This is a genomic window from Stenotrophomonas sp. 21LCFQ19, from assembly GCF_056861425.1.
The window spans coordinates 288,591-346,261 of sequence record NZ_JBSPUF010000002.1 but is presented as its reverse complement, the minus strand read 5'-3'; the positions used below and the strand labels follow the sequence as shown (position 1 = coordinate 346,261).

The 57,671-nt window shown below is 63.3% G+C and carries 49 protein-coding genes (2 of these 49 cut by a window edge); 21 read left to right on the top strand and 28 right to left on the bottom strand.

Going from position 1 to position 57,671, the window contains the following annotated elements; translation table 11 throughout:
• From AC13FW_RS03765 to AC13FW_RS03755, 3 genes are all read left to right on the top strand, one after another.
• Nucleotides 1–193, top strand: the 3' end of a protein-coding gene (locus AC13FW_RS03765) for a fimbrial biogenesis chaperone (protein ID WP_482988223.1). 533 nt of this gene lie to the left of the window's left edge; only the last 193 of its 726 coding nucleotides appear in the window; the start codon falls outside the window, past its left edge; it ends in the stop codon at nt 191–193.
• 152 nt (nt 194–345) lie between these two features.
• A complete protein-coding gene (locus tag AC13FW_RS03760; RefSeq protein WP_482988222.1) occupies nt 346–2,838 on the top strand; it encodes a fimbria/pilus outer membrane usher protein in 2,493 nt (830 codons plus the stop codon).
• Nucleotides 2,839–2,846: 8 nt separating this feature from the next.
• Entirely contained in the window at nt 2,847–3,908 is a 1,062-nt protein-coding gene (locus AC13FW_RS03755) for a fimbrial protein (RefSeq protein ID WP_482988221.1), read from the top strand.
• Between the two features lie 188 nt (nt 3,909–4,096).
• Here the strand turns inward: AC13FW_RS03755 and AC13FW_RS03750 are convergent, their stop codons facing one another.
• Nucleotides 4,097–4,540 (bottom strand): helix-turn-helix domain-containing protein, encoded by a 444-nt coding sequence (locus AC13FW_RS03750; RefSeq protein WP_482988220.1) that lies wholly within the window; start codon nt 4,538–4,540, stop codon nt 4,097–4,099.
• A 78-nt stretch (nt 4,541–4,618) separates the two neighbouring features.
• Here AC13FW_RS03750 and AC13FW_RS03745 point away from each other — a divergent pair, with 78 nt between their 5' ends.
• Nucleotides 4,619–5,110 (top strand): DUF2938 domain-containing protein, encoded by a 492-nt coding sequence (locus AC13FW_RS03745; RefSeq protein ID WP_482988219.1) that lies wholly within the window; start codon nt 4,619–4,621, stop codon nt 5,108–5,110.
• Between the two features lies 1 nt (nt 5,111).
• Nucleotides 5,112–5,915 (top strand): class I SAM-dependent methyltransferase, encoded by an 804-nt coding sequence (locus tag AC13FW_RS03740; RefSeq protein ID WP_482988218.1) that lies wholly within the window; start codon nt 5,112–5,114, stop codon nt 5,913–5,915.
• A gap of 276 nt (nt 5,916–6,191) precedes the next feature.
• On the opposite strand, the gene guaA is transcribed toward AC13FW_RS03740, so the two are convergent.
• The 12 genes from guaA to ndk all read right to left on the bottom strand — a co-directional run bounded on the left by guaA (nt 6,192) and on the right by ndk (nt 20,803).
• The gene (gene guaA / locus AC13FW_RS03735) at nt 6,192–7,757 is read right to left on the bottom strand and encodes a glutamine-hydrolyzing GMP synthase (protein WP_282272199.1); all 1,566 of its coding nucleotides are present in this window, start codon (nt 7,755–7,757) and stop codon (nt 6,192–6,194) included.
• Between the two features lie 104 nt (nt 7,758–7,861).
• Nucleotides 7,862–9,319: an IMP dehydrogenase gene (guaB, locus tag AC13FW_RS03730; RefSeq protein WP_481508270.1), complete on the bottom strand. Its 1,458-nt coding sequence runs from the start codon at nt 9,317–9,319 to the stop codon at nt 7,862–7,864.
• A 377-nt stretch (nt 9,320–9,696) separates the two neighbouring features.
• The gene (gene folD, locus AC13FW_RS03725; protein WP_282267661.1) at nt 9,697–10,596 is read right to left on the bottom strand and encodes a bifunctional methylenetetrahydrofolate dehydrogenase/methenyltetrahydrofolate cyclohydrolase FolD; all 900 of its coding nucleotides are present in this window, start codon (nt 10,594–10,596) and stop codon (nt 9,697–9,699) included.
• Nucleotides 10,597–10,657: 61 nt separating this feature from the next.
• Nucleotides 10,658–12,517 carry a monovalent cation:proton antiporter-2 (CPA2) family protein gene (locus tag AC13FW_RS03720; protein ID WP_482988217.1) on the bottom strand — a complete coding sequence of 620 codons (1,860 nt, stop codon included), beginning with the start codon at nt 12,515–12,517 and terminating at the stop codon, nt 10,658–10,660.
• 80 nt (nt 12,518–12,597) lie between these two features.
• Nucleotides 12,598–13,755: a molybdopterin-synthase adenylyltransferase MoeB gene (moeB, locus tag AC13FW_RS03715; RefSeq protein ID WP_482988216.1), complete on the bottom strand. Its 1,158-nt coding sequence runs from the start codon at nt 13,753–13,755 to the stop codon at nt 12,598–12,600.
• 477 nt (nt 13,756–14,232) lie between these two features.
• Complete coding sequence (der, locus tag AC13FW_RS03710; protein ID WP_482988215.1) at nt 14,233–15,633, bottom strand: ribosome biogenesis GTPase Der; 1,401 nt, start codon at nt 15,631–15,633, stop codon at nt 14,233–14,235.
• A gap of 12 nt (nt 15,634–15,645) precedes the next feature.
• Nucleotides 15,646–16,842 carry an outer membrane protein assembly factor BamB gene (bamB, locus tag AC13FW_RS03705; protein WP_482988214.1) on the bottom strand — a complete coding sequence of 399 codons (1,197 nt, stop codon included), beginning with the start codon at nt 16,840–16,842 and terminating at the stop codon, nt 15,646–15,648.
• Complete coding sequence (locus tag AC13FW_RS03700; RefSeq protein WP_296252874.1) at nt 16,842–17,483, bottom strand: YfgM family protein; 642 nt, start codon at nt 17,481–17,483, stop codon at nt 16,842–16,844. The genes bamB and AC13FW_RS03700 overlap by 1 nt, the downstream gene beginning before the upstream one ends.
• A 55-nt stretch (nt 17,484–17,538) precedes the next feature.
• Nucleotides 17,539–18,372, bottom strand: coding sequence for a helix-turn-helix domain-containing protein (locus AC13FW_RS03695; RefSeq protein WP_482988213.1), 834 nt, complete (start codon nt 18,370–18,372; stop codon nt 17,539–17,541).
• 6 nt (nt 18,373–18,378) lie between these two features.
• Nucleotides 18,379–19,146, bottom strand: coding sequence for a type IV pilus biogenesis/stability protein PilW (gene pilW, locus AC13FW_RS03690; RefSeq protein WP_482988278.1), 768 nt, complete (start codon nt 19,144–19,146; stop codon nt 18,379–18,381).
• A gap of 10 nt (nt 19,147–19,156) precedes the next feature.
• A complete protein-coding gene (gene rlmN / locus AC13FW_RS03685) occupies nt 19,157–20,362 on the bottom strand; it encodes a dual-specificity RNA methyltransferase RlmN (protein ID WP_282267646.1) in 1,206 nt (401 codons plus the stop codon).
• Between the two features lie 15 nt (nt 20,363–20,377).
• Nucleotides 20,378–20,803 carry a nucleoside-diphosphate kinase gene (gene ndk / locus AC13FW_RS03680; RefSeq protein ID WP_057628193.1) on the bottom strand — a complete coding sequence of 142 codons (426 nt, stop codon included), beginning with the start codon at nt 20,801–20,803 and terminating at the stop codon, nt 20,378–20,380.
• Nucleotides 20,804–21,012: 209 nt separating this feature from the next.
• Here ndk and AC13FW_RS03675 point away from each other — a divergent pair, with 209 nt between their 5' ends.
• From AC13FW_RS03675 to AC13FW_RS03665, 3 genes are all read left to right on the top strand, one after another.
• The gene (locus tag AC13FW_RS03675) at nt 21,013–21,666 is read left to right on the top strand and encodes a TetR/AcrR family transcriptional regulator (protein WP_482988212.1); all 654 of its coding nucleotides are present in this window, start codon (nt 21,013–21,015) and stop codon (nt 21,664–21,666) included.
• 34 nt (nt 21,667–21,700) lie between these two features.
• On the top strand, nt 21,701–24,073 hold the full coding sequence (locus AC13FW_RS03670) for a 3-hydroxyacyl-CoA dehydrogenase/enoyl-CoA hydratase family protein (RefSeq protein ID WP_482988211.1): 2,373 nt from the start codon (nt 21,701–21,703) through the stop codon (nt 24,071–24,073).
• A gap of 79 nt (nt 24,074–24,152) precedes the next feature.
• The gene (locus tag AC13FW_RS03665) at nt 24,153–25,361 is read left to right on the top strand and encodes an acetyl-CoA C-acyltransferase (RefSeq protein WP_482988210.1); all 1,209 of its coding nucleotides are present in this window, start codon (nt 24,153–24,155) and stop codon (nt 25,359–25,361) included.
• Between the two features lie 169 nt (nt 25,362–25,530).
• Here AC13FW_RS03665 and galU read toward each other — a convergent pair whose 3' ends face one another.
• The 8 genes from galU to cmk all read right to left on the bottom strand — a co-directional run bounded on the left by galU (nt 25,531) and on the right by cmk (nt 33,842).
• Nucleotides 25,531–26,409 carry a UTP--glucose-1-phosphate uridylyltransferase GalU gene (gene galU / locus AC13FW_RS03660; RefSeq protein WP_482988209.1) on the bottom strand — a complete coding sequence of 293 codons (879 nt, stop codon included), beginning with the start codon at nt 26,407–26,409 and terminating at the stop codon, nt 25,531–25,533.
• A complete protein-coding gene (locus tag AC13FW_RS03655; RefSeq protein ID WP_482988208.1) occupies nt 26,409–28,325 on the bottom strand; it encodes a polysaccharide biosynthesis protein in 1,917 nt (638 codons plus the stop codon). Before AC13FW_RS03655 ends, galU begins: the two co-directional genes overlap by 1 nt.
• Nucleotides 28,326–28,339: 14 nt before the next feature.
• Nucleotides 28,340–29,311 carry an MraY family glycosyltransferase gene (locus AC13FW_RS03650; RefSeq protein WP_482988277.1) on the bottom strand — a complete coding sequence of 324 codons (972 nt, stop codon included), beginning with the start codon at nt 29,309–29,311 and terminating at the stop codon, nt 28,340–28,342.
• A 3-nt stretch (nt 29,312–29,314) separates the two neighbouring features.
• Nucleotides 29,315–30,493: a lipopolysaccharide assembly protein LapB gene (gene lapB / locus AC13FW_RS03645; protein ID WP_482988207.1), complete on the bottom strand. Its 1,179-nt coding sequence runs from the start codon at nt 30,491–30,493 to the stop codon at nt 29,315–29,317.
• Nucleotides 30,494–30,499: 6 nt separating this feature from the next.
• On the bottom strand, nt 30,500–30,799 hold the full coding sequence (locus AC13FW_RS03640) for a lipopolysaccharide assembly protein LapA domain-containing protein (protein ID WP_282267636.1): 300 nt from the start codon (nt 30,797–30,799) through the stop codon (nt 30,500–30,502).
• A gap of 96 nt (nt 30,800–30,895) precedes the next feature.
• Nucleotides 30,896–31,201 carry an integration host factor subunit beta gene (locus tag AC13FW_RS03635; protein WP_057628209.1) on the bottom strand — a complete coding sequence of 102 codons (306 nt, stop codon included), beginning with the start codon at nt 31,199–31,201 and terminating at the stop codon, nt 30,896–30,898.
• Nucleotides 31,202–31,288: 87 nt separating this feature from the next.
• Entirely contained in the window at nt 31,289–32,974 is a 1,686-nt protein-coding gene (rpsA, locus tag AC13FW_RS03630; RefSeq protein ID WP_282267634.1) for a 30S ribosomal protein S1, read from the bottom strand.
• Nucleotides 32,975–33,167: 193 nt separating this feature from the next.
• Entirely contained in the window at nt 33,168–33,842 is a 675-nt protein-coding gene (gene cmk, locus AC13FW_RS03625) for a (d)CMP kinase (RefSeq protein ID WP_282267632.1), read from the bottom strand.
• Between the two features lie 191 nt (nt 33,843–34,033).
• Here cmk and ykgO point away from each other — a divergent pair, with 191 nt between their 5' ends.
• The 6 genes from ykgO (at nt 34,034) to AC13FW_RS03595 (ending at nt 38,837) form a co-directional block, all read left to right on the top strand.
• Complete coding sequence (gene ykgO, locus AC13FW_RS03620) at nt 34,034–34,159, top strand: type B 50S ribosomal protein L36 (protein WP_057628212.1); 126 nt, start codon at nt 34,034–34,036, stop codon at nt 34,157–34,159.
• A gap of 198 nt (nt 34,160–34,357) precedes the next feature.
• On the top strand, nt 34,358–34,687 hold the full coding sequence (locus AC13FW_RS03615; RefSeq protein WP_282267630.1) for a hypothetical protein: 330 nt from the start codon (nt 34,358–34,360) through the stop codon (nt 34,685–34,687).
• A 69-nt stretch (nt 34,688–34,756) separates the two neighbouring features.
• Nucleotides 34,757–35,794: an agmatine deiminase family protein gene (locus AC13FW_RS03610; protein WP_482985506.1), complete on the top strand. Its 1,038-nt coding sequence runs from the start codon at nt 34,757–34,759 to the stop codon at nt 35,792–35,794.
• A gap of 388 nt (nt 35,795–36,182) precedes the next feature.
• A complete protein-coding gene (locus tag AC13FW_RS03605) occupies nt 36,183–37,070 on the top strand; it encodes a carbon-nitrogen hydrolase (RefSeq protein ID WP_482988206.1) in 888 nt (295 codons plus the stop codon).
• An 11-nt stretch (nt 37,071–37,081) separates the two neighbouring features.
• On the top strand, nt 37,082–37,612 hold the full coding sequence (locus AC13FW_RS03600; protein WP_482988205.1) for a GNAT family N-acetyltransferase: 531 nt from the start codon (nt 37,082–37,084) through the stop codon (nt 37,610–37,612).
• The gene (locus AC13FW_RS03595; protein WP_482988204.1) at nt 37,605–38,837 is read left to right on the top strand and encodes a TraB/GumN family protein; all 1,233 of its coding nucleotides are present in this window, start codon (nt 37,605–37,607) and stop codon (nt 38,835–38,837) included. The genes AC13FW_RS03600 and AC13FW_RS03595 overlap by 8 nt, the downstream gene beginning before the upstream one ends.
• A 141-nt stretch (nt 38,838–38,978) precedes the next feature.
• Here the strand turns inward: AC13FW_RS03595 and AC13FW_RS03590 are convergent, their stop codons facing one another.
• Genes AC13FW_RS03590 through AC13FW_RS03575 form a run of 4 tightly spaced genes read right to left on the bottom strand, consistent with a single transcriptional unit; the run spans nt 38,979 to nt 46,970 of the window.
• Nucleotides 38,979–39,293 carry a hypothetical protein gene (locus tag AC13FW_RS03590; protein ID WP_482988203.1) on the bottom strand — a complete coding sequence of 105 codons (315 nt, stop codon included), beginning with the start codon at nt 39,291–39,293 and terminating at the stop codon, nt 38,979–38,981.
• A complete protein-coding gene (locus tag AC13FW_RS03585; RefSeq protein WP_482988202.1) occupies nt 39,294–42,365 on the bottom strand; it encodes an efflux RND transporter permease subunit in 3,072 nt (1,023 codons plus the stop codon).
• Nucleotides 42,366–42,369: 4 nt separating this feature from the next.
• Complete coding sequence (locus tag AC13FW_RS03580) at nt 42,370–45,837, bottom strand: efflux RND transporter permease subunit (protein WP_282267619.1); 3,468 nt, start codon at nt 45,835–45,837, stop codon at nt 42,370–42,372.
• Nucleotides 45,834–46,970, bottom strand: a complete 1,137-nt coding sequence (locus tag AC13FW_RS03575; protein ID WP_482988201.1) for an efflux RND transporter periplasmic adaptor subunit — start codon at nt 46,968–46,970, stop codon at nt 45,834–45,836. The genes AC13FW_RS03580 and AC13FW_RS03575 overlap by 4 nt, the downstream gene beginning before the upstream one ends.
• Before the next feature lie 223 nt (nt 46,971–47,193).
• Between AC13FW_RS03575 and AC13FW_RS03570 the strand changes: the two genes are divergently transcribed.
• The 3 genes from AC13FW_RS03570 (at nt 47,194) to AC13FW_RS03560 (ending at nt 48,539) form a co-directional block, all read left to right on the top strand.
• A complete protein-coding gene (locus AC13FW_RS03570) occupies nt 47,194–47,589 on the top strand; it encodes a c-type cytochrome (RefSeq protein ID WP_296252268.1) in 396 nt (131 codons plus the stop codon).
• 9 nt (nt 47,590–47,598) lie between these two features.
• Nucleotides 47,599–48,060, top strand: a complete 462-nt coding sequence (locus tag AC13FW_RS03565; RefSeq protein WP_482988200.1) for a c-type cytochrome — start codon at nt 47,599–47,601, stop codon at nt 48,058–48,060.
• A gap of 194 nt (nt 48,061–48,254) precedes the next feature.
• Nucleotides 48,255–48,539 carry a hypothetical protein gene (locus AC13FW_RS03560; RefSeq protein WP_482988199.1) on the top strand — a complete coding sequence of 95 codons (285 nt, stop codon included), beginning with the start codon at nt 48,255–48,257 and terminating at the stop codon, nt 48,537–48,539.
• Nucleotides 48,540–48,851: 312 nt separating this feature from the next.
• Here AC13FW_RS03560 and AC13FW_RS03555 read toward each other — a convergent pair whose 3' ends face one another.
• Nucleotides 48,852–50,654: a hypothetical protein gene (locus tag AC13FW_RS03555; protein WP_482988198.1), complete on the bottom strand. Its 1,803-nt coding sequence runs from the start codon at nt 50,652–50,654 to the stop codon at nt 48,852–48,854.
• 13 nt (nt 50,655–50,667) lie between these two features.
• Entirely contained in the window at nt 50,668–51,267 is a 600-nt protein-coding gene (locus AC13FW_RS03550) for an NfuA family Fe-S biogenesis protein (RefSeq protein ID WP_282273011.1), read from the bottom strand.
• Between the two features lie 88 nt (nt 51,268–51,355).
• Between AC13FW_RS03550 and AC13FW_RS03545 the strand changes: the two genes are divergently transcribed.
• The 3 genes from AC13FW_RS03545 to zupT are packed head-to-tail and all read left to right on the top strand — an operon-like array spanning nt 51,356 to nt 52,940.
• The gene (locus tag AC13FW_RS03545; protein WP_282273013.1) at nt 51,356–51,703 is read left to right on the top strand and encodes a 4a-hydroxytetrahydrobiopterin dehydratase; all 348 of its coding nucleotides are present in this window, start codon (nt 51,356–51,358) and stop codon (nt 51,701–51,703) included.
• Nucleotide 51,704: 1 nt separating this feature from the next.
• Nucleotides 51,705–52,121 (top strand): energy transducer TonB, encoded by a 417-nt coding sequence (locus AC13FW_RS03540; protein ID WP_296252265.1) that lies wholly within the window; start codon nt 51,705–51,707, stop codon nt 52,119–52,121.
• 9 nt (nt 52,122–52,130) lie between these two features.
• Nucleotides 52,131–52,940, top strand: coding sequence for a zinc transporter ZupT (gene zupT / locus AC13FW_RS03535; protein WP_282273017.1), 810 nt, complete (start codon nt 52,131–52,133; stop codon nt 52,938–52,940).
• A 205-nt stretch (nt 52,941–53,145) separates the two neighbouring features.
• On the opposite strand, the gene AC13FW_RS03530 is transcribed toward zupT, so the two are convergent.
• The gene (locus AC13FW_RS03530) at nt 53,146–54,117 is read right to left on the bottom strand and encodes an RluA family pseudouridine synthase (RefSeq protein WP_481615176.1); all 972 of its coding nucleotides are present in this window, start codon (nt 54,115–54,117) and stop codon (nt 53,146–53,148) included.
• Between the two features lie 410 nt (nt 54,118–54,527).
• On the opposite strand from AC13FW_RS03530, the gene rne reads away from it, so the two are divergent.
• On the top strand, nt 54,528–57,671 hold the 5' portion of the coding sequence (rne, locus tag AC13FW_RS03525; RefSeq protein WP_482988197.1) for a ribonuclease E. It continues 99 nt past the right edge of the window; 3,144 of the gene's 3,243 nt are visible here — the first part of the coding sequence; its start codon is at nt 54,528–54,530; the stop codon falls past the right edge of the window.

Here is a 57,671-nt window from a genome sequence, read left to right as displayed (position 1 = left end):
CTTCTCGCATCTGCAAGGCCGGGCAACCGCCGGCATCGGCAACGATATCGAGCTGGACATGATCGCGCCCGGCCAGACACTCACCGTGCCGCTGTCCAAGCTCGACCTTGGCGATGTCCAGTCGCTGCGTTTTGGCTACATCAACGACTACGGCGGCATCAGCGACGTCAACGATGTGCCATTCCGGTCCTGAGCCAAACTCCGATCCACTTCGCGATTTCCCTCATGCTTCGCAGAATCCGTGTAACGCCGCGGCCGGGAAGTGCTGCCCCTCGCTTGGCACCACTGGCGGTTGCCCTCAATGCATTCAGCATCGGCAGTGCAGTTGCCGCAGCAAACTTCAACATGGATTTTCTGCGCGCCGGCAGCAGCCAAGCGGATGTCGCCGCGCTATCCCGCCCCGGCGCAATCCTGCCCGGCACCTATCCATTCGCCATCTATCTCAATGGCAATGAGGTGGCTCGCGAAGAAATCGTGTTTGCGGCGTCCCCGTCCGGCCAGACCGAACCCTGCCTTTCGCGCAGCCGCCTCACGCAGTGGGGCATCCGCATGGAGGATGTGGAGACTGGTGCAGGCGATGCCTCTGACTGCCTTGCACTTGCCCATTTCATTCCTGATGCACGCGTCAGCTACAACGGCAACCAGCAACGCCTCGATTTACGTGTACCCCAGGTGCACCTGCTCAACCTGCCGCGCGGACATATTCCAAAGGCGCTGCGCGACCAGGGCATCAACGCGCTGCTGGTCGACTACGCACTCAATGGCGCGCACAACGACCACAAGCAGCAGCGCCGCGATGACTACTTTTTTGCGTCGATCAACAGCACGCTCAATGCAGGAACGTGGCGCTTCCGCCATACCGCCAGTGCCAACCGATCAAACAATGACAGCCGAACGCACTGGACAACACAGGGCTTCCGTGCGGAGAGCGATCTTGGATCCTCGCACAGCAGGTTGACGCTTGGTGATACCTATACCGCATATGGCGTCTTTGACAGCGTGCGCTTTCGCGGCGTACAGATATCCAATGACGACGAAATGCTGCCTTACAGCCAGCGCAGCTATGCCCCCGTGGTGCGCGGCATCGCTGCCAGCAACGCACGCGTGGAAATCCGCCAGGACGGGAGCCTCATCTATGCATTGAACGTGGCCCCGGGTGCCTTCCAGATCGACGATATCGTACCCAATCGTCTGAGTGGCGAACTGGATGTCTCCATTGTCGAAGCCGACGGTTCGCTGCAACGTTACCAGCAGTCCTTTTCCGCGGTCGAAACCATGCTGCGACCGGGCCTGGTGCACTACGAATTCAGCGGCGGCGAACTGCGCAATGGCTACGACCGCTACCAGCCGCGTTTTGCGCAGGCTACCGCAGCACGCGGACTGGCATCGGACACCACACCATATGCCGGCCTGCTGTTGTCTGCCAACTACAGCGCTTTGGCGGTTGGTGCAGCCCAAAGCCTGGGCAAATTTGGTTCGGCCTCCATCGATGTCATCCACGCCCGCACCCGGCTTGCCCAGGGCAAGGTCAGCAACGGCCAGAGCTATCGCTTCCTGTACTCCAAATCACTGAATGCACATGGCACCGAGTTCCGCCTCGTGGGTCATCGCTACTCCACCTCCGGCTACTACGATTTCGGCGACGCCTCTGCGGAGCGTGCGCAATGGCGCCACGGCTACTACGAAACCAGCTACGACGAGCAGATCGAATACCCCGACCAGGCAGCGCCGTGGACGCAACCGCAGCAGCATCTGATCCAAAGCCAGCGTTACCACAACAAACGCAACCGTCTGGAGATCGCGCTGAACCAGCGCATATCGGACGACTACTCGCTCAATGCCAGCTACAACAAGCAGGACTATTGGGGTACCAGTGAACGAGAACGCGAACTACAACTTGGATTGAACGGCCGCTTGGGCGCCGTCAGCTTTGGCACCTACTTCAGGCATAGCCAAGGACGCTACAACCGCGCCGACCGTTCATTAGGGCTGACGCTTTCACTGCCGCTTGATGGCCTGGGACTGCGCCGCAGCAGCAGTTCTGCTTCCTACAGCCACTCACGCAATAGCGGTGCAAGCTACCAATCGGGGATGAATGGCTCGCTGCTGGATGGCGACCGGTTGGGATACGCGCTGAACATTGGTAAATCCGATACCGGCAAGACCGGTTCTGCAAACCTGCGTTACATGGGCAGCAAGGGCGTCGCCACGATCGGCGGCACGCTAGCTGACAGCTACTCCCAGATCAACTGGGGGGTACGCGGTGGCTGGGTTCTGCACCGCAATGGTTTGACCTTCGCGCAGTCGCTGCACCGTACCAATGTGCTGGTGCACGCACAGGACGGCGCAGGACTTGGCCTGGAGAATCAGTCCGGTGTTCGCCTGGACCGGCGCGGCTATGGCCTGGTCAGTGGTATCAGCGCCTATCGCAGCAACCGGGTGGCCCTGCGCACCGATGACCTTGGCGCTGACATCGATGCCAGCAGGACTGCCAGAAACATAGTTCCAACCCGCGGTGCACTGACGCGGGTGGACTTTGAAACCCGTCGTGGCATCAGCCTGATGATCCACCCCATCCTGGTCGAGGACATCCGCGTACCCCTCGGCGCCACGGTATTCGACAACGATGGGCTGAGCCGCGGCATCGCCGGCCCCAATGGCGATATCTTCGTCAGTGGCGTGCACCTGGGCGACCGGCTCTCCGTCCGCTGGGGCACGAGACCTGATCAGCGCTGTGAGATGCGCCTGGAGCAGGCCCAGGCAAGCCCTTCCCACATGACCCTGCCCGGCTACCGGCGCATCGCATTGCGCTGCGTTCCGCCGGGCCAACGACAATGAAATTGACGATGAAGAATGTATTACTCAAGGGCCTTTCAGCACTGATGCTTCTACTGGTGCTGCCAAACGCAGCGTGGGCCCTATCCTGCAAGGATGCCATGACCGAATCCATCAACCAGGTCATCCCACTGCACGACGAGATCGTGATTTCCAAGGGTGACGCAGTTCGTGGCCGGCTGTTGTGGCGCTCGGAGGACTACACCGTGAGTTTCCGCTGCGTGGATGCGCAAGGTGCGCCGCAAGGAGAAGACGCATTCTTCTACTGGGACCCGGACAGAACCGTTGCGCAGATCCATCCATCGATCGAGGTTGGCGTGACCATCAAGCACGTCGACCACGTCATCAACGGGGGCGACATCAGAATGCTGGCAGGCCAAGGAACCATGCCGCCGGCAAATCGAAAGAACTGCAAGATGTACTGGAACAACGCCAGGGCAAAACGATGTGCAACATCGATGGTGTTGTACGTCACCTTCTCCATCTACATCAAGGCGACAGGCAGCCCACCGCCCCAGAATGGGCAGATCAACAACTGGGGGGTCTACGATCTATTCCAGGTGGATGGCGAAGGTGGCCTGAACACCATACCCAACTCGAACTTCCGCGCCGGCGTTTCTGGGCTCGGACAGATCCACTTCATCTCGTGCAGCCCGAACATCACGATCATCGGCAACTCGGGCAGCACGGTGAATTTTGGTCGCATTCCGGTTGCGGAGATCAACAAAGGCAAGATCCAATCACAGATCCCCTTCCAGATACAGGTCGACATGACCCATCCCGGCGCGGGCAATGAATGCAGTAATCGAATGTTGGTTGCCTCGATCAGCACCCTCGACATCGTCAAGGACGACAGCGTCATCATGCCAAAACTCAATGGCGGCTACGGCATTGCGATATCCAGGGCGGATACGCCAGGCCACTTCATCCCGCTGAAGAAAGCCATCCCGCTGGGACCCGTGAACAACACACTGATGAACTACGACTTCCTCGCTTCGTTGATATGGACCGACGACACCGCAAAGCTGGGCCCGTTCTCTGCAACCGCCACGGTCAATGTAACGTTCCGCTGAAGTCGGGCGGGATGCCCCGATGACCACACCCCAGAAGGAGCAACAGGGGCTGCTGGCCTCGATCTGACGCAGCCGTTCAGCTCGACGAGGTTGAAGAAGACCACAGCCAACCGGGCAAAGAAGTAGCCCGCATTACCGGAAGCATCGCCGCCTTCAGGGCAACACGCACTGAGCAAGCGCGGAACCAATCAACTGCCGGCCCGCGGACTGCGTCTTGCAACCTTCGGCTTGGCCGCGTCCTGCTTCAACCGCCCGGCGGCAGCCGCCTTGAGCAAGCGTCGGAACCTTGGGCATTCGGCGTGATTCACCGCAGGACATGCTGCTGCATGACGCAGACCCTGGCTCATCGCCCGCAAGCGCTTTACGGTTGCATCGATCTCGTCGGCCTTGGCCAGCAGCAGCGTCCGATCAACCTGCGGGGCTCCGTGCGGCGACAGCATGGCCTGGATCTCATCCAGCGACAGCCCGCCGGCCTGACCCAAGGCAATCAGAGCCAATTGGTCCAGTACATCAGCCGCAAAGTGCCGCCGCCCACCCGCTGCGCGACTTGCCACGATCAGGCCTTTGTTTTCGTAGAACCGCAGCGTGGAGGACGGCAGCCCCGTTCGCCTGGCGACTTCGGCGATGTCCATCGCAGACCCTTGACTTGAAGTTGACTTCAACTTTTAGCATGTCTCGGGAGACAGATGGGTCATTGCAGAGGAACCGACATGACGTGGATGGATGTACTGCGGATGGTAGTGGTTGGAATCGGGGCAACCATCGTGATGGATGCCTGGACCCAGACCCTCAAACGGCTGGGCGCGGCCACACTCGACTACGCACTGCTCGGGCGCTGGGCCGGCCACCTGCGTGAGGGCACCTTCGCCCACGCCAGCATCAGGCATGCGGCGGCAATACCCGGCGAGCGACTGCTTGGCTGGGGCGTCCACTACGCCGTTGGCATCGCTTTCGCAGCCTTGCTGCTGGCGATTCAAGGCCCGTCCTGGCTGAATCGCCCCACCTTGCTACCTGCCTTGGCCCTAGGCGCAGCGACAGTGGTGGCACCGCTATTGGTGATGCAGCCTGCGATGGGTGCAGGGTTCATGGCATCGAAGACGCCAACGCCGCTGCAGAACTGCCTGCGCAGCCTGGCCACGCATACCGTGTTCGGACTGGGGCTGTATCTTTCGGCTACGCTGATGATGTTCTTTGAGGCCTGACATGACGACCAACGAAATCCGTTTTCGCGATGGCGCTGCGTATGAGCGCTACATGGGTGTGTGGAGTCAACTTGCCGGCGAGGTATTCCTCGATTGGCTAGCCCCGGCACAACAGCAGCAATGGCTTGACGTCGGCTGTGGCAACGGCGCTTTCACCGAGATGATCTCCGAACGCAGCGCGCCGGCGTCGCTGCACGGTGTGGATCCATCCCGCGAACAGCTCGCCTATGCGCAAGCCCAGCCAGCGCTGCAGGCAGCAGTGTTTGAACAGGGTGATGCGATGGCCCTGCCCTGCCCGGCTTCTGCCTTCGATATTGCCGTGATGCCGCTGGTGATTTTCTTTGTCCCGGAGCCCGCTCGCGGCGTGGCTGAAATGGCACGCGTGGTTCGCCCGGGCGGCAGCGTCGCCGCGTACGCCTGGGACATGCCAGGTGGCGGATTCCCCTATGAGATGTTGCTGGCGGAGATGCGCGGGCTTGGCCATTCCGTTCCGTCGCCACCCAGTCCTGAAGCATCGCGAATCGAGGTATTGCAGCAGTTGTGGAGCGACGCGGGCCTGGAAGCGATTGAAACCCGCGAAATCGACGTGTCCCGCACCTTCGCCGATTTCGAGGACTTCTGGTCCACGGCGCTCGGTGCGCCCAGCGTCGGCTCGACGCTCGCGGCAATGACCGCCGAGGAGCGCGCCTTGCTGAAGGCTCGGATCAGCGTCCGCCTGGCAGCGGACACTGAAGGACGCATCACTTGCCATGCTCGCGCCAATGCCGTGAAGGGTCGAGTGCCGGACCAGACTTGCCCAGGGTGACGCAATTCCCGCATCGCGCTCAATGCAGCTGTCCTCAGGCAAGGCGCTGGCCTGTGGGAGCGGCGTAAGCCGCGAAGCTGAGGCTGCTCGATCTCTCGGGGCACCGTGTCATCTGATGATGCGCGTGCTTCGCGGCTTACGCCGCTCCCACAAAAGAAAAATCCGATGCCAGAGGTCTGGCATCGGATTCCGGGTTGCTCATTGAACAGCGCTACGCGCTACACGGGCGTTTGATTTGCTAGCGCCAGTTGCTACCGCGCCGTGTCAGATACCCGATCACTCCCACTCGATCGTCGCAGGCGGCTTGCCTGAGATGTCGTAGACCACGCGCGAGACGCCACGCAGCTCATTGATGATGCGGTTGGAGACGCGGCCGAGGAAGTCGTACGGCAGGTGCGCCCAATGTGCGGTCATGAAATCGATGGTCTCCACTGCGCGCAGTGCGATCACCCACTCATAGGCACGTGCATCGCCAACCACGCCTACCGACTTGACCGGCAGGAACACGGCGAAGGCCTGGCTGGTCTTGTCGTACAGATCGGCAGCACGCAGCTCTTCGATGAAGATCGCGTCGGCCTTGCCCAACAATTCGGCGTACTCGCGCTTCACTTCACCGAGGATGCGAACGCCCAGGCCCGGACCCGGGAACGGATGACGATAGACCATCGCGCGCGGCAGGCCGAGTTCGACGCCGAGGCGACGCACTTCGTCCTTGAACAGCTCGCGCAGCGGCTCGACCAGCTTGAGCTTCATGTCTTCCGGCAGGCCGCCCACGTTGTGGTGGCTCTTGATGACGTGTGCCTTGCCGGTCTTGCTGCCAGCTGACTCGATCACGTCCGGATAGATCGTGCCCTGCGCCAGCCACTTGGCGTTGCTGAGCTTGTTGGACTCTTCATCGAAGATTTCGACGAACAGGTTGCCGATGATCTTGCGCTTGGCTTCCGGATCGCTGACGCCTTCCAGTGCCTTGAAGTAACGGTCGGCGGCATTCACGCGCACGACCTTGACGCCCATGTTCTCGGCCATCATCTGCATGACCTGGTCGCCTTCCTGGAAGCGCAGCAGGCCGGTGTCGACGAACACGCAGGTCAGCTGGGTGCCGATGGCCTTGTGCAGCAGCGCTGCGACCACCGAGGAATCAACGCCACCGGACAGGCCGAGGATCACTTCATCGCTGCCAACCTGCTCACGCACGCGGGCGATCTGGTCGTCGATGATGTTGGCCGCGGTCCACAGCGTGGCGCAGCCGCAGATATCGGTGACGAAGCGCTTCAGCAGCGCCGAGCCCTGCTTGGTGTGGGTCACTTCCGGGTGGAACTGCACGCCGTACCAACGCTTGTCTTCGTTGGCCATCGCGGCCACCGGGATGCGGTCGGTCACCGCGGTGATGGCGAAGCCCGGCGGCACGTGGGTGACGTGGTCGCCGTGGCTCATCCACACGTCCAGGCGCGGCTCGCCATTGTGGTCGGACAGGCCGCCCAGCAGCGCGTCGTTGCCGAGCAGCTTCACCTCGGCATGGCCGAACTCGCGCTGGTCAGCGGCCTCGGTGCCACCGCCCAACTGCTTGGCCATGGTCTGCAGGCCGTAGCAGATGCCCAGCAGCGGCAGGCCGCTGTCGAACACTTCCTGCGGCGCAGCCGGCGCGCCGGGCAGCGTGGTGGTTTCCGGGCCGCCGGACAGGATGATGCCCTTGGCACCAAAAGCGGCGATCTCGGCCGGATCGTGGTCCCATGCCCAGATTTCGCAGTAGACGCCGAACTCGCGGATGCGGCGCGCGATCAGCTGCGTGTACTGTGCGCCGAAATCGAGGATGAGGATCTTGTCGTTATGGATGTTGGTCATAAAGCCCGGCAAGTGATCAATGAAAACGGGAGTCGATGCAAAACGAATGGCGGATAGAGAAAGAGGAACGGGACCAGGTCCACGTTCCTCTTCTGCTTACCGCATCAAGCGCGGTAGTTCGGCGGCTCTTTGGTGATCTGCACGTCGTGGACGTGGCTCTCACGTTGGCCGGCACCGCTGATCTTGACGAAGTTCGGTTTGGTGCGCATTTCTTCGATGGTGGCGCAGCCCACATAGCCCATGGTCGCGCGCAGGCCACCGATAAGCTGGTGGATGATGCCACCAACCGGGCCGCGATACGGCACACGGCCTTCGATGCCTTCCGGCACCAGCTTGTCGGCGGTGGCGGCGTCCTGGAAGTAGCGGTCCTTGGAACCCTTCTCCATCGCAGCCAGCGACCCCATGCCACGGTAGCTCTTGTAGGAGCGGCCCTGGAACAGTTCGGTTTCGCCCGGCGATTCTTCGGTACCTGCGAGCAGGCCACCGATCATCACCGTCGACGCACCAGCGGCCAGCGCCTTGCCGATGTCGCCGGAGTAACGGATGCCACCGTCGGCGATCAGCGGAATGCGATCCTGCAGCGCTTCGGCAACCAGGTCGATCGCGGTGATCTGCGGCACGCCAACACCAGCGACAACGCGCGTGGTGCAGATCGAGCCCGGGCCGATACCGACCTTGACCGCATCGGCGCCACAATCCAGCAATGCCAGCGCAGCGTCGCCGGTGCAGATGTTGCCGCCGATGACCTGCACGTTCGGGAAGTTCTTCTTCACCCAGCGCACGCGGTCCAGCACGCCCTGCGAATGGCCGTGCGCGGTGTCCACCACCAGCACGTCCACGCCGGCGGCGACCAGTGCCTCGACGCGGCGATCGGTGTCACCACCAACGCCGACCGCAGCGCCAACCAGCAGGCGCGTTGCGGCGTCCTTGGCAGCGTTGGGGTTGTCGCTCTTCTTCTGGATGTCCTTGACCGTGATCAGGCCGCGCAGTTCGAACGCGTCGTTGACCACCAGGACTTTCTCGATGCGGTTCTTGTGCAGCAGCGACAGGACTTCGTCCGAGGCCGCGCCTTCCTTCACCGTGACCAGGCGATCCTTCTTGGTCATGATGTGGCGGACCGGATCGTCCAGCTCAGTCTCGAAGCGCATGTCACGGTGGGTGACGATGCCGGCCAGCAGGCCATCGCTGCCAACCACCGGCACGCCGGAGATGTTGTGCGCCTGGGTCAGGGCCAACACGTCACGGATCGTGGTTTCCGGACCAACGGTGATCGGGTCGCGGATGACGCCGGATTCAAACTTCTTGACCTTGGCCACTTCGGCAGCTTGCTGCTCGACGGTCAGGTTCTTGTGCAGGATGCCGATGCCGCCGATCTGGGCCATGGCGATGGCCAGGCGAGCTTCAGTGACGGTATCCATGGCGGCCGAGACAATCGGCAACTTCAACCGCAGGTCGCGCGTCAGCCGCGTGCCAAGGTCAACGTCCTTAGGCAGAACGATGGAGTGAGCGGGGACGAGGGAAACGTCATCGTACGTTAGTGCTTCAGCCTGGATGCGCAGCATCGGCGTGCCCGGTAGATGTGGGGAAGCGCGACATTTTACCCTTATTTGCCCGCCGATGTCAGGGGGCAAGTGCGACGCAGTGTCGCGCTGGCAGGGAGGTGTTCAGGGACCACGGTCTGTAGTGCCGAGCCATGCTCGGCAGGGGCATTACCGGGAAGGCCGCTTGCCGAGCATGGCTCGGCCCTACATTGATCCTGTACGAGGCAAGCGCCCCCACCCCCGCCCCCCCGGGCCCGGCCCCCCCCGCCCCCCCCCCCCCCCGCCCCCCCCACTACATTGATCCTGTACGAGGCAAGCCTCTGCTGAGCATGGCTCGGTACTACGCTGATGCTGTACGGGGAAAGCCTCTGCCGAGCACGGCTCGGCACTACAGGAGCTTAGAACTTCAAGCCCTCGGCGCTGGCCTCGGCCGCCTCGATCGTGTTCTGCATCAGCGTGGCCACCGTCATCGGGCCAACACCACCCGGCACCGGGGTGATCCAGCTGGCGCGCTGCGCTGCCGCTTCAAAGCCGACATCGCCGACCAGGCGACCATCGTCCAGGCGGTTGATGCCGACATCGATCACCACCGCGCCCGGCTTCACCCATTCACCCGGGATCAGCTGCGGAATGCCTACTGCGACGACCAGGATGTCGGCGTTGCGCACGGCCTGCTCCAGCACGTCCTTGGGGGTGAATTTGTGGCAGCTGGTCACCGTGCAACCGGCGATCAGCAGCTCCAGCCCCATCGGCCGGCCGACATGGTTGCTGACACCAACGATGGTGGCATTGCGGCCACGCACCGGTTGATCGGTATGGCCGAGCAGCGTGGTGATGCCACGCGGCGTGCACGGACGCAGGCCGAACTCGCGCAGCACCAGGTGACCAACGTTCTGCGGGTGGAAACCATCCACGTCCTTGCGCGGATCGATGCGCTGGATCAGCCGATTGGCATCGGGAATGCCCGGCAGCGGCAACTGGATCAGGATGCCGTGGATCTTGGGATCAGCGTTGAGCTGATCGATCAGCTCCAGCAACTGGGCCTCACTGGTGCCTTCCGGCAGATCGTAGTCGAAGGCTTCGATGCCGACCTTTTCGGCCGCGCGACGCTTGTTGCGCACGTACACCGAAGACGCCGGGTCACCGCCCACCAGCACCACTGCCAGGCCGGGCCGGGCGCCGCCAGCAGCCAGGCGGGCGTCGACGCGCACCTTCAAATCGTCGAGCAGTTCCTCGGCGATGCGGCGGCCATCAAGGATGCGGGAGGTCTGCGTGGAGGCGTCGGCGAGGACAGTCATGGGCATGGCGGTGAACACGGGGGCGGCTATTGTCCCTGATTCCGGCCACCGCCACACCTTGTCATGGCCCCGTCGCCCCGCCTGAACCGGCGGCGGCCGGCTCCGCTGCCCCGGCAATGGCGTCAGGATTGAGCGGACGCGCTTCACGTCGCGGCGGGGTGAACGGCGTCGGCGTCGGTGCTCCGGGCGTATTGCGGTACATCAGCCCGGTGTCAGCCTGCAGCCCGCCGCCGGCCATTTCCAACTCGAATCGTTCGGCGTCGCGCCGGCGGATTTCGCGCGCGACCACATCGGCCTCGTCCTCATCCACACCCAGCTGCATCAGCGCCGCACGGCCAAACTCCACCGCCGACTCGAAGGTTTCGCGGATCTGGAAATCCACGCCGGCATGTATCAGGGACAACGAATGCTCGCGGTCAAACGAGCGCACCAACAGCTTGGCCAGCGGGAACTCATGTCGCACCAGCTCGACGATGCGATCCGCGGCTGCGCGGTCATCCACGCAGACCGCAATCGCGCGTGCGGTCTCGGCGCCGGAGGCACGCAGCACATCCAGGCGCGTGCCATCGCCGTAATAGATCTTGAACCCGAACCGCGTAGCGCTGCGGATCATGTCGATGTCGTTGTCGATGATGGTCACGTCCACATCGCGCGCCAGCAGCGATTGGCTGGACACCTGGCCGAAGCGACCGAAGCCGATCACCAGCACGCTACCCGTGAGCCCGTCAGCCGCATCCACATCGTCGGCGGAGACCTGCCCTTCCTTTACCAGCAGCCGGTACACCAGCATGCACAGCGGCGTCAGCGCCATCGACAACACCACCACCGCAGTGAGGTTGGCATTGACCTTGGCATCGATCACGCCGGTAGTCGCGGCGGCGGCAAACAGCACGAAGGCGAACTCGCCGCCCTGCGCCATCAGCACGCCGCGGTCCAAGGCCTGGCGATGATCACTGCCCATCACCCGCGCCACGCCGTAGATGCAGATCGCCTTGGCCAGCATCATCGCCGGCACCAGCAGTGCGATCACCTTCCAGTTGGCCGCCACCACCGACAGATCCAAGGCCATGCCGACGCTAAGGAAGAACAGGCCAAGCAGGATGCCGCGGAACGGCTCGATATCCGCTTCGATCTGATGACGGAAGGTGGATTCGGACAGCAGCACGCCGGCCAGGAACGCCCCCATCGCCATCGACAGCCCGCCGAGCTGCATCAACAGCGCCGCACCCAATACCACCAGCAATGCCGCCGCTGTCATCACTTCGCGCGCCTTGGCGGCAGCCAGGATGCGGAACAAGGGATTGAGCAGATAGCGCCCGACCAGCACCAGGCCAACAATGGCGCCGGCGCCGATGGCGATGCTTGCCCAACGCGAACCTTCGTGCGCCCCGATCTGCGCCGGTGCCATCCACGCAACCACGGCCAGCAGCGGCACGATCAACAGGTCTTCAAACAACAGGATGGAAACAATCTTCTGCCCGGAAGGCAGGGTCAGGTCACCGCGCTCACCCAACAGCTGCATCACCACCGCGGTGGAGGTCAGCACGAAACCAGCGGCAGCGATGAAGGCGATCTGCGGGCGGTAACCGAACAGAATAGCCACGCCGGTCAGCACCAGCGCACAGGTCACGATCTGCGCCGTACCGAGGCCAAATATCTCGCCGCGCAGGCTCCACAGGTGCGAGGGCCGCATCTCCAGGCCGATCACGAACAGGAACATCACCACGCCCAACTCGGCCACATGCAGGATGGCCTGTGGATCGGAGAACCAGCCAAATCCAAACGGGCCAATGGCCAGGCCGGCGACGAAGTAGCCCAGCACCGAGCCCAGGCCTAGGCGCCTGAACAAGGGCACAGCCACCACCGCAGCGCCCAACAGGGCAACTACCTTTACCAATTCCTGCGAGGATTCCGCCGCCATGCCACATCACCTTGTAATCGTCCAGGTGAACGATAAAGCAAAAAAGCTGCAGAACCGATCAGCGCCTACGGCATTTCACCTCATGGCGAATGCGAACAGAACGCTGCGTAGTCGATATATCCGGGGAATGGCACGCCAGGGGCACACAACGGACAGGCCGGGTCGGCATGCACGCGGGTTTCGCGGAAGCGCATCTGCAGGGCATCGAAACGCAGCAGACGCCCGGTCAACGGTTCACCGATATCCAGCAGCATCTTCAACACCTCGGTTGCCTGCATCACCCCCGCCAGCCCCGGCAACACGCCCAGCACGCCGGCCTCGGAACAGTTGGGGGCGAATTCAGGCGGTGGCGGCTCCGGGAACAGGCAGCGGTAGCACGGTGCGACACCGCGCTGGCGGCCCGCGTCGAACACACTGACCTGCCCATCGAAGCGTTCGATGGCGGCGTAGACCAAGGGCTTGGCGTGCTTGATGCAGGCATCGTTGAGCAGGTAGCGCAGCGGGAAGTTGTCCGAGCCATCCAGCACCACATCCACGTCCTGCAACAGGGCATCGATGTTGGCCGAGGTGACGCGCTCAGTGATCGCCTCCACCTCGATATGCGGGTTCAGCGCCAACAGCCGCTGCCGCGCGGAGTCCACCTTGGCCGTGCCTAGGGCGGCTTCGGTATGGATGATCTGCCGCTGCAGGTTGCTGCGCTCGACCACGTCGTCATCGACAATCCGCAGCCTGCCAACCCCCGCTGCAGCCAGGTAGAACGCAGCCGGCGCACCCAAGCCACCTGCGCCAAGCACCAGCACACTGGATTGCTGCAAGCGGCGCTGGCCACTTTCGCCCACCTGCGGCAACAGCAGGTGCCGCGAGTAACGGTCGTAGAAGTCGCGCTCACCGGCATCCAGCATCGGTTGAACCAAGGGCAGACCTGCTGTCCGCCAGGCGACAGTGCCGCCACGTACCGAAGACAGATTGCTGTAGCCGGCGTCCTGCAGCGCCTGCGCGGCATCGGCCGAGCGCTTGCCGCTTTGGCAGATCAGCAGGATCTCGCGCTCAGGGGCTGGCAGGTGCAACGCAGGGCTGGCCAGCAGCGCCGCCTTAGCGACGCCGATGGCACCTTCGGCCATGCCACCTGCCCGCTCGTGCGCCTCGCGCACGTCGATCAGCAATGCACCATCTGCGTGGCGGACACGGGCCTGTTCGGGGGGCAGTTCGCGGATGCTCATGGCTGGATTATCGGCCAAACGGGAAAAAAGAGAGAAATCGGCTTTTGGGCTTTTGGGCTTTTTGGCTTTTTGGCTTTTGGCTTTTTGGCTTTGGGCTTTTTAGCTCGTCATTCCCGCGCAGGCGGGAATCGCTCTTGCTTGGGATCTTGCTTAAGCCCTTGCTTGAGCACCTTGCCCCCCTCCCTGGCCCTTACCGTCCCAACTGCCTCCACGCCACTTCAAAGGCAAGAGCAGGAGCGATTCCCGCATACGCGGGAATGACGAGTCACTACCAGTGAGGAGCCATAGCCACGACCGCGGTCAGGGCCAGATCAAGGGCCAAAGCAAACTCCAAGGCCAGAGCGATTCCCGCCTACGCGGGAATGACGAAATCATCTATTGGGAACCTCGCCCGTACCGAACGCACTCCCACTCAATGCATCAAAAACAAAAGCGGCCTTTCGGCCGCTTTCGTCTACACCACTCAGTACGCTTGAACCGCGTTCCGGGCCTGAATCACTTCCGGCCCTTGACGTGCTTCATCAGACGCCGCTTGGCCTTGACCTGGCGATCCGTCAGCACATTCTTCTTGCCTTCGTACGGGTTGGCACCCTCACGGAACAGGAAGGTCACCGGCGTACCCACCAGCTTGAAGCGCTTGCGGAAGAAGTTCTCCAGATAGCGCTTATACGACTCCGGCAGTTCCTTCAGGCGCGTACCGTGCACGATGAAGGTCGGCGGATTGCTGCCACCCGGATGCACATAACGCAGCTTGGAGACGTGACCACGGATGCTCGGCGGCGGGTTGGCCTCATAGGCGATTTCCAGCGCCTTGTTGACCTCGGCCGTGCTGAATTCGTGCGTCGCCGAGGCATGCGCACGGTGAATCGCCTTGAACAACTCGCGCAGGCCCGAACCATGCAGCGCGGAAATCCGCACGTTCTCGGCCCACGGCACGAAGCCCAGCTTCAGCGACAACAGGGTCTCGGCCTGCTGCTTGTCGTACTCGCTCAAGCCGTCCCACTTGTTGATCGCAATGACCAGGGCACGGCCGGCATCCAGCACCGCACCCAGCACGCTGGCGTCCTGATCGGTCACGCCCTCATGGGCGTCCAGCATCAGCACCGCCACCTGGCATTGCTCGATCGAGCGCAGCGTCTTGACCACGCTGAACTTTTCCACCACTTCGTCCACGCGCGACTTGCGACGCAGGCCGGCGGTGTCGATCAAGCGGTACAGCTGATCGTCGCGTTCCAGATCCACTGCGATCGAATCACGGGTGGTGCCAGGCACTTCCGAGGCAATCATCCGCTCCTCACCGAGGATGCGGTTCACCAACGTCGACTTGCCCACATTGGGGCGGCCAACGAAGGCGATGCGGATGCGGTTCGGATCGTTGTCCAGGGTCTCGGCCGTGCCTTCTTCCGGCAGGCGACCAACAACCTCTTCAACCAGATCATCGATGCCCTGCCGGTGCGCGGCAGAGACAGTCAGCATCTCGCTGAAGCCGTAACGGGAGAACTCCGAACGAACGGCATGTTCGTCCGTACCGTCGATCTTGTTGATCAACAGCAAGGTAGGCCGCGCAAGCTTGCGCAGCCAAGACAGGATCTCGTCATCCAAGGCCGACGTGCCATCACGCGCGTCAACAACAAATACGATCAGATCCGCCTCACCGGCGGCGGCACGGGCTTGGCGCGCAGTGGCGCCAGCCAGCCCTTCCTCTTCACCGGCGATACCACCGGTATCGACGATCAGGAAGGGATTGTCCTCATCTAGACGGCAAACACCGTAGTTGCGATCGCGGGTAACACCCGGCTGGTCGTGCACCAGCGCATCGCGCGTACGGGTCAACAGATTGAAAATGGTGGACTTACCGACGTTCGGTCGTCCAACCAGGGCGACCAAAGGCAGCATCGCTATGACTCCTTATTGGGCCAACCGGAATGCGGTCAGCTTTCCATCAACGTTCTGCACCAGCAGGATGCCGTCAGCGACGACCGGTTGCGCCAGCAGAGCATCACCACCGCTCTTCTCACGCGCTGCCAGTTCGCCATCGCTCAACCGCAGCCAATGCAGATATCCCTTGTAGTCCCCCACCACGGCATAGTCACCCTGGATGGCGGCACCAGTCAGCGAGCGGCGCGCCAGCGCCTGCTGTGACCACATTGCCGAGCCGGAGGTCTTGTCCAGCCCGTACACCACACCCTTGCCATCGGTGACCACGACATTGCCCGAGGACACCGCAACACCACCGCCACCGCCGTGGTCACGCGACCACATCGGGCGACCGGTCGGGCCTTCAATGGCCATGGTTTCGTTCTTGAAGCTGGTCACAAACAGCGTATTGCCTTCCAGCACCGGCGCACCATCGATGTCAGCCATGCGTTCCAGCTCGGTACGGCCTTCCGGCGTACCCACCATCTGTTCCCACAACGGGCGACCATCCTGCATCGCCAGCGCGGCGACGGTACCGTCATCGTTGCCGATGAACAGCACGCCCGGGCCGGTTACCACCGGCGCGTTGCCACGCACGGTCAAGGACGGCAATTCCTGCGAGTTGAACCAGCGCTGTTCGCCGGTAGCAGCGTCCAGCGCGGTGGTGCGGCCGTCATTGCTGCGCACGAACACCAGGCCCTGCGCGACGGCCGGCGCCGCAATCACCTCGCCTGGAACCTTGGACTTCCACTTTTCGCTGCCATTGGCTGCGTCCAGCGCAATCACATGCCCGTCCAGCGTGCCGATCACAACCAGGCCGTCACCAACACCCGGGCCACCGGAAAGACGCAGCTTGGGCTTCTTCTTTTCCTTGGCCGGGCTGTATTCCCAGACTTGCTTGCCGGTCTGCAGGTCGAGCGCGTGCACGCCCCCCTGCACTGCCGCCGCGTATACGCGACCGTCAGCCACGATCGGCGCCTGGCGCAGGCCGATACGGCCCTCGCCCTTGCCGACGTTCGCCGACCAGATCTTGTCGACCTTGACGCTGGCCTCGAACTTGGTCAGCTCAGCAGGCTCCAGCGCCTTCTTGGCCTCTGCGTCCTTGCCCGCGAACCAACCCTTGACCGTCGAACAACCGGTCAACGCCACTGCCATCAAGGCAACGCCTGCAACTTGCTTGAACTTCATCAATTCTTCTCCGCTGCAGGATCAGCCACGGTGCCGCCGGCGTCCATCAATTTGGTTTCGAGCAAGCGGCGCTGCGGTGCAGCCACGTCCAGCTTGGCCAGCGCTTGGGTGTACAGCTCGCGCGCTTCATCACGCTTGTTCTGCGCCATCAGGGCGTCGGCACGGATCTCCAGACCCGCGCTGTCGTCAGCCTTGCCCAGCAGGGCCGCTGCGTCCTGCGGCTTGCCGGTTTCAATCAACAGGCGCGCAATGCGCTGGTCGATCAAGGCCTTGAACTCACCCTCGGTATTGAGCGCACGCAAGGTCTTGATCGCGTCATCGTACTTGCCCGCTTCGACCTGGGCCTTGGCCAGTTCCAGCGATGCCAGGTCAGCATAGATGCTGGCCTTGCTACCACCCAGCGCCGCAACCTCCTTGGCCGCCTCGTCCAGATTCTTGGACTGCAGGCTGCGAGAGACGGCTTCGTAACGGACGTTGGCGTCGGCAAGCTTGCCGACCTGCTCTTTCTGCCACCACTGCCAACCGGCAATAGCACCAATGCCGAGAACTACTCCGCCGATAATCCCGGCGCCATTCTTGCGCAGCCACGTGCGGACACGTTCGCTTTGTTCGTGCTCGTCGAGCAGGTCGTCAATCGCCATGCGTACTCTCGCTCACCCTGGCGGGGAGCCTTGTTGTTTTGTTCGACGCCTGGTTTCAGTGCGAAACCGGCGCCACGGAGCCTTCAGAGGATACCGTAAAGCGGGCCACATTGCCGCGCTTGTACGGCGCCAGGTCGACGTTACCCGTCGCCTGCTGAACCTCGACCTCGGCTGCATTGCCAAGCACCATGCGCCCCACCTGACCTGCGGTGAAGCTGCGGCTCTCACCGGCGCGTATCAGGGCTTTTTCGACGGTTGTGCCATCCGGAGCGGAGATCTCCACCCAGCTGTCGCCCTTGAAATTCAGGGTCAGTGCCGACGGAGCGGAAGCCGCCGTACGCGCCATGGGGGCCATCGAGGCAATGTAAGGACCAGCATCCGCGACTGGCGCTGCTGCCGGCGCCTGAACAGGCGCGACCGACTGCCCAGCGGTCGCTGGAGCCGGCACCACGTCCAGCGAAGCCGTGCTGGGCGGGGCGCTATTGGAATTGCCACTGATCACGTACCAGACCGGGACCGCCAGCACCGCCGTGATCACCACGTACACCGCACGGCGCCCAATGTTCTCGGCCGCACGCTTCAGCCGCGGGGTATGCGTATGGCTGACCAGCTTGGGCGGCTCGACCGGCGCGATCCGCGCCTGTTCCAGCAAGCCCCCCAGATCAACCTTCAACAGGCGCGCGTAACTGCGCAGCTGACCGCGGACGAATACCGATGCACCCAGACGCGACCATTGCTCGGCCTCCAGCGCGGCAACCACCTGCTGCGGCATGCGCAACTGGGCAGCAACCTGGTCCAACGACAAACCGGCGGCCTCTCGCGCTCTGCGAAGCTGCTCACCACAACCCACTACACCATCTAAAGCATTTACACCCGGATCATTGATCACAATGCATCAGCCTTGGGGATTCGAGGTTACTGGCGAAGGAAACTCTTCGCGCAACCGCTGCTGGAACCGACCGGCAGCCGTCCTGTCGCCGAGTCGCTCTTCAATCTGAATGGCAAGTTGTAACACGGAAACCGTGGCCGGCGCAGCCGCCAAACGCCGCTGGTAGAAGGCCCTGGCCTCAAAATAGCGGCCGTGCAGGACTTCATTGCGGGCCATAGCCTCCAGCGCATAGGCATTGTCCGGAGCCAACGCCAGCGCCTGGCGAAGACTATCTTCGGCCCGCTCAAGCTGCCCGGTCTCCAGTGCGCAGCCGCCTGCGTTGGCCAAGGCATCGGCGCGCTCCTGGTAGTCCGGGTCAGCCAGGGCCCGGTCAAACCAGACCAAGGCCTCTGCCTGGTGGCCAGTGCCACACAGCCAAGCGCCGTAATTATTGAGTACATCACCCTGCTGCGGGGCGAGCTCGGCTGCCTTGCGGTACAGCGCACCTGCCGCCTCGGCGTTGCCTTTCTGCCCCTCGATCACCGCCTGCATGGTGTAGGCATCAGGCATTCCGGGCTCCAGCTTCTGCGCCGAGCGCGCGAACTGCAGCGCTTCATCCAACTGGCCACGACCAAAACGGTCGCCGGACAACCTCAGGAATTCCTGGTAACGCGCACGCTTGTTCGCGCTCTTGTCCTGCTTGATGCTGTAGTCGGGCGCCACCGACTGGGTACCGGTGATTTTGAGATTACCCCGCCCGCACGCCGCTGTGAGCGCAAGCAGAACCAACAGCAACAACCAGCGATCAGGCGACCGCATCCCCGCCTTCCTGTTCCTGCAGCAGACGATTGAACTCGGCCTGACGACGGGTACGATCCATCACCTGGCCCTTGAGCTGGCCGCAGGCGGCATCGATGTCGTCACCACGGGTGCGGCGCACCATCGTCAACACCTGCGAGTCGAGCAGGATCTTCTGGAAGGCGCGGATCTGCTCCTCGTCCGAGCGCTCATAGCGCGTGCCCGGGAACGGGTTGAACGGAATCAAGTTGACCTTGCCCGAATCCTTGGCCTGCACCGCGTTGTCGAACTGGCGCATCAGCCGTGCCAGCTGGCGGGCGTGCTCAGGCTGATCGTTGATGCCCTTCATCAGCGTGTATTCGAAGGTCACCGAGTCACGCTTCTTGTTGCCGCGCAGGTAGCGCGCACAGGACGCCATCAACTCGGCAATCGGGTATTTCTTGTTGAGCGGCACCAGCGTCTCACGCAGCTCGTCGTTCGGCGCATGCAGCGACACCGCCAGCGACACATCGCTCTCGACCGACAGGCGATCGATCTGCGGCACCAGGCCCGAGGTGGACAAAGTCACGCGCTTGTTGGCCAGACCATAGCCCAGGTCATCGCGCATGATGCTCATCGCGCGGATGACGTTGTCGAAATTCATCAACGGCTCGCCCATGCCCATCATCACCACGTTGGTGAGACGGCGCATCTGGTGCGGCACGTTGCCCAGGTGGCGCGCGGCAACCCACACCTGGCCGATGATCTCGGCGGTGGTCAGGTTGCGGTTGAAACCCTGGGTAGCAGTCGAACAGAAGGTGCAGTTCAAACCGCAGCCGACCTGCGAAGACACGCACAGCGTGCCGCGGGTCTTGTCGGGGATGTAGACGGTTTCGATGGCGTTCTTGCCATCCACGCCCATCGCCAGCAGCCACTTGTGGGTGCCGTCGTTCGAGGGTTTGTCGAACACGATGTTCGGGACGACGACCTCGGCATGCTGCTGCAGCTTGGCGCGCAGCGACTTGCCGAGGTCGGTCATCTGGTCGAAATCGGTGACGTAGCGATGGTGGATCCACTTCATCACCTGATGGGCACGGAACTTCTGCTCGCCGAGGGTTTCGACGAAGAACTTTTCCAGGCCCGCGCGATCAAGGTCGAGCAGGTTCTGCTTGCCAGCGGTGGCTGCCGTTTTCGGCAACGGCTGGATGGCGGGTGTCTGTACGACCTCGTTCACGACTTCAACCTCTGATTAACGCGAAACCACTTCGGTGGCAGCAAAGAAGTAAGCCACTTCGTTGGCTGCGTTCTCGACCGAATCCGAACCGTGGGCGGCGTTGGCGTCGATCGAATCAGCGAAATCAGCGCGGATGGTGCCCGGCGCTGCGTCCTTCGGATTGGTGGCGCCCAGCAGGTCGCGGTGGGCCAGGACGGCGTTCTCGCCTTCCAGGGCCTGGATCATCACCGGGCCGGAGATCATGAACTCGACCAGCGCGTTGAAGAACGGACGCTCGCGGTGCACGGCGTAGAAGCCTTCGGCTTCACGGCGCGACAGCTGCTTGTACTTTGCAGCGACAACCTTCAGGCCGGCCTTTTCGAAGCGGGCGTAGATTTCACCGATCACGTTCTTGGCAACGGCGTCGGGCTTGATGATGGAAAGAGTGCGCTCGAGCGCCATGGGAATTCTCCGGTAGTGGGCCGGTCGGCCCGAGGGTACATGAAAAAACCCGCGTGCGGACGCGGGCTTAGCCTGAATTGCGGTGGCTAATTCTACCGGGTGACCCCGGCGTTTGCACAGCGGCAGATGAATGATGCTGCGCCGCAGCATGACCCAGGCGACCGGCCGGGCGTAGGATCCAAACAATCGTTTGATTGATTGAGCCAGCCATGGGCAAACCCGCCAGCTTCTCCACCAAGGACCGCATCCTCGGCGCGGCCGAGGAACTGTTCGCCCAATACGGCTTTGCCGGCACCTCCCTGCGCCAGGTGACCAGTCACGCCGATGTAAACATTGCTGCGGTCAACTACCACTTCGGGTCCAAGGACAACCTGGTCAATGAAGTGTTTCGCCGTCGCATGGACGAGATGACCGCCGCCCGCCTGGGCCAGCTGCAGCTGGCACGCAGCAGCCAGCCAGGCGACCTGCGCGCGGTACTGGCCGCCTTCGTCGAGCCCGCCCTGGCGCTGGCCCAGGACCGCCAAAGCGGCGGCGCCTTCGTCCGCGTCATCGCCCGCGCCTATGCGGAGAAGAACGACAACCTGCGCAAGTTCCTGTCCGACCACTACGGCCATGTGCTGCGCGAGTTCGGCAAGGCCATCGACGCCTGCATCCCGGGCCTGAGCAAGGAAGAGCTGTACTGGCGCCTGGACTTCCTGGCCGGTTCGCTGACCTATGCCATGGCCGATTTCGGACTGATCAAGCGTCCGCACAACATCAGCGAGGCCGAGCACCGCAGCAAGGCCGCGCAGGAATTGATCCATTTCGCCGAAGCCGGGTTCCGCGCCAGCGTGCGTAATCCGACCTCCCCCGCCGTTCCCTGATCCAACCGTCATCGCAGACCAAAGGTTTATCGATATGTCCAATTCCCTGCTTGTCCGCCGCGCCGCCGTACTTGGCGCAGGCGTCATGGGTGCGCAGATCGCCGCCCACCTGACCAATGCCGGCGTCGACACCGTGCTGTTCGACCTGGCCGCCAAGGAAGGTCCTGCCGACGGCATCGTGCTCAAGGCCATTGCCAACCTCGGCAAGCTGAGCCCGGCCCCGCTGGCCAGCAAGGCGCTGGCCGAAGCCATCACCCCGGCCAATTACGACTCCGGCCTGGAGCAGCTGCGCGACTGCGACCTGATCATCGAAGCCATCGCTGAACGGATGGACTGGAAGCAGGACCTGTACAAGAAGATCGCGCCGTTCGTGAACGAACACGCGGTACTGGCCTCCAATACCTCGGGCCTGGGCATCAACAAGCTGGCCGACGTGTTGCCGGAAGAACTGCGCCACCGCTTCAGCGGCGTGCATTTCTTCAACCCGCCGCGCTACATGCACCTGGCCGAGCTGATCCCGGCCAAGACCACCGACAAGTCGGTGCTGGAAGGCCTGGAAACCTTCCTGACCACCAACCTGGGCAAGGGCGTGGTCTATGCCAAGGACACCCCGAACTTCATCGGCAACCGCATCGGCGTGTTCTCGATCCTGTCGACCATCCACCACACCCAGCAGTTCGGCCTGGGCTTTGACGAAGTGGACGGCCTGACCGGGCCACTGGTCGGCCGCCCGAAGTCGGCTACATATCGCACCTCCGACGTGGTCGGCCTGGACACCATGGCCCACGTCATCAAGACCATGGGTGACACCCTGCCCGACGACCCGTGGCACAAGTACTTCAACGCGCCGGCATGGCTGGGCGCGCTGATCGGCAAGGGTGCATTGGGCCAGAAGACCGGCGCCGGCATCTTCCGCAAGGTCGGCAAGGACATCATGGTCGTCGACCTTGAGAAGCAGGACTACCGTCCGGCCGACCGCGTCGCCGCACCGGAAGTGGTCGAGATCCTGAAGATCAAGAACCCGGCCGAAAAGTTCGCCAAGCTGCGCGAAAGCCAGCACCCGCACGCACAGTTCCTGTGGGCGACGTTCCGCGACCTGTTCCACTACAGCGCCTACCACCTGGCCGACATCGCCGAAACCGCGCGCGACGTCGACCTGGCCATCCGCTGGGGCTACGGCTGGTCCTTGGGCCCGTTCGAGACCTGGCAGGCTGCCGGTTGGAAGCAGGTGGCGCAGTGGATCGCCGACGACATCGCGGCTGGCAAGAGCATGAGCAATGCCCCGTTGCCGGCCTGGGTGCTGGACGGCCGTGACGGCGTGCATGCTGCAGAAGGCAGCTACAGCCCGTCGCAGAATGCACTGGTGCCGCGTTCGTCGCTGCCGGTGTACCAGCGCCAGCGCTTCCCGGACGCATTGCTGGGCGAGAAGTTCGCGCAGGGCGAAACCGTGTTCGAGAACGACGGCATCCGTCTGTGGACCGACGGCGATGGCATCGGCGTCATCAGCTTCAAGACCAAGATGAACACCGTCTCCGACCAGGTCCTGGACGGCATCCAGCACGCGATTGCCTTGTCCGAGAAGCAGTTCAAGGGCGTGGTGATCTGGCAGAACAAGGAGCCCTTCTCCGCCGGTGCCGATCTGTCCGGCGCACTGGGCGCGTTGAAGGCCGGCAAATTCGCCGAGTTCGAGGCGATGGTCGCCAACTTCCAGCGCACCAGCCAGCGCATCAAGTACGCCACCGTGCCGGTTGTCACCGCGGTGCGCGGCCTGGCGCTGGGCGGCGGCTGCGAATTCCAGATGCACGCGGCCAAGTCGGTTGCGGCGCTGGAGAGCTACATCGGTCTGGTGGAAGCCGGCGTCGGCTTGCTGCCGGCCGGTGGTGGCCTGAAGGAAATCGCCGTGCGTGCCTCGCAGGCGGCCGGTCCGGACGGCGACGTGTTCGCCGAGCTGAAGAAGACCTTCGAAACCGTCGCCATGGCCAAGGTCTCCAACTCGGCGGTCAACGCCAAGGAGCTGGGCCTGATGCGCGGCACCGACAAGGTCGTGTTCAACAGCTTCGAGCTGCTGCACATCGCCAAGGCCGAAGTCACCGCGCTGGTCGAAGGCGGCTACCGTCCGCCGATGCCGGCACGCCGCATCCGCGTGGCCGGTGACGTCGGCATCGCCACCTTCAAGATGATGCTGGTCAACATGCTGGAAGGCCGCTTCATCAGCCCCTACGACTACGAGATCGCCGAGCGCATCGCCACCGTGTTGTGCGGCGGCAAGGTCGACCGCAACAGCGTGGTCGACGAAGAGTGGCTACTGACCCTGGAGCGCAAGCACTTCGTCGAACTGGCCCAGCAGGAAAAGACCCAGGCCCGTATCGCGCACATGCTGACCACCGGCAAGCCGCTGCGGAACTGAGTGAGCGTGCTTCGGGGCGGCGCTGCCAGCGCTGCCCTCGCCCGCCCTCACGCTCACACCTATTGAAGAGATCACTGCAATGACCAAGCAAATCCAGGACGCCTACATCGTCGCCGCCACCCGCACCCCGGTTGGCAAGGCGCCCAAGGGCATGTTCCGCAACACCCGTCCGGACGACATGCTCGCCCACGTGCTCCGTTCCGTGGTCGCACAGGCCCCGGGCGTGGACGTCAACCGCATCGATGACGCTATCATCGGCTGCGCCATGCCCGAAGCCGAGCAAGGCATGAACGTGGCGCGCATCGGCGTGCTGCTGGCCGGCCTGCCGAACACCATCGCCGCGCAGACGGTCAACCGTTTCTGCTCGTCCGGCCTGCAGGCCGTGGCGATGGCTGCCGACCAGATCCGTCTGGGCAACAGCGACCTGATGCTGGCCGGCGGCACCGAGTCGATGTCGATGGTGCCGATGATGGGCAACAAGATCGCGATGGCACCGAGCGTGTTCGACAACGACCACGTCGCCATTGCCTACGGCATGGGCATCACCGCCGAGAAGGTCGCCGAGGAATGGAAGGTCTCGCGCGAAGAACAGGATGCGTTCGCCCTGGCCTCGCACCAGAAGGCCATCGCCGCGATCCAGAACGGCGAGTTCAAGGACGAGATCAGCCCCTACGACATCGTTTCGCACCTGCCTGACGTGGCTGATGGCAAGCGCATCATCACCCGCAACAAGCTGGCCGATACCGACGAAGGTCCGCGTATGGATTCGTCCGCAGAAGGCCTGGCCAAGCTGCGCCCGGTATTCCGCAATGGTCAGTTCGGCGGCTCCGTCACGGCAGGCAACTCCTCGCAGATGAGCGACGGCGCCGGTGCGGTGCTGCTGGCCTCCGAGCAGGCGATCAAGGACTACGGCCTGACCCCGCTGGCCCGCTTCGTCAGCTTCTCGGTCGCCGGCGTGCGCCCGGAAGTGATGGGCATCGGCCCGATCGCAGCGATCCCGAAGGCATTGAAGCAGGCCGGCCTGAGCCAGGACCAGCTGGACTGGATCGAACTCAATGAAGCTTTTGCCGCGCAGTCGCTGGCGGTCATCCGTGATTGCGGGCTGGACCCGTCCAAGATCAACCCGCTGGGCGGCGCCATCGCCCTGGGCCACCCGCTGGGCGCCACCGGCGCGATCCGTACCGCGACCCTGCTGCACGGCCTGCGCCGTCGCCAGCAGAAGTACGGCATGGTCACCATGTGCATTGGCACCGGCATGGGCGCGGCAGGTATTTTCGAATCGCTGTAAGCGATCTGCTGCGCTGTTGATCGAAGAAGGCGGCCTGAAGGCCGCCTTCTTTTTGCACGGTTCATCGCGAGGAGCCACCCGGCGCCAGAAACAGAAAAGCAGCCTTGCGGCTGCTTCTCCACTGCATCCGGCTGACAGATGACGTCAGCCTGCAGAATACTCCCGGCGCTTACTCCGCCAGCATCTTCTGCATCGCTGCCCGAGCCGGCCCTGCCAGCTTTTCGTTCTCCAATGCGAAGCGCACGGTCGCTTCGATCAGACCCAGATGGGTGCCGCAGTCAAAACGCGTACCTTCAAAGCGATACGCATCTACCTGCTCGGCCTTGAGCAACTGCGCAATCGCATCGGTCAACTGGATCTCACCACCTGCGCCGGTGCCGGTGGCCTCCAGCAACTCGAAGATCTTCGGACTAAGTACATAGCGACCAACCACCGCCAGATCACTCGGCGCATCTTCCGGCTTCGGTTTTTCAACGATCTGGGTGATATGCCCCTTGCGACCATCAAACTTGTCGGTTGCAACGATGCCATAGCTACCAGTCTTGTCATGCGGCACATCCTCCACCGCAATGACACTGCCACCACTGGCCTCGCTCAGGTCAGCCATCTGCTTGAGAGCGCCTTCGCCGCGGTTCCAGATCAGATCGTCGGGCAGCAGTACCGCAAACGGCTCGTCGCCGACAATCGCCTTGGCACAAAGCACCGCGTGTCCCAGCCCAAGCGCCTCGGTCTGGGTCACGAAAACAGCACGCACGCCCTTGGGCAGCACGTGACGGATCAGCTCCAGCTGCTCCAGCTTGCCAGCGCGCTCCAGCTTCTGCTCCAGTTCGTAGGCCTTGTCGAAGTAGTCAGCGACCGCATGTTTGTAGCGGTTGGTGATGAAGATCAACGTATCGCAACCGGCCTCGATCGCCTCATCAACGGCGTACTGGATCAACGGCCGATCAATGATCGGCAGCATTTCCTTCGGCACAGTTTTTGTGGCCGGCAGGAACCGTGTTCCAAGCCCGGCGACGGGAAACACTGCTTTTTTGATTCGACCGTGCATCAATGACTTCTTCCAGCTTCTTTGGTGGTGGGAAACGGAACGATGTTGGCTGTACCCGCCTGTCTCGCCGCGTCTTCGGCCGACATGAATTCGGGAATGGTTGTCGCAAGGATAGTGCGCATCCCCTCGATGTCATAGGCCGCAACAGCTTTCCTGAGGGCCGTCACGTTGTTCAAGACCAGCTCGGGAGAGAACTCACGCACCCCGGCGGCCATTACCTTCGGGTGCACCGTCGGTTGGCAGTTCTCGTCTGCGTAGAACAATCTCTCGTGCAGCTTCTCACCTGGACGCAAACCGGTGTAGATGATTGGAATATCAACCCCCGGCTGCTTGCCCGCCAACCGGATCATCTGTTCGGCAAGGTGACGGATGAGGACAGGCTCGCCCATGTCCAACATGTAGATCGCACCGCGTGAAGACGATGCCGCTGCCTGCAGAATCAGCAGGCAAGCCTCGGGAATCGTCATGAAATAGCGCGTTACATCAGGATGCGTGACGCTGATCGGACCACCCTTGCGGATCTGTTCGCGGAACATCGGCACCACGCTTCCCACCGAACCCAACACGTTGCCAAAGCGCACCGTGACGAAGCGGGTATGTGCGCTGCGCCGATTCAAGCTCTGGCAGATCATCTCTGCGTAGCGCTTGGTTGCACCCAGTGCATTTGCCGGATCAACCGCCTTGTCGGTGGAAATGAAGACGAAGTTCTCAACCCGCGACTCAATACAGGCAGTTGCGACACACTCGGTCGACAAGGTGTTGTTACGCACCGCCTCGCGCAGCTGCGCCTCCAGCAGAGGCACCTGCTTGTACGCCGCAGCATGGAACACGGTGTCCGGGTTGTAGGTGCGCAGCGCGTGACGGATGACGGCAGGATCACCGCAATCGCCCAGGACGCCATGCACCTCGAGATCGGGAAAGCTCCGGTTCAATTCGGCCTGGATGTTGATCATCAGCAGTTCACTGATTTCCAAGACCACGATGCGCGACACACCGTGCCGCGCACATTGGCGACAAAGCTCCGAACCAATGGAGCCACCACCGCCGGTGACCAGGACAGTACGTCCGCGCAACCAGCTGCGCAGCAGCTCCCAGTCCGGCAGGATGGGCTTGCGCCCCAGCAGGTCTTCAATGGCGACTTCTTTGAGCTGACCCGGCAACGAGCTGCCTTCGAGAATATCGGTCAAGCGCGGAACCGTGCGGAACGGCAAACCAGTGCTTTCACAAAGCCCGACCACACGCTGCATGCCAGCTGCATCAAGCGTTGGAATGGCGATCACCAGCAGCTTGGCACTGGTCTCCCTGGCAACTACCGCGACCTCGTCCAAGGTACCGAGAATCGCCGCGCCATGCAGCCAAGCCCCTTGCAGATGGGGAGAGTCATCCAGCAGGCCTACCGGCTCATAGACACCAGAACGGCGTAGGTCCTTGATCAGTGATTCGGCTGCCTGGCCCGCCCCGAGCACCAGCACGCGCCGTGCGCGCGCATCGGAATGCTGCGCCTGGTAGTCCTTCCATGCACGGTAAAGCAGACGAGGCCCACCCAGCATCGCGGACAACGCGAACGGATAGACCATCAACACAGAAATGGGAATGCCATCCAGGCGGCGATAGGAAAACACCATGACTATCGCCAACAGCCCGATGAAACTGGCCTTGAAGATGTTGATCAGATCGGCGACCGACGCAAATCGCCACAGCCCCCGGTACAGCCCCACCTTCCAGAATGCGACCGCCTGGATCGCAATGACCGCCGCAACATCGAGCGAAAACCACGGATGCACGGGACCTGCATCCAGCAATGCAAAGCGCGCCATCAGCAGCAACTGCCAACACAACCAAACCATGACCAGGTCGTGCAGCATCACCGCGTAGCGCGGACCACCGCCTACAAAGCGCTCGAACCAAGACGCCATATAAAACACTGTCCTTAAGTAAGTGCCTTAGCACGCAGGAACACCCACGCCATTGCCGCAGCAACCAGCCAGGTGACGCCCCCTGCCCACCCCCAATCTAGGGGAAGCCTTGAAAACTGCGCTGCAAGTGTAAGCCCCACAACGCTGAAGAGCGAATACCCCAGCGTCACAGCCGCGTGACTGTATTCACGCTTCACAAAGCGTTGATAAAGATGCTGGGTATGCGGCTGCATCCACGGTTCGCCCTTGAGCATCCGTGAAAGCAGCGTGAAACCCGAATCGACCAGAAACACTGCGGGCAGCATCAGCCATAGCACTGGCGCGCTGTCGGTGACACTCAGACCAAGTGCCAGCAGACCCGCCACCAGATAGCCAAGCGCGCCGCTACCAACGTCCCCCATGAAAATCCGAGCCCGGGGAAAATTGAACGGCAAGAACCCTGCACAGCCCGCTGCCAGCACCCAGCCGGCAAGCGCATAGGGCGCCGGCAGCAACCATGCCGCGCCCAGCCCCACCAGGATGGCCTGGGTGGTAGCCAAGCCATTGATGCCATCCATGAAGTTCCAGATGTTCACCAACGACACGGCCAACCCAAAACAGAACGCCGCTTTCACCACGCTCCCGGTGCCAAGCCATACCAATACCGCAAGCATCAGCCCGGCCACGAGGTGAACGCACAGCCGAGGCAAGGCGGGCAGCGAGCGATGATCGTCCCACCAGCCGATTCCCGCCACCATCAACAGGCCAACCGCGAATACCAGCAGCACGAGCGCTTGGCCTGGTAACCACACAGCACCCAGCACGCAGGCCAGCAACTGCGAGACTACAATGCCGACACCCCCACCACGCGGGGTCGACACGATATGGCTGCGGCGCTCGCCAGGCTGGTCGATCAACTGCCGCCAGCGCGCATAGCGGATCGCCAGCCAGGTCACTGCTGCTGCAGTAACCAATACCAGCAGCACCAACCAGTAATGCTGTTCCAGCACTCAGAGCACCGCGAAGTTCAACAGTGGCTTGACCGTACCCCATTCCTTGCAGCTGGGACATTGCCAGTGGTGCGTCCGCGCACCAAAGCCGCAACGCGTGCAACGATAGGCCGGATTGCGAACCAGCAACTGATCGGTGATGTGCTTCAGGTCCTGCAAGGTGGCGACCGGATCAGCGCCTTCGGCGAGGGTCAGATCGATCAGGGCGGACTCGCCGCGTACCGACGGCCGATCCTTGAGCTGGCGCCCCAGGTAGGCGCGTGCAGGCGCCGGCCCTTCCTGTTCTTCCATCAAACGGGTGAGTGCCAACACCGGCGCGATGCCGCGGTAGTGCTCGGTCATTTCAGCGAGGAATGCACGTGCGCCGGCAAGGTCACCGACATTGCGGTAGTTCTTCAGCAGCTGCGGCAGGATTTCGGGCAGGTAGTCCGGATCATTGCGTGCGGCCCGTTCAAACGCGCGCACGGCCGCTTCATCATTGCCGAAATCACTTTCCAGACGGCCTTCGATGATGCCTGCGCGCACGCTCATCGCATCGGCGACATTGGCCCGGTTGATCGCCGCACGCGCATCGTCCAACCGCCCTGCCGCGCGATAGCGCTCGGCGAGTTCGCATTCGAACTGCCCGATCAGCTTGCCCATCGGCTCGTCGGTGACCGCTTCATAGCGCGTTGCGTTCTCGATGGCCTTTTCCCAATCGCGCTCGGCCTGATAGATCCCGATCAGGTGCTTCAAGGCTTGCGGGGCACGCTGGTCGAGCTTCGCCAACTCGGTGAATACGGTTTCGGCGCGATCCAGCAGGCCGGACTTCATATAGTCCTCGCCGAGCGCCAGCAAGGCCTGCACGCGCTGCGTGTCACTCAGGTCATTGCGATTGACCAGGCCTTGGTGCAGACGGATCGCCCGGTCCACTTCGCCACGGCGGCGGAACAGATGCCCAAGCGCAACCTGGGTTTCGAAGGTTTCCTTGTCCAGCTCGGCAATATGCAGGAACAACTCGATGGCCTTGTCCGGCTGCTCGTTGAGCAGATAGTTCAAGCCACGGAAATAGGTACTGGAAAGTCGGGTGACCTGATTCTCGCTGTGGCGTTGGCCACTGCGACGACCAATCACCCAGCCGGCGATCGCGGCAACCGGCAGGCACAGGAAAAACCAGAACCACTCACTGATGAAGGCCATCGTTGCTTAGCGTCCGTCAAAAGGAGAAGGCGTCTGCGCGGCAGGCGCAACAGGCTCTGATGCCGTCAAGGCGGCCGCTTTATTGGCGCGACGCAGCTTGGTGTACATCGGCACCACCAGTGCTGCCATCACCATGCCACCGCCCACCAGGGCGCCGAGCAACAGCGAGGCAATGATTGCGATACCCGAGGTGGTTTTGAGCACCCAGAACGCGAGGCTGATTTCGATGGGCTGCGAGTTGAGCGAGCCGATCACAAGACCGCCTATCAACACCGCCAGCAGAATCACTAATCGAACGGTCTTCATGCGCCGGCTTACTCCTGTAACAAGAGCCCGTAGCTTACCGTTCAGCGGAAGAAATGGCAGCAGTCAATCTACTGCGCAGCACCCAGCCAGAAGCACTCAGGCAGGGTCACTTTCCAGCGGCACCACCGAACTGACGCGCTCGCGCAGTTCCTTGCCCGGCTTGAAATGTGGAACATGCTTGCCCGGCAGCGCAACCGACTCACCCGTCTTCGGGTTACGGCCAAGACGCGGCGGGCGGTAATGCAGGGAAAAACTACCGAAACCGCGGATCTCGATGCGGTCGCCGGAGGACAGCGCCCCACCCATCATTTCCAGCAACGACTTCACCGCCAGATCGACATCATCAGCCTTCAGGTGCGCCTGGTGGCGCGCGAGGATTTCGATCAATTCGGATTTGGTCATTGCGTACTCGTCAATGGCAGGGTCTTACCCTGAAACGGCCCGGACTGATGTCCGGGCCGCCAGGTCAAATCTACAACAGGAAGCCGATTACTCGGACTTGTTGCCGTTCAGCTGTGCACGCAGCAGTGCGCCCAGCTGGGTGGTGCCGCTGGAAGCCGAAGAGGACTGGTATTCCTCCAGCACTTCGCGCATTTCAGCATCATCCTTGGCCTTGATCGACAGCTGCAGGGTACGGCCCTTGCGGTCCATGCCCACGAACTTGGCTTCGACCTTGTCGCCGACCTTCAGGAACTGGGTCGCGTCGTCGACGCGCTCGTTGGCGACGTCACGTGCCGAAACGTAGCCTTCGATGCCGTCAGCCAGCTCGATGGTTGCGCCCTTGGCGTCAACTTCCTTCACGACGCCTTCGACCTTCGAACCCTTCGGGTTGGCAGCCATGTACTGGCCGAACGGGTCCTGCTCAAGCTGCTTGACGCCCAGCGAGATGCGCTCGCGCTCCGGGTCGACGGCCAGGACCACTGCGTCCAGGGTGTCGCCCTTCTTGAAGTTGCGAACCACGTCTTCGCCGGTGGTGTTCCAGCTGATGTCCGACAGGTGCACCAGGCCGTCGATGCCGCCGTCCAGGCCAATGAAGATACCGAAATCGGTGATCGACTTGATCTGGCCGGAAACCTTGTCGCCCTTCTTGAAGATGGCAGCGAAGGTTTCCCACGGGTTGGCAGCAACCTGCTTCATGCCCAGCGAGATACGACGACGCTCTTCATCAACGTCCAGCACCATCACTTCGACTTCATCACCAACCTGGACAACCTTGGACGGGTTGACGTTCTTGTTGGTCCAATCCATCTCGGAGACGTGCACCAGGCCTTCCACGCCCGGCTCGATCTCAACGAACGCGCCGTAATCGGTCACGTTGGAGACCTTGCCGAACACGCGGCTGTTGGCCGGGTAACGACGTGCGATGTTGTCCCACGGATCCTCGCCCAGCTGCTTCAGGCCCAGCGAAACGCGGTTGCGCTCGCGGTCGAACTTCAGCACGCGCACGTCCAGCTCGTCGCCGACGTTCACGACTTCGGACGGATGGCGCACGCGCTTCCATGCCATGTCGGTGATGTGCAGCAGGCCGTCGATACCGCCCAGGTCCACGAATGCGCCGTAATCGGTCAGGTTCTTGACGACACCCTTCAGGATTGCGCCTTCCTGCAGCTTGTCCATCAGCTGCTCGCGCTCTTCCGAGTGCTCGCTCTCGACAACTGCACGACGCGACACGACCACGTTGTTACGCTTGCGGTCCAGCTTGATGAGCTTGAATTCCAGCTCCTTGCCTTCCAGGTAGGCCGGGTCGCGCACGGGGCGCACATCGACCAGCGAACCGGGCAGGAATGCGCGGACATCCTTGATGTCCACGGTGAAACCACCCTTGACCTTGCCGCTGATGCGACCGGTGATGGTTTCGTTCTTTTCCAACGCTTCTTCCAGCTCGTCCCACACCATGGCGCGCTTTGCCTTCTCGCGCGACAGGACGGTTTCGCCGAAGCCGTTCTCGATCGAGTCCAGTGCAACCTTTACCTGGTCGCCCACGCCCACGTCGATTTCACCAGCGTCGTTACGGAACTGTTCGATCGGCACGATGCCTTCGGACTTCAGGCCGGCGTTGATCACGACCACGTCGCCGCGGACTTCAACGACGGTACCGATAACGATGGCACCGGGCTTCAGCTTGGCCAGATTGGCCTGACTGGCTTCAAACAGTTCTGCAAATGATTCGGTCATTAGATTTACTCAGTTGAACATATGGACAGCGGATCTGTTGCGAAAACCCGTACTGTCCAGCCTGTTGGACGACCCCATGACAGCGGCCGAATGTGAATGAAAAAGCCCACCACGCACCATTGCGCAGCGGGTTGTTGCAACATCTTTGCTACGACTGCGATCGATCAACTGACCGCACTCAACGCTGCGAGGATCAGGCTTCCTTGGAAACCAGACCCAGCACCTTGGCAACGACGTCGTCGATGCCAATACCGCTGGTGTCGATGAGGATGGCGTCATCGGCCGGCCTCAGGGGCGCCACTGCGCGCTGTGCATCACGGGCGTCGCGGGCCATGATCTCACGCAGGAGGTCTTCAAAGTTAACCGAAACCCCTTTTTCTTTCAACTGTTTATGCCGCCGCTCGGCCCGCTCCTCGGCGCTCGCGGTCAGGAAAACCTTGAATGGGGCGTCAGGGAAGATGACGGTCCCCATATCTCGACCATCGGCCACCAACCCGGGCAAAACCCTGAATGCGCGCTGACGCTCCTTCAGCGCGGCCCGGACCTCGGGAATGGCGGCAATGGCCGAGGCCAGTGCCCCCGTCGTCTCCAGGCGCAACTCATCAGTGGCATCGCTACCGTTGACCAGTACCCGCAGGCTCTCGCCCTGCTCGACGAACTGGACCTTGGTGTCAAAGGTGCAGCGCACCAGCGCCGAGGCATCGGAGGTGTCTATATCAGCCCAGCTGGCGGCCACACCCACCGCGCGATACAGCGCACCGGAGTCCAGGTAATGCCAGCCCAGCTGGCGGGCAATAATGCGACTGACGGTACCCTTGCCAGCCCCGGACGGGCCATCAATGGTGAGAACGGGGGGCAATTGACTCATCTGGATGCCTGTCTGGAGCGAGAATCAGGCTATTCTAGCGCCCCGCACCGCCCTGCCCGCACCCGTTTGCACGCAAGCACTTGAACTGGCGCGGAAATACCCAGTAGAATGGCGGGCTTGAACGGGCGTTACCCTGCATATCCGCGGCCACGCTCCTAAGATCTCCTTACCAGTATCCGCCGAGGTATGTCATGAAAGTTCTGTCCTCCCTGAAGTCGGCGAAGACCCGTCACCGTGATTGCAAAGTTGTGCGCCGTCGCGGCAAGATCTTCGTGATCTGCAAGTCGAACCCGCGCTTCAAGGCTCGCCAGCGCTGAGCCAACTGGCGCAAGCCAGGGCTTGATCCTCAAGGGTCAGGCAACGCCAAAAAGCCGCCTTCCGGGCGGCTTTTTGCGTACCGGGTCAGGCACCGCGATGACGCATTGCTGAGTGCATGCAGCAACAACGACGCAGGACCACACTTTCATCGTCAATTTTTGCTGTAATCCCAACCTGTCCTCTGGGGAGATGTGACCATGAAGCACGCATTCAAGATTCTGGGCCTGATCGCCGTTCTTGCCGCCGCACCGGCAGCGCAGGCTGACACTTTGCTGATCGAGCGCGCACAGGAGAAGCCGGCCCAGGCCATCCCAGCCCGCGGCCAGAGCATGGCCGAGGTGGAAGCCCGCTTCGGCGCACCGAGCGAGCGCATGGACCCGCGCGGCGGCCAGAAACGGCAATGGCCAACCATCAACCGCTGGGTTTATCCGGCCTTTACCGTGTACTTCGAGAAGCAGCGCGTGATCGACGTGGTAGCCCGCCAGGCCAGCCCGGATGAAATCGGGCCAAAGCCCCCGATCCGCTGACCCCTTTCCAGGCGGCAGGCCCTGGCCTGCCGCTCCAACGCCCGACCGGGCCGAACGCATCCGAGAAGAATGAACGAAACGCTCCGCTTTCCAGCCGAATGGGAAACCCAGTCCGGCGTATTGATCGCCTGGCCGAATGCCGACACCGACTGGGCCGAGCGCCTGGCCGAGGTTGAGGAAACCTACATCGCCCTGGTCAGCGCGATCACCCGCTACCAGCCGGTGCTGATCTGCGTGGCCGATGACGACATCGAGACCTACGCGGAAATGCGCCTGCGCTCGAACCGCGTGGACATGGATCGCGTGCAGTTCGTCACCGCCCCTTACGATGACACCTGGTTGCGCGATTCCGGCCCGATCACCCTCAAGCGCGCCGACGGCAGCTTCCAGCTGCTGGATTTCCGCTTCACCGGCTGGGGCGGCAAGTTCGAAGCCAGCCTCGATGACCAACTGGTCGGCGTGCTCGACCAGGCCCAGGTGTTCAACAATGCGCAGGTCCGCAGCATTCCGTTCGCGCTCGAGGGCGGCGCCATCGACACCGACGGTGCCGGCACCCTGCTGACCACCTGGAAGTGCCTGCACGAACGCCACCCCGAGCGCGACCGCGATTCACTCAGCACCGACATGGCCAGCTGGATGCAGCAGGACCGCGTGCTGTGGCTGGACCACGGCTACCTGGAAGGCGACGACACCGACGCCCATATCGATACCCTCGCCCGCTTCGCCTCGGCCGACAGCATCGTTTACCAGAACTGCGACGACCCACAGGATTCGCATTACGCCGAGCTGCAGGCCATGGGCGCCGAACTGGCCGCACTGCGCACCAGCGACGGCAAGCCTTACCGCCTGTTCCCGCTGCCCTGGGCGGAGCCGGTTCTGGACGAAGGCCGCCGTCTGGCAGCCTCGTACGCCAATTTCCTGATCATCAATGGCGCGGTACTGATGCCGGCCTATGGCGACGCCGCCGATGGTGTCGCGCGTGACGTACTGGCACAGGCTTTCCCCGACCGCGAAATCGTGCAGGTTCCCTGCCGCTCGCTGATCTGGCAGAACGGCAGCCTGCACTGCATCACCATGCAGCTGCCAGCCGGCCTGCTGAAAAACTGAGCGCAGCAACTGTAGTGCCGAGCCATGCTCGGCAGGGGCTTTACCAGCGAAAAGCCCCCTCACCCCAACCCCCGCTCCGCGCCCCGGCCTTTGCGCTGGCGCAAAGGCGCTCGATCGACCGCGAACCAGTGGTTCGCAACCGGCCTCTCTCCCCCCGCAAACGGGAGAGGGGCTCAAAGCGTAGAGCCGAGCCACGCTCGGCTGCCTTTCGCTCCGGGGCCGCGCAATCCGGATCTGCTACGTGCATGTTCAGCCGAGCATGGCTCGGCTCTACCTGAAAAGCACAAGCTACCGCGGGCGCGCCCTACTGCGCTCTCCGTTCAGCCCAGACCGCATTGCCAGCCCACATCCGCGTTAACATTCGTGCTTTCCCCCGCAGGATCGCAGCATGAACTCGCGCAGCCCTCTTACCGTCGCCCTGGTGCAGGAACGAAACCACGGTGATGCCGCCGCCAACCTGGCCGTGATTGATGCACGCGTAGCCGAGGCTGCCGCGCAGGGCGCGAAACTGGTGCTGCTGCAGGAACTGCACAACGGCGCGTACTTCTGCCAGCACGAATCGGTGGACGAGTTCGATCTGGCCGAGCCAATCCCCGGCCCCAGCACCGAACACCTCGGCGCACTGGCCAGGAAGCATGGCGTGGTCATCGTCGGCTCGCTGTTCGAGCGCCGCGCCGCTGGCCTGTACCACAACACCGCCGTGGTCTTCGAAAAAGACGGCACCTTGCTGGGCAAGTACCGCAAGATGCACATTCCCGACGACCCGGGCTTCTACGAGAAGTTCTACTTCACCCCCGGCGACATCGGTTTCAAGCCGATCGAGACATCTGTGGGTCGCCTCGGCGTGCTGGTCTGCTGGGACCAGTGGTATCCGGAAGCCGCCCGCCTGATGGCCCTGGCCGGTGCTGAGCTGCTGCTCTACCCGACCGCGATCGGCTGGGACCCGGACGATGTGCAGGACGAGAAGAACCGCCAGCGCGATGCCTGGGTGCTGAGCCACCGCGGCCATGCCGTTGCCAACGGCGTGCCGGTGCTGAGCTGCAACCGCGTCGGCCACGAAGCCTCGCCACTGGGCGCGTCCGGCATCAACTTCTGGGGCAACAGCCACGTGCTGGGCCCGCAGGGCGAGTTCATTGCCGAAGCCGGCACCGAAGCAACCCTGCTGGTCTGCGACGTCGACCTGCAGCGCAGCGAGCACGTCCGCCGGATCTGGCCGTTCCTGCGTGATCGCCGCATCGATGCCTACGGCGACCTGCTCAAGCGCTACATCGACTGACCGGACCTGACATGACCCTGCAGCTGCGCACCGCAACCCCCGCTGACATCCCGGCCATCACCGCGATCTACGCGGTGGAGGTGCGCGAGCTGGTCAACACCTACGAGTACGAAGTCCCCGCCGCGGCGGAGATGGCGCAGCGCATGCAGGACATCACCGCACGCGGCTTCCCCTATCTCGTCGCCACCATCGACGGCGAGGTAGCCGGTTACGCCTACGCCAACAGCTACCGCGCCCGCATCGCCTATCAGTGGACCGTGGAGAACTCGGTCTACGTCGATGCTCGCTTCCAGGGTAAAGGTGTTGGCAAGGCCTTGATGCAGGCCTTGATCGACGAATGCACCGCACTCGGCTTCCGGCAGATGATCGCGGTGATCGGCGAACCGACCAATACCGCGTCGATCAAGCTGCACGAGCGTTTCGGCTTTGAGCTGGTTGGCGTGTTCCGCGGCCTTGGCCGCAAGCACGGTCGCTGGCTGGACACGGTACAGATGCAACGCGCACTCGGCGACGGTGCCGACAGCGCCCCATCCAATGAATGAAGCAATGACTGACTCCTCTATCGAAACCGGCGGCGAACTGCTGGCCGGCCAGCCTGTGCGCGTGGTTGAACGTGACGGCGTGCGCTACACCTTGCTGGGCACTGCCCACGTCTCTGCAGCCAGCGTACAAGCGGTTGAACAGGCCATCGCCAGCGGCCAGTACGACGCAGTCGCAGTCGAGCTGGACCCGCAGCGCCTGCAGGCGCTGACCAATCCCAATGCCTTGGCACAGCTGGATCTGGTCGAAGTGATCCGCAAGGGCCGCGTGGCGCTGTTTGCCGCCAACCTCGCGCTGGCCGCTTACCAACGCCGTCTCGCCGAGCAGTTGGGGATCGAACCCGGTGCCGAACTGAAGCGCGCGGTGGAACTGGCCAAGGCCAACAACCTGCCCGTGCACCTGATCGACCGCGATGTCGGCCTCACCTTCCGCCGCGCTTCGCTGAGCCTGGGCTTCTTTGGCAAGCTGAAGCTGGTGATGGGTCTGGGTGCCGGCCTGTTCTCGTCCGAGGATGTGGGCGAAGAAGAAATCGAGAAGCTCAAGCAAGGCGACATGCTGGAATCGAGCTTCGGCGAGTTCGCCAACGAAAGCCCGGCGCTGTACCAGGCCATCATCGGCGAGCGCGACCGCCACATGGCCACGCGTCTGCGCGAGGAACACAACAGCGAGCAACGCAATGTGCTGGCAGTTGTTGGCGCGGGTCACCTTGCAGGGTTGGCCCGTTACCTGGAAACCGATATCGAAGCACCCGGACCGCTGCGCGAGCAGCTGGAGTCGGTGCCGAAGAAGCGCAACATCCCGTGGATCACGCTGGGCATCCTGGCCATCGTGCTGGGTGGTATCGGGTTTGGTTTCTGGAAGGGCGGCATGGGCATGGGTGCCGACATGCTGCTGACCTGGGCGATGTTCACCGGCGGCCTGGCTGGCTTGGGTGCACTGCTTGCTGCCAGCCATCCGTTGAGCATTCTGACCGCGATCGTGGTTGCGCCGTTCAAGCCCTTCCGCTTGAGCATTCCCACCGGTGCGTTTTCGGCGCTGGTTGAAACGCGCCTGCGCAAGCCGACGTATCAGGATTTCCTGCAACTGCGTGATGATGCGCAGAGCCTGAAAGGCTGGTACCGGAATCGCGTTACCCGCATCGTACTGACTTTCATGCTGACCAATATCGGCAGCATGCTGGGACTGTGGCTTACCGGTTTCAGTGTTTATGGGAAGTTGGCTGGGTGAGGCTTTTTGGGCTTTGAAGCTTTAAAGCGTTGAGGCTGTAGAGCGCTAAGAGCGTAGAAGCGCCCTCACCCCTACCCCTCTCCCGTAAACGGGAGAGGGGATTGGATCTCATACATCTTCTTCTGCTGCAGCCTCCTCGGCTTACGGCAGCCAAAACCACATCTCAAGCACCAGCTTCGGCTCTTGCTTCAGCTCTTGCTTCAGCTCTTGCTTCAGCTCTTGCTTCAGCTCTTGCTTCAGCTCTTGCTTCAGCTCTTGCTTCAGCTCTTGCTTCAGCTCTTGCTTCAGCTCTTGCTTCAGCTCTTGCTTCGGCTCTTGCTTCGGCTTTTGCTTCGGCTGTCCCCTCTCCCGCATGCGGGAGAGGGGTAGGGGTGAGGGCAGCTCTTGCTTCAGCTGTTGCTGTTGCCTTCGCTGCCAGTCGTCGAAGCAGCTACAGCCGCCCTGCCCTCCAGCCAATCAGCCCTCTACAACAGCCGCACGCTCCACCGTCGGCAAACCGCGCGCACGCCGCACCAACCGCGCCGTGCCGGTACGCAGATCATCCAGCAGCGCGTAGATGGTCGGCAGGAACAACAAACTCACCACCGTCGAGAATGCCAATCCACCCGCAATCGCGCGCGCCATCGGGTAGTACGGCGGCATGCCGTCAGCCGTGGTCGTATTCAAGGCAATCGGCACCATCGCCAGGATCGCCGTACCCATCGTCATCATGATCGGCCGCAGTCGCTCACGGCTACCCTCGATCAAGGCCTCGGTACGCGACACCCCACGTCGACGCAGGTTGTTGATGTGCTCGATCATCACGATGCCGTTGTTCACCACCACGCCCATCAGCACCAGGATGCCGATCACTGCCATGATGTTCATCTCGGTACCGGTCAGCCAGAACAGCCAGTACACGCCATAGATCGAGAACAGCACGCAGGACATGATCGCCGCCGGGAACAGCAACGACTCGAACACCGCCGCCATGATCACCACCATCAGGATCAGGGCAATGAAGATCGCCGTCACCATCTGGTCCATGCCATCAAAGTTGATGTTGAAACCCGCACCGTTGAACGTATAGCCATAGCCCGGCGGGAACTGCACCCGGTCCAGGGTCTCCTCGACCGACTTGCGCGCCTGGTCCATCGGCACGTCCTTGGCCAGGCCGGCCTCGATACGCAGCATGGTCTGCCGGTTCAAGCGCTGGATGGAGTTGGCCGCCGGATTGACGTTGACGTCCACCATCGCCAGCAGCGGGATCTCCTTGCCGCTGGAGCTGCGCACCATGAACGAAGACAAGTCTTCGATGCTGTAGTTCTCCGAGCCAGAGAAACGCACATTGACCGGAATCTCGACGTCATCACGGTGGAAGTCACGCAGCGATGAGCCACGCAGCGCCATGCCCACGAACTGCGCCACCTGCTGGGCACTGAAGCCATACGACGCTGCACGTTCGCGGTTGACCCGCACTGCCAGCTCGGCATTGGCATCACCCACGTCCACGCGCACATCGCGTAACTTGGGATTGCGCGCCAGGATCGGCACGATGTCGTCGGCCAACTCACGCAAGGTCTGGCTTGAATCACCGACCAGACTGAAACGCAGGCCCTGCCCTTCGCTGCCCATGCCACCCGGCCAGCCGATACCGATCTTGGCGCGTGCCGATTGCGGCAACCCCTTGCGCACCTCTTCCTCGATCTTCTTGCTCTGCTCGCGGTCGTCGATGCTCAGGTACAGGCGTGTCTGCGCCCAGCCCTGTTCGGCGAAACGGCTGTACACGCGCTTGATCTTGAACGCGTCGCGGTTGGCATTGACGAAGTCCTCGACGCGCTGCACTTCCTTGCCCATCTCTTCCTTGGAATAGGAACCCTTCCATTGGTAGAAGATGTTGATCTCATCCGGATCATTGTCATCGCCACCACCGGTGGTATGGGTCATCGGCCACACGCTCAGCACCGACACCAACACGATACCTGCCACGCTCCAGCCACGGTTCTGCAGGGTCCAGCGCAGTATCCGCGCATAACGCGCCTGCAGACGGCTGATGAACGGCGACTTCAATGCCGGCGGGGTCTTCATCCGTGCCGACAGCATCGGGATCAGACTCACCGCCACCAGCCACGAGGCCAGCAACGAGAACGAGATGGTCAACGCCAGCTGGGTCAGGTAGATGGTGATGATGTTCTTCTCGCCGAACATCATCGGCAGGAACACCACGCAGTGGCACAAGGTGCCGGCCGACAGCGCGATCGCCACATGGCGGGTACCGATGATGGATGCCATCTCCGGCTTGCCAGGGTATTTCTCGCGCTCCTGGTAGATGCTTTCCACCACCACCACGGCGTTGTCGACCAGCATGCCCACCGCCAGCAACAAGCCCATCATCGAGATGATGTTCAGGCTGATGCCGGTGAAGTACATGAAGCCCAAGGTCATGATGAAACAGATCGGGATCGCCATCGACACCATCAGCGTCGACGGCCAATGGCGCAGGAAGGCGTACAGCACGATCACCGACAGCAGCAGGCCGATCGCACCGGCCTCGGCCAGGGCCAGCAGCGAACTGGTGACTGCCTTGCCGGAATCCCAGGCAATCTCGATGTCGACACCGCGCAACGCCGGATCCTCACCCAGCAGCGCGACCTCTTTGGTCACAGCGCGCGACAGGTCCACCAGATTCGCCGAGCGCTCCTTGTAGATGTCCACGCCCACGCTGGGCTTGCCTTCCATGCGCCGCACATAGCTCATGCGCTGCGGTTGCAGGCTGACCTCAGCGATGTCCGACAGGCGGGTACCACGATTGTTGACCGGCAGGTCGCGCAGCTCCTGCACTTCCAGCAGCTCACCCTTGGGCTGCACGCGCAGGCGGCGGCCGTCCTCGGTGATCTGCCCGGCCGATACCGCGAAGTTGGCCGCCTGCAGCTTCTGCACCAGATCATTCAGGGCAACGCCGTGCGCGCTGATGCGGTCCTTGTCCAGCGCGATCAGCACTTCCTGCTTGGCAACGCCTTCCACTTCAACACGGGCCACGCCGGGCAGACGCTCCAGGCGTTGCTTGATGGCACGCTCGATCATGTCGGCGCGCGCAGTCAGGTCCTCGGCACTGTTCAGGCGCAGGCTGATCGCTTCCTGGTCGCTGGTGCTCCAGCGCTGCACGTAATAACGGCGGAAGTCGTCCGGCAACTCGTCACGCACCGCGTCGATACGCTCACGCGCTTCGGACGCGGCCATCGCGATATCGCGGTTCCAGTCGCTGAATTCGACCTGGATCTGCCCACCTTCGGCGTTGGCGCGCGAGTTCATCGTCTTGATGCCGGGCATCGTGGCGATGGCCTCCTCAACCGGCCGCAGCAGGTTGCGTTCCACTTCTTCCGGGGTCGAACCCGGGTATGGCAAGGCGATGAAGAAGAACGGGATCGATGCTTCCGGCTCGGACTCCAGCGGCAGCTTGAACGCAGCAATCAGGCCGATCACCACCATCGACACGAACAACATGATGGTGGTGACAGGGCGGCGGATGGACAGCTCGGTGATATTCATCCGCTCAGTCCTTGATGCCGCCAATGGGGTCCTGCTCGTGGCTCAGCACCTGCTCGGCCTGGGCCATCGCCTGGCGTGCACGGCGGCCGCGCTCGGCGTAGTACTCGTCCGGCTTGCGATCCAGCAGGTCATACACCACCGGGATCACCAGCAGGGTCAGCAGGGTCGACACCAGCAGGCCACCGATCACCGTGATCGCCATCGGCGAGCGCACTTCAGCACCTTCACCGAAGGCCAGGGCCAGCGGCAGGAAGCCGAACACCGCACACAGCGTGGTCATCATGATCGGCCGCAGACGCGAACGTGCGCCTTCCACCAAGGCTTCACGCTTGGCCACCCCCTCCTCGCGCAGCTGGTTGACCTTGTCGATCAGGATGATGGCGTTCTTCACCACCAGACCGACCAACAGGATCAAGCCGATGAACACCACCACCGAGACCGGTGAACGCGCCAGCAGCAGGGCTGCAACCGCACCAACCAGGGCCAGCGGAATGGTGAACAGGATGACGAAAGGATGCAGCAGCGATTCGAACTGCGATGCCATCACCAGATAGACCAGGAACACCGCCAATGCGAAGGCGAACAGCAGCGAGCGGATCGACTCGCCCAGTTCCTGGCCCTGGCCACCGATGTGCATGCCGACGTCGGTGCCCAGCGGATTCTTGGCGACCATGCTCTGCACTTCGGTGATGGCCTTGCCCAGGTCGATGTCGCGCAGGTTGGCCGAGACGATGGCTACACGGCGCTGGTCGGCACGGTGGATCTCGCTCGGGCCGGTGGTGGCGATGACATCGGCCACCGAGCCCAGCTCGATCGGCTTGGCACCGCTCGGGTTGACGATCAGGCGACGGATGTCGTTGACCGAGGAACGCTCCGATTCCTGCACGCGCACCAGCACGTCGATCTTGCGATCGCGGAAGCTGTAGCGGGTAGCGACATTGCCCTTGACCTTGTTGACCACCGCATCAGCGATCTGCCGGGTGGTCAGGCCGAGTGCCGCGGCGCGGTCCTGGTCGAATACCACCTGGATTTCCGGGAAGCCCTGCTCCACCGTCGACTTGACGTCGGCATAGTGCGGGTTCTCGCGCAGCATGCCAGCCAAGCGATTGCCGGCGACACGGATGTCTTCGAGATTATTGCCCTCGATTTCGATCTCCAGCGGCGGCGACAGCGCGAACAGCTCCGGGCGGGCGAAATCCACCTGTGCTGATGGCCAGGCCTTCATGGTCTCGCGCAGCTTCTCGGTCAGTGCCGGCTCCAGCTTGGTGTCATTCATCACCACCGACAGCTTGCCGATGTTCTCGCCGCTCTCGGTCGGGCTGGCATCCAGTCGCGTACCGGTACCGGAGACGCCGTACAACAGGCGCACACCTTCTTCTCCGGCATGCTTGCGCTGCACTTCGCGCACCAATGCATCGGTCTGCGCCAGTGGCGTGCCCGGCGGCAGCTTGGCAGTCATCTCGAAGCGGTCCTGGGCCAGCTGCGGCAGCAGGTCCACGCCCAGCAGCGGCAGCGCAGCCAAGGTCAGACCGAAGGCCAGGGTTGCAAAACCCAGGATCGGCCACGGACGCTTCAATGCCGCCGGCAGCGCGCGCAGGTAACCCGCTTCCGCGCGGCCATACGGCGCCATCGCCAGATCACTGGCCTTGCGCATCACCGGGCCGACCACCGCGGCAATGCCACGGAAGATCCGCACCACGCTCCAGGCCAGGAAATAGAACCCGTAGCGGAACATCGCGCCGATACCACGGCCTGCATAGGCAGCCGGCTTCTTCCAGCGGCTCTGCGGACGCCACGGCTCGCGCGGGTCTTCGGCCGGGAACTCCAACGGCGGACGGCCCTTCAGCGCGCTCAGCATCGGGATCAGGGTCATTGACACCACCAGCGACACCGCGATGGCGATCGATACCGTCAACGCCTGGTCACGGAACAACTGGCCGGCGATGCCTTCGACGAACACCAGCGGCAGGAACACCGCGATGGTGGTCAAGGTCGAGGCAACCACCGCCATGAACACTTCGCGGGTGCCCTTGATCGCCGCTTCCAGAATACCCATGCCGCGCTCACGCGCCTTGGCAATGGACTCCAGCACCACGATCGAGTCATCCACCACCAGACCGGTAGCCAGCGCCAGGCCGCCCAGCGACATCACGTTCAAGCTCAGGCCGAGCTGGCCCATGAAGAAGAACGTGGCGATGATCGAGATCGGCAGCGACAGCGAGATCACGAAGGTGCTCCAGCCATCACGCAGGAACAGGAAGATGATCAGCACCGACAGCAGGCCGCCGATCACCGCATCGATCTTGACGTCCTTGATGGCGTGGCGGATGAAGACCGACTGGTCCTCCACCATCGTCATCTCGATGTCCTTGGGCATTTCCTTGCGGATGGTTTCGAGCCGGGCTTCCAGCGCATCGGCGGTGGAAACGGTATTGGCGTCGCCCTCCTTGTAGACAGCGAGTTCGACTGCTTCATGGCCGGCGGCGCGGATCACCGCTTCGCGCTCCTTGTAGCCCTGGCGCACTTCGGCCACGTCCTTCAAGCGCACGCTGGGGGCGCTGCTGCTGCCATCACTGCGCATCGCCGCGATCACGTTGGGATCGCTGCTGCCGAGGATGGCCGACATCAGCTGGCGGTTTTCACCGGTCGAGCTGGCGGTGCTGGAACCACTGGCCGTGGTCAGCAGCATCTCGCGCATCTGTTCGACCGTGGCGAACTGGTTGACGGTACGCACCAGGTAACGCTGCGAGCCTTCTTCCAGACGACCGCCGGACAGGTTCACGTTCTCCTGTTGCAGGCGCTGGATCACCGTGTCCAGCGACAGACCGAGCGCGGCCAGCTTGCGCTGGTCGATATCAACCTGGATCTCGTCTTCCAGACCGCCGCCAACCTTGACCGCGGCCACACCACTGACCGGCTCGAGCTTGCGCTTGAGGTCTTCATCGGCGTAACGGCGCAGTTCCATCAACCGGCGCACGGCATCGGCGTCGTTGCCGGCTTCCTGCTTGGACGACAGCGCCAGCCGCATGATCGGCTGGGTGGACGGATTGAAGCGCAGCAGTACCGGCGGCTTGGCCTCCAGCGGCAACTGCAGCGTCTCCATCTTGTCGCGCACGTCGAGCCCGGCCTGCTGCATGTCCGTGCCCCAGGCGAACTCCAGCACCACGTCGCTTTGACCGGTGCGCGAGATCGACTTGAGCTTGCGCAGGCCCTTGACGATGCCCAGCGCTTCTTCGGCCGGCTGCGAAATCAGGGTCTCCACCTCGGCCGGCGCCGCACCTTCGTAATCGGTACGCACGGTCAGGGTGGGATAGCTCAGGTCCGGCAGCAGTTCGACCTTCAGGCTGGACAGCGAGATCAGGCCAAACAACACCAGGGTCAGCGTCATCATCGCGATGGTGACGCGGCGGCGGGTGGCGAACTCGATCAGATCGAAGCCACCGCCGGAGGCCGACGGTCCGTGGTCACTCATTGTTTGGTCGCCTGTGCAGCCGCCGGCGCCTTGGCCGCCGCTACGACCGCCTTCTCCTTGCCGATCACCTGCACCGCACTGCCTTCACGCAGAGCAGCCTTGCCGGCGATGACGACTTCATCACCCTGCTGCAGGCCGTTGCGCACCTCGATGAAGCCGGCATCGTCGTAACCCAGGGCCAGCTCGGTACGCACGGCCTTGCCGTCACGCACCACATAGACTGCCGGCTTGCCGCCGTCTTCCAGCAGCGCGGTACGCGGCACCACCAATGCATCGGCGCGCTGGTCGTAGTTGATGCTCAGGCGGCCGAACATGCCGGCCTGCAATGCTTCTTCACCGGAGAACGTCGTCACCACGCGGAAGGTGCCGGTGCCGTTGTCGACCACCGGCGCAACGCGGTCCACCGTGCCGGTGAACGGCTTGCCGGGCAGCGCGTCTACCTGCAGCGACACGGCCTGGCCCGGCTTGAGCTTGGCGATCTCGCGTTCGGGCACATTGAGGGTGGCTTCCAACTGGCCGCTGTCGACGATGCGGATGATCGGCGAGTTGATCTGCACGAAGTTGCCCGGCTTGATGTCACGCGAGGCGACCACGCCGCTGATCGGCGCGACCACCGTCGTGTAGGACAACTCCAGCGTCGCCATCCGGTACATCGCCCGCGCGTTCTCCAGGTCATAGCGCAGCTGGTCCACGTCGGCCGCGCTGACAAGCTGCTGCTGCACCAGCTTTTCGGCGCGGTGATAGCTGTTCTCGAGCTTGCGCATCTGCGCCTCGCTCTGTGCAACGCTCAGGCGGGCGCGGTCCGGGTCCAGCCGTACCAGCGGCTGGCCAGCGCGCACCAGTTGGCCTTCTTCGACCAGCACCGCAAGCGCCACGCCGGAGGTCTTTGCGACCACCTGCGATTCAGCGCGCGGCTCCAGCGCCGCAGTACCGGTATAGCTGGCGGCGATGGCACGGCGCTCGGCCTTGGCCACTTCCACCGGCACGGCGTCGCTGGCCTTCTGTTCATCCGGCGTCTTGGCCTTGGCTTCCTCGCCACCGGCCTTGCAACCGCCGAGCAACAGGGAAGTGGTGATCAGGAGTGCAGCAGCGCAGCTTCCGGTGCGGGCGTGCAGAGTGAAAAGTCGCGACATCGTCTTGTCCCTGGGGATGCGTAGGCAGGTGTTGTAGCAAAGTATTGCACCACCCCACATCAACACCATGCCCCGAAAGTCATGGGTACCCATCCCTTATGCTTCCGCCTACCGCATTGCAGCATCCAAGCGCCTGTTCCGAACGGGTAAATACGCGGGCTATACTCGGGCCGTTCCGTATCCCACGGCGGAACCCCAGACCCGCTTACCGGATAAGGAAACCATGCGCTCGCAGCCGCTCGCCGCTTGTTTCGCTCTGGCTTTTGCCCTGACCTTCGGGGCCGCCCAAGCTGATCCGCAGTCTGCTACACCCGCCGTCGCCCCCGCCGCCGCCACTGCTCCCGCCGCAACACCGGCAGCGACCAGCACAGGCAATGCCGCCACCGGCCGGATCCTGGCCTATACCTGCCAGGGCTGCCACGGCATCACCGGCTACAAGAACGCCTACCCCAGCTACCGCGTGCCGAAGATCGGCGGGCAGTCGCCGCAATACCTGACCCAGGCGCTGACCGAGTACCGCGAAGGCAAGCGCAAGCATCCGACGATGCAGGCGCAATCGATGAGTTTCAGCCCGCAGGACATTGCTGACCTCTCCGCCTACCTGTCCACCCTCAAATAAGCGCCGACCATGACGAAAGCCACGCACGCACTGCGTTTGTCCATCGCCCTGTTCGCCGCCATGGGTCTGGCTGCCTGCACACAGTCCGAAGTGGAGTCCAGCGGCAAATCCGCCGCTGATCCAGGCCACGCCAGCGGTGAACACGGATCCAGCTCCTCCGCCGGCCTGCCTGCCGGTCGCGTCGCCGCCGGTGAGCACCTGGCCGCTGCCAAGGGCAAGGCCACCGGGCAGAGTTGCATCGACTGCCACGGCGCCGATGGCAACAACCCGATCGACCCGACCTATCCAAAGCTCGGCGGCCAGTACGGCGACTACCTGGCCCACGCGCTGCAGGCCTACCGTGCCAGCACCCGCGACCACATGCTGATGACCCCGCAGGCGCAGAACCTGAGCGATCAGGACATCGCCGACCTCGCAGCCTACTTCGGCTCACGTCCCAGCCAGTTGCGCGACCTGCACGGCGTGGACTGAGGACAACCGTCGCAGCACCGCACCGAAACAACAAAGCCGCCCTCGGGCGGCTTTGTTCTCAATACGCTTCGTACTGTTTGTGGGAGCGCCGTCAGCCGCGAAGCTGACATTGTTGCAGCACCACTCACTGTGCCATCTGCAGCACCACCTGCTTCGCGGCTGACGCCACTCCCAAAACGGACACCTGACCACGCATGCCACTCTATCGATGCTTGATCTGCGGCGAAAACTTCCCGGGCGCCCTTCTTGGCAAGCGCTCGCCCGTTGGTTTCTATGCCACCCGCTTCGTGGAGGCAGCGAGCAGCGACGATGCGGAAGCGCTAGCCCTGGACCAACTCCGGAACGAAGATGAGTTGAACATTCCTGCCGAACTCCGCAGCGAAGATGCCCGGGTTTTCTTCGAGGAAATCACGGAGATCAATGCGGACAGCGAACGCCTGCCCAACTCCGGTTTCACATTCTTTGTCATGGGCAGCTGATTTCCCAAAGACTCGGACTGCTACCGAGTTGATCCTGCCCGTGCAGGCGCAGCACATCCGGAAAGCAAGAACAGGTGCCTCAACATCTCCCGGGGGCGCTGCATTCACCTCGGCGGCGCTGCCTGGTCTGCGTGCACAATGCAACAAACACCGCTTGTGGGAGCGGTGTAAGCCGCGAAGCTGGCATTGCCGAGACCTCCAGCACGTTCGACATCTGGTTCACCACGTGCTTCGCGGCTTACGCCGCTCCCACAAGAAAGCACGAAGATCGCGGCACGCGGCACACGACACACAACCCAGTGCCGGCAAGCCTCAGCGGCTGCCGTTGTCTTCCTGCAGCTCTTTCTTGAACGGGATATCCGGCGGTGGCCGCGCTTCCGCCGGTTGCTCCTGCATGTTCGGGTTGGTCAGGCCACAGCCGCCACCGAACTGCAGCATCGACACCACACAGGAAATCTTGCTCTTTGAGCCAGGAATCGGAATCTCCACGCTCTTGATGCCCCGGCGCACCCACTCGGCCAGCAAGGACTCGTTCGGCGCCCAGTACTTGTCGAACGAAGTTGGCGTGTAGTCATACGGCGGGCGCTTGAGCCAGGTACCGGACTCGGCGATGCGCTCGCGGCTCCAGGTATCGGAATCACCGCCGGGCGCACCACGCTTGTCCGCGTCCTGCGCCTGCCCCTCGTTGGTACCCAGCCTTACGCTGCCATCGGCATTGAACAGCCCCGTGCCCTTGTCAGCCTGACCGCCAGCGCTACCAGCGACCTGGCGCTGCGCTGCGCCCCAATCATCGCCACGGTTGGGCGCTGCCCAACCGCCGCTGCGATCCTCGGCTTTCGGACCCGCACCTGCGCTGGTTCCGGCACGCGGGCTCGGAGTGGCAGCCGCCGGCCCGCCAGTGCGCGACGGGCTGGTCGATGCACTTGCTGCCGTTGTACCGGTCGATGCCTGCGTCGCTGCAGTTGCACTCGTCGCCGCCTGCGCGGCGGGCTTGTCTGGCACACCAGGTACCGCGCGCTCACGCACCGCCGTCGTCGGTGCCTTCACTTGCACCTGCGCAGCACGCGATGGCAGCGTCGCCATCGCCACCGATTCCTGCGTCGCGGTCTCAACCTGGCGTTCGCGCACGCCAAATTCAGGAGTGCGGATACGCACCTGTGTTTCGCGCACATGCGGCTGCGTCACCGCTATCGGTTGCTGCGTGGCAACTTCGATCTGGCGTTCACGCACCTGCACCTGCGGCGAACGCAGCTGCACCGCAACGTCTGCCGGCTGGCGTAGCGCCTGCGTTGGCTGCGGACGATCAACCGCGGTCTCAATCGTGCGTTCGCGCACCTGCGCCTGACTACTGCGCAACGCAGGCACCGTCACCGTGGCAGGCGGCACCACGAATTCGCTGGTCGGCCGGTTTGTCTCCGTCACCTGCAGCGGCTGCTCGCTTGGCAGCTGCGGCACGGGTTTGGACGCATCTATCGGCATCCATTCAGGCTCGAAATCCGCCTCTGCGGCAGACGTCGCACTGCCCTGCGCTGCACTCGCAGCGGGGGCTGCAGGCGATTCCCGGGCTGCGGGTGCCGATGGCTCGACCGCAGCAGCGCCGGACTCGGACTGCGCTGCGGCTGCCGCCTGCGCCCCGGCTGCCTCGGCAGCTTGCGGGGCACCGCCCCCCTCCTCGTCCGGCGTACCACGCCCGACGAACTCCACCTGCACGCGCTCGCCGTCTTCGGCGTTCTGTTCCGGCACATTGCTGCGCACCAACGCCACCCACAGCAACAGCAGCGCGAACAACACATGCAGGCCTGCACTGAAGAATCCCGCGAACCAGCGCAGGCCACGCTGATCGCGCGGCGGCGGTTCGCCACCATTCCAGAACAGCAATACGATGATTCGCCACAGCGGCAGCGGTGTGGCCACAGCCTCGCGTGGTCGCTGCGGCCGCGCTGCCATGACCCCGGCAGCATCGGCATCGGCAAAGGCCGACAATCCCTTGGATACGCGCGTGCGCAGCCAGTTGCTCCAGCTATACGGCATGCCGGTGCGGCGATCGTGCAGGATGCTGGTCTGCCGGCGCGAAGCCAGCAGATTGATCAGCTCGGTAACCGATGTCACCGGCATGCGTGGTAGCGGCTCAGCCCGCGCCGTCGCGCGGAATATACGGGGCCTGACCAGTTTCGTGGTCGGTGGCGTCACGCACGGCAGTGATGCCCGGCACCCGGCCCATCAAGGTTTTCTCGATCCCCTGCTTCAAGGTCACATCGGCCATGCCGCAACCGTGGCAGCCACCGCCGAAGCGCAGCAACACCACGCCATCGGCCGACACTTCCTGCACCGCGACGCGGCCGCCATGCGAAGCCAGCTGCGGATTGATTTCGTTCTCGATCACCCAGCGCACACGCTCGACGATGGACGCTGCATCACCGGGGGCTTCGCCCTTGATCTTGGGGGCCTTGATCGTCAGCTGCTGGGTACCGGCAGCCTGGGTGACGAAGTCGATCTCGGCGCCGTCCAACCACGCCACGCTGGTGGCAGCGACATACAAAGTGAAGCCATCGCAGTCCACCGCCCACTCGTCACCGAGCAGGTCAGCCGGCTCGGCAAATTCAAGGCGCGCGTCTGCGCTCGGGGTTCCCGGGTCCATCGCGCTCAGGCGCACGCCCATCCCGGGCACGGCCTCGCGTTCGATCAACTTGCGGAAATGCGTTTGGGCGGTATCTGATATCTGGATCATGCGGGTATTCTAGCCGTGTCTTGGTTGCCACCGATGGGACACTGATTCCAACGGCGGCACAGTTCAGTCATCTGTTATGGAGGTTTGCATGGCCCCTGATCTCATCCCGCTGGCACAAGCGCACTGCAGCCCGCGCCGGGGCAGCGAATATCGCCTCGGTCAGGCCCGCGTCGCCGAGCTGCTGCCCCAGGTACCGGGCTGGGAGCTGGCCGAGAACGGTCAGGCCCTCACCCGCACATTCCGCTTTGACAACTACCACGGCACCATGGCGTTCGTGAACGCGCTGGCCTGGGTTGCGCACCGCGAAGACCACCACCCCGACCTGGGCGTGCACTACGACCGCGCCGTTGTGCGCTTTTCCACCCACGATGTGGGCGGCCTGAGCGAGAACGACTTCATCTGTGCCGCCAAGGCATCCGCACTAACGGAGCAATGACATGAAACTGCGTCTGCTGTTCGCTGCATTGGGCACCGTGGCTGCACTGAGCGCCTGCAACTCCTCCGACCAACCGGCCGCGCCGACCGTCGCCCCGACCGAAGTGGCCGCCGTGCAGACCCCACCGCCGGACTACCCGGCCGAACTGGCCTGCACCGGGGTTGGCGGCAAGAGCGTGCTGCGCGTGGTGGTTGGCCCGCAGGGCACGCCTACCGAAGTTTCGCTGGTCACCAGCAGCGGCAACAGCCAGCTGGATGACTCCGCCGCGCGCCGCGTGCGCGAATGGAAGTTCAACCCGGCCACCCGCAACGGCCAGCCGGTGCCTACCACCATCCAGGTACCGGTCAGCTTCAACCCGCCGGACCCGAAGCCGAATGAGTGCTTTGCCATCGAAGAACGCGCGCGTCGTGGCGGCTGATCGCGACTGATGCATCCCGTTACCCCCGAAAATCTATGGATGGCCTTCGGGCTGACCCTGGCTGCCGGCTTGGCGACCACCGTCGGCAGCCTGATGGTGGTGTTCTCCAAGCGCCCCAATCCGCGCCTGCTCGCCTTTGGCCTGGCCTTCGCCGGCGGTGCGATGGTGTATGTGTCGCTGTCGGAGATCCTGAACAAGTCCGTGGCCTCGTTTGCGCTGGCATACGGCGAGCGCCTCGGCTTCACCTACGGCACGCTCTGGTTCCTGGGCGGCGTACTGCTGGTGGTGTTGATTGACCATTTCGTGCCCAACCCGCACGAAACCCTAGACAAGCAGGACCCTGCCTTCAAGGAAAAGAGCCGCAGCAACATCCGCAGGGTCGGCCTGCTCAGCGCGGTGGCGATCACCGCGCACAACTTCCCCGAAGGCCTGGCAACCTTCTTCGCCACACTGGAAAGCCCGTCGGTCGGCCTGCCATTGGCCTTCGCCATTGCCATCCACAACATCCCCGAAGGCATTGCCATCGCGGTGCCGGTGTACTTCGCCACCGGGCGCAAGTCCTATGCGGTTTTCGCCAGCCTGCTGTCAGGACTGGCCGAGCCGGTTGGCGCCGCCATCGGCTACTACGCCCTGGCCGGCTCGCTGTCCCACGCCACCTTCGGCGCCGTGTTCGGCCTGATCTCGGGAATCATGGTGTTCCTGGCCCTGGACGAACTGCTGCCGGCAGCCAAACGCTACGCCAAGGGTCACGAGACCGTTTACGGACTGGTGATCGGCATGGCCACGATTGCGGTCAGCCTTGTGCTGTTCAAGTGGTAGGAGGCCCTGGCCGGCGGCAACCCAGCCGGTCCTGAACAAAGCCTCTTGTAGGAGCGGCGTCAGCCGCGAAGCCGGCATTGCTGGAATCGCCAGCAAGTTCGCGGCGTGACTGATCTGTTGCTTCGCGGCTGACGCCGCTCCTACAGACACCTGTCAGACCATGGGGAACCGCCGCACTGGCGGCCCCCAACCCGATTCCAAGGCCTCAAAGCCTGTTCATCGCCTCGACCAGATCCGGCGGCAGCGGCGCGTTCAATACATAAGGTGTCTTGCCGCCGTCCAGCGCAAACTCCAGCGAGGCCGCGTGCAGGAACAGGCGCTTCAGGCCGATCTGCTCACGAAAGCGCTTGTTGACTGCAGGATCGCCGTACTTGTCGTCACCAGCCACCGGATGACCGATGTGTTGGGCATGCACACGGATCTGGTGGGTGCGGCCGGTCTCGATCCGGACTTCGCAGTAGGACTGCCCGCCGCGACGCTCCAACACCTTGAAATGGCTGAGCGACGGCTTGCCTATCGCATTCACCTGGACATGGCGCTCGCCGCCCTGGCGAAGGCCGACATGCAGCGGCGCGTCCACGCTCATCACGCCGTCGGGCATGCGCCCGGCCAGCAAGGTCAGGTAGCGCTTCTGGATGCCGCCGTGGTCTTCACGCAGCAAGGCCTGCAGCTCGACCAGGGCCGAACGCTTCTTGGCCAGGATCAGCAGGCCGGAAGTATCCCGGTCCAACCGGTGCACCAGCTCCAGGTTCATGTTCGGCCGCAGTGCACGCATGGTCTCGATCGCACCGTGACTGATACCGCTGCCGCCATGGCTGGCTACGCCAGTCGGCTTGTTGATCACCAGCAGCTTGGCGTCCTCGAAGACGATGGCTTCTTCCATACGCTGCAGGAAGCTGCTCGGAGGCGGCGCCTTGTCTCCCAACTCATTGAGATTGACCGGCGGAATACGCACCTCCTCGCCACCGTCCAGCTTGCGGTCGGCCTTGGCACGGCCACCATTCACCCGGACCTGGCCACTACGAACCAACTTGTAGACCAGGCTGCGTGGCGCGCCCTTCAGCTGACCCAACAAAAAGTTGTCCAGCCGCTGTCCTGCCCTGTCTTCGGGCACTTTGATCATGCGCACGCTGCTCTTGGCGGCAGGCTGTGCTTGGGGCTTGTCGGAATCAGTCATCGGCCTATTTATTCTGCTACACTCGGGGGGCGATATAAGGGTTTGATTTCGTTGGAAGTTGGTCAGGGCCAGAAGCCCCGCTCCCTACGGATCCGGCACAGTGCGCGGCCACCGCCCCCGGGGCGGCCATGTTAGCGGCTCGTCGGCGTTCCCGGCCATCGCCGGATGCCAAAAAGCATCCGAGCTGGACGAAACCCATGTCCCGCGCGACGCCATCGGCCACGGCCGCGGGCGGCCGCCGGCCCTGAAACACCTAAAACAAGAAAGAAGCGCTCCCGCGGCCTGCCGTGGTGTCGTAGCGCTGGAAACCCAAGCCGCCCTGCCCGCGCCTGCGCGAATGGGCGGCGAACCGTGTCCAGAGGCGAAACCCCATGGCGTTCCGCGCGGTAGCAGCGCGCGAGGAACGCACAATGAAGCGAATGCTGATCAATGCCACGCAGGCTGAAGAACTGCGCGTGGCCATCGTCGACGGGCAAAACCTGTACGACATCGACATCGAACAGCCGTCGAAGGAACAGAAGAAGTCCAACATCTACAAGGGCCGCATCACCCGCCTGGAGCCGTCGCTCGAGGCTGCCTTTGTCGAGTACGGCGGTGACCGCCACGGCTTCCTGCCGCTGAAGGAAATCTCCCGCGATTACTTCCAGGCCGGCGTGGACCACCACAAGGCCAGCATCAAGGAACTCCTGCGCGAAGGCCAGGAAATCGTCGTGCAGGTCGACAAGGAAGAGCGTGGCAACAAGGGCGCCGCCCTGACCACCTTCATCTCCCTGGCCGGCCGCTACATGGTGCTGATGCCCAACTCCCCCTCTGCCGGCGGCGTGTCCCGTCGCATCGAGGGCGAAGACCGCGCCGCACTGAAGGAAGCGCTGGACAAGCTGAACATCCCCGACGACATGGGCGTGATCATCCGCACCGCCGGCGTCGGCCGCGATGCCGAAGAGCTGCAGTGGGACCTGGACTATCTGTTGCAGGTATGGCGTTCGATCGCCGAGGCAGCCCTGACCAAGCCGGCCCCGTTCCTGATCTACCAGGAATCGCGCCTGATCGTGCGCGCCCTGCGCGACTACCTGCGCTCGGACGTCGGTGAGATCCTGGTCGACACCGAGGAACTGTACGAGACCGCACGCGACTTCATGCAGCAGGTGATGCCGCAGACCCTGCGCAAGCTCAAGCATTACAAAGACGACATCCCGCTGTTCAACCGCTTCCAGATCGAATCGCAGATCGAGGCGATCTACGAGCGCAACGTGCGCCTGCCGTCCGGCGGTTCGATCGTGGTTGACCAGACCGAAGCGCTGACCGCGGTCGACGTGAACTCGGCCCGTTCCACCAAGGGCAGCGACATCGAGGACACCGCCTTCCAGACCAACCTGGAAGCGGCCGAAGAAGTCGCCCGCCAGCTGCGCCTGCGCGATCTGGGCGGCCTGGTAGTCATCGACTTCATCGACATGTCCTCCAGCAAGCACCAGCGCGAAGTCGAAAACCGCCTGCAGAATGCGCTGAAGTACGACCGCGCCCGCGTCCAGCTGGGCCGTATCTCGCGCTTCGGCCTGATGGAAATGAGCCGTCAGCGCCTGCGTCCGAGCCTGGGCGAGTCCAGCCAGATCGTCTGCCCGCGTTGTGACGGCCAAGGCCGCATGCGCAGCATCGAGTCGCTGTCGCTATCCATCATCCGCGTTGCCGAAGAGCATGCGATGAAGGAGAACACCGGACAGGTGCTGGTCCAGGCCCCGGTCGAGATCGCCAACTACCTGCTCAACGAGAAGCGCAGCGCCCTGCGTGAAATCGAGCAGCGCCATGACGCGCCCATCGTCATCGTTGCCGATGAGCAGCTGCACACCCCGCATTACGAAGTCACGCGCCTGCGCGACAACGAGCTGGGCGAGGAGTCGAGCAAGCCCAGCTACCAGCGTGGCACCCCGCGCAAGCTGCCGGTGCACGCACTGACCAAGGCACAGTTGAACATCCCGGCGCCGGCCGTGACCCACGTCAAGCACAGCCAGCCTGCGCCGATCCGTGAAGTCGTCGAGGCCGTTCCGGCCCCGGCACCGGTTGCCGCACCTGTCGCGCCCGCCGCTGGCGGCGTGATGGGCTGGCTGAAGCGCGTATTCGGCGGCGAGCCGGCTCCGGCCGCACAGCCGGCCCAGCCTCAGCGCCAGGACAACGGCCGCAACAACCGCAACGAGCGCAACAACCAGCGTCGTGATGGCCGTAACGGCCAGCAGGGTCGCGGTGGCAACGGCAATGCCAATGCGGGCGGCAACGCCAACGGCAATCGTCGTGACGAGCAGCGCCGCGAAGACCGCCGCCAGAACGCTGACAAGCCGCAGCAACAGGGCCAGCAGCAGGCGCAGAACAACGCCCAGCAGCCCAAGCAGCGCAATGAACAGCAGCGCGGTGATCAGGCCCAGCAGCAGCCCAAGCAGCAGCGCAACAACGAGCAGCAGCAGGCCAAACAGCCCAAGCAGCCGAAGCAGCCCAAGCCGCAGCAGGACACCGACAAGCAGGTCCAGCAGCAGAACGCGCAGGCCGAGAAGCCCGCACGCCAGCAGCAGCCACAGCAGGAAGCCGCTCGCGCAGCTGCACCGGCCGTCGCAGCACCGGTCGTTGCCGCAGCAGCAATTGTGGCCAACGATGCCGTTGCCAACACCGATGCCGTGGTGAAGGAAAGCACCATTGCTGCCGAGATCGCCAAGCCGGCGGTCGTCTCCGAGGAGCAGCCGGCAGCGGCTGTGGTCGTCGACGAGAACGGCAACCCGGTTGCAGCAACCGAAGACGGTGCCGGCGAAGCCGGTGGCCGTCGTCGTCGCGGTCGCCGCGGCGGTCGCCGTCGCCGTCGTGGTAACGGTGAAGGTGCCGCCGGCGGTGAAAACCTGGGCGGTGATGAGGATGCCCTGGACGCCTTTGATGACGCCGATGGCGAAGTCAATGAAGCTTCGGCCAAGCCCGCCAGCAGCCAGCCCGAGTTCGAGTTCGATGACGAGCCCGCAACCCCGGCCGCACCCGTGTCCGCTCCGGTAGCAGCAGCCAAGCCGGTGGCTGTGGCGCCCGCGCAGGCTGCCGCAGCTGTTGTTGCCGCAGCACCTGCCGCTGCTGTCGAAGTAGCTGCGTCGGCACCGGTTGCTGAGGCCGTTGTCGCAGCAAGCGCACCGGCCCCAGTCGCACCCGTCGAAGTGGCAGTTGCCCCCGAGCCGGTGGTCGTAAAGGCCGAGCAGGCGATCAGCACTCCGGTGGAAACCGCCGCTGAAGCAGTCGTCGCAGCACCGGTGGTCGCCAGCGTGGAAGCGCCTGTGGCTGCCCCGGCAGTTGTCAGCGCACCGGCAGAAGTCGCCGCTGCGCCGATCGCGCCGGTCGCTGCTGCTGAACCAGTCAACGTCGCACCAGCTCCGGTCAGCATCCCGCAGCCGGAACCGGCCGCGGTGGTGGTTGCACAGCCTGCAGCACCGGAAAACGGGCAGCTGTTCGCCCAGGCCCCGGCTGTTGAAGAAACAGCTGAAAAGCCGGCCGTTGAAACTGCAGCACCAGCCGCCGCAGCCGCACCGACGCCTGTC

Bases quoted from the DNA above. Each gene is read 5' to 3' on its own strand.
- AC13FW_RS03760 (WP_482988222.1), top strand. From the start codon at position 346: ATGGATTTTCTGCGCGCCGGCAGCAGCCAAGCGGATGTCGCCGCGCTA.
- AC13FW_RS03745 (WP_482988219.1), top strand. From the start codon at position 4,619: ATGACGTGGATGGATGTACTGCGGATGGTAGTGGTTGGAATCGGGGCA.
- cmk (WP_282267632.1), bottom strand. From the start codon at position 33,842: ATGAGTCAATTGCCCCCCGTTCTCACCATTGATGGCCCGTCCGGGGCT.
- folD (WP_282267661.1), bottom strand. From the start codon at position 10,596: ATGACTGTCCTCGCCGACGCCTCCACGCAGACCTCCCGCATCCTTGAT.
- AC13FW_RS03605 (WP_482988206.1), top strand. From the start codon at position 36,183: ATGAACTCGCGCAGCCCTCTTACCGTCGCCCTGGTGCAGGAACGAAAC.
- guaB (WP_481508270.1), bottom strand. From the start codon at position 9,319: ATGCTGCGCATCCAGGCTGAAGCACTAACGTACGATGACGTTTCCCTC.
- AC13FW_RS03755 (WP_482988221.1), top strand. From the start codon at position 2,847: ATGAAGAATGTATTACTCAAGGGCCTTTCAGCACTGATGCTTCTACTG.
- AC13FW_RS03615 (WP_282267630.1), top strand. From the start codon at position 34,358: ATGAAGCACGCATTCAAGATTCTGGGCCTGATCGCCGTTCTTGCCGCC.
- AC13FW_RS03610 (WP_482985506.1), top strand. From the start codon at position 34,757: ATGAACGAAACGCTCCGCTTTCCAGCCGAATGGGAAACCCAGTCCGGC.
- AC13FW_RS03545 (WP_282273013.1), top strand. From the start codon at position 51,356: ATGGCCCCTGATCTCATCCCGCTGGCACAAGCGCACTGCAGCCCGCGC.
- AC13FW_RS03740 (WP_482988218.1), top strand. From the start codon at position 5,112: ATGACGACCAACGAAATCCGTTTTCGCGATGGCGCTGCGTATGAGCGC.
- AC13FW_RS03600 (WP_482988205.1), top strand. From the start codon at position 37,082: ATGACCCTGCAGCTGCGCACCGCAACCCCCGCTGACATCCCGGCCATC.
- AC13FW_RS03550 (WP_282273011.1), bottom strand. From the start codon at position 51,267: ATGATCCAGATATCAGATACCGCCCAAACGCATTTCCGCAAGTTGATC.
- AC13FW_RS03720 (WP_482988217.1), bottom strand. From the start codon at position 12,517: ATGGCGGCGGAATCCTCGCAGGAATTGGTAAAGGTAGTTGCCCTGTTG.
- AC13FW_RS03640 (WP_282267636.1), bottom strand. From the start codon at position 30,799: ATGAAGACCGTTCGATTAGTGATTCTGCTGGCGGTGTTGATAGGCGGT.
- bamB (WP_482988214.1), bottom strand. From the start codon at position 16,842: ATGAAGTTCAAGCAAGTTGCAGGCGTTGCCTTGATGGCAGTGGCGTTG.
- AC13FW_RS03635 (WP_057628209.1), bottom strand. From the start codon at position 31,201: ATGACCAAATCCGAATTGATCGAAATCCTCGCGCGCCACCAGGCGCAC.
- ykgO (WP_057628212.1), top strand. From the start codon at position 34,034: ATGAAAGTTCTGTCCTCCCTGAAGTCGGCGAAGACCCGTCACCGTGAT.
- zupT (WP_282273017.1), top strand. From the start codon at position 52,131: ATGCATCCCGTTACCCCCGAAAATCTATGGATGGCCTTCGGGCTGACC.
- AC13FW_RS03750 (WP_482988220.1), bottom strand. From the start codon at position 4,540: ATGGACATCGCCGAAGTCGCCAGGCGAACGGGGCTGCCGTCCTCCACG.
- AC13FW_RS03595 (WP_482988204.1), top strand. From the start codon at position 37,605: ATGAATGAAGCAATGACTGACTCCTCTATCGAAACCGGCGGCGAACTG.
- AC13FW_RS03700 (WP_296252874.1), bottom strand. From the start codon at position 17,483: ATGGCGATTGACGACCTGCTCGACGAGCACGAACAAAGCGAACGTGTC.
- AC13FW_RS03675 (WP_482988212.1), top strand. From the start codon at position 21,013: ATGGGCAAACCCGCCAGCTTCTCCACCAAGGACCGCATCCTCGGCGCG.
- AC13FW_RS03575 (WP_482988201.1), bottom strand. From the start codon at position 46,970: ATGTCGCGACTTTTCACTCTGCACGCCCGCACCGGAAGCTGCGCTGCT.
- AC13FW_RS03655 (WP_482988208.1), bottom strand. From the start codon at position 28,325: ATGGCGTCTTGGTTCGAGCGCTTTGTAGGCGGTGGTCCGCGCTACGCG.
- AC13FW_RS03560 (WP_482988199.1), top strand. From the start codon at position 48,255: ATGCCACTCTATCGATGCTTGATCTGCGGCGAAAACTTCCCGGGCGCC.
- AC13FW_RS03585 (WP_482988202.1), bottom strand. From the start codon at position 42,365: ATGAATATCACCGAGCTGTCCATCCGCCGCCCTGTCACCACCATCATG.
- AC13FW_RS03530 (WP_481615176.1), bottom strand. From the start codon at position 54,117: ATGACTGATTCCGACAAGCCCCAAGCACAGCCTGCCGCCAAGAGCAGC.
- AC13FW_RS03555 (WP_482988198.1), bottom strand. From the start codon at position 50,654: ATGCCGGTGACATCGGTTACCGAGCTGATCAATCTGCTGGCTTCGCGC.
- guaA (WP_282272199.1), bottom strand. From the start codon at position 7,757: ATGACCAACATCCATAACGACAAGATCCTCATCCTCGATTTCGGCGCA.
- lapB (WP_482988207.1), bottom strand. From the start codon at position 30,493: ATGGCCTTCATCAGTGAGTGGTTCTGGTTTTTCCTGTGCCTGCCGGTT.
- AC13FW_RS03540 (WP_296252265.1), top strand. From the start codon at position 51,705: ATGAAACTGCGTCTGCTGTTCGCTGCATTGGGCACCGTGGCTGCACTG.
- AC13FW_RS03580 (WP_282267619.1), bottom strand. From the start codon at position 45,837: ATGAGTGACCACGGACCGTCGGCCTCCGGCGGTGGCTTCGATCTGATC.
- ndk (WP_057628193.1), bottom strand. From the start codon at position 20,803: ATGGCGCTCGAGCGCACTCTTTCCATCATCAAGCCCGACGCCGTTGCC.
- der (WP_482988215.1), bottom strand. From the start codon at position 15,633: ATGCTGCCTTTGGTCGCCCTGGTTGGACGACCGAACGTCGGTAAGTCC.
- AC13FW_RS03670 (WP_482988211.1), top strand. From the start codon at position 21,701: ATGTCCAATTCCCTGCTTGTCCGCCGCGCCGCCGTACTTGGCGCAGGC.
- AC13FW_RS03565 (WP_482988200.1), top strand. From the start codon at position 47,599: ATGACGAAAGCCACGCACGCACTGCGTTTGTCCATCGCCCTGTTCGCC.
- AC13FW_RS03570 (WP_296252268.1), top strand. From the start codon at position 47,194: ATGCGCTCGCAGCCGCTCGCCGCTTGTTTCGCTCTGGCTTTTGCCCTG.
- galU (WP_482988209.1), bottom strand. From the start codon at position 26,409: ATGCACGGTCGAATCAAAAAAGCAGTGTTTCCCGTCGCCGGGCTTGGA.
- rpsA (WP_282267634.1), bottom strand. From the start codon at position 32,974: ATGACCGAATCATTTGCAGAACTGTTTGAAGCCAGTCAGGCCAATCTG.
- AC13FW_RS03665 (WP_482988210.1), top strand. From the start codon at position 24,153: ATGACCAAGCAAATCCAGGACGCCTACATCGTCGCCGCCACCCGCACC.